This window comes from Arthrobacter sp. CAN_A214 (assembly GCF_015751955.1).
Lineage (GTDB): Bacteria > Actinomycetota > Actinomycetes > Actinomycetales > Micrococcaceae > Arthrobacter_D.
This window is the reverse complement of record NZ_JADOUU010000009.1, coordinates 1-57,671: the sequence shown is the minus strand read 5'-3', so window position 1 is coordinate 57,671 and position 57,671 is coordinate 1. Positions and strand designations below refer to the sequence as shown.

Genomic DNA, 57,671 nt, shown 5'->3' with positions numbered 1-57,671 from the left:
TCGAGTTCCTGTTTTCCCCGGAGCTGATCATCGTCGGCGGGGGAATCTCCAAACGCAGCGCGGATTACCTGCCGGGTCTGAACCTCCGCACTCCGATCATCCCGGCGCAGCTCAAGAACCAGGCGGGAATCGTGGGCGGAGCGTTGCAGGCCGCCATTCTGCTGGAACCGAGAAGGATCTAGCACCAGGGGTGCTGCTGCTGCCGGCCGCGCCGGCGGGAATTCCCTGCAGGGGGCCTTCGAGGTTCGATCCGCTTCCACCGCTTGCGGAGGAGACGGATCAACTGACGCCTATCGCGCCGTCAGCGGCCGCTGCGCGCCTGTGGGAACCCGCTGACTCTCCTGCGACTGATGGCGGAGGAGGGAAATGGCTTCGTCGAAATCCTCGAGGGATTCGAATCCCTGGTAGACGCTTGCGAAGCGGAGATAGGCGATCTGGTCGAGTTTGCGGAGCGGGCCGAGAATTGCGAGGCCGACCTCGTGGGCATCGATCTCCGCGACACCGCTGGCGCGTACCGTTTCCTCGACCTCCTGCGCCAGGAGCGCGAGGTCGTCCTCGGTGACGGGCCGGCCCTGGCATGCCTTGCGGACGCCATTGATGATCTTGCCCCTGCTGAAAGGCTCTCCTGCTCCGGATCGTTTGACGACACTCAGGCTCGTGGTTTCCACAGTGGTGAAACGCCGCGCACACTGAGGACACTGACGCCGACGCCGGATCGCCGAGCCGTCGTCGGCCAGGCGACTGTCGACCACGCGCGAGTCAGCATTACGGCAGTAGGGACAATACATGTGCCATGCCTGCTTTCCTCTGGCTGGTCGCGCTGGTCAGTCGTATCAAGTCAAGTGTAGGACTACATCTGGTGAAACTACAAGGCTGCAATTACTACATCTGGTACCATCCGCTCAGAAGCGGGCCTCGACCGCTTCACCGTGGGCAGGCAGATTCTCCGCGGAGGAAAGTGCCGCAATGTGCTGCCGGACCTCCTGCAGTGCGTCCTTGCTGTAGGAAACGAACTGCACCATCCGCAGGAATGTCGTCACGTTCAGCCCCGACGCGAACGCCGCCGTTCCCCCTGTCGGCAGTACGTGATTGGAGCCTGCGCAATAGTCCCCGAGGCTGACGGGTGTGTACTTCCCGACGAAGACGGCCCCGGCGCTGCGGATACGGGCGGCAATCTCCTCGGCGTCGGCGGTCTGGATTTCCAGGTGTTCAGCCGCATAGGCGTTGCACACCCGTACGCCGTGTTCCATGTCCTCCACCAGGATGGTTCCGGATTGCGGACCGGCCAGCGCAGTGCGGACCCGCTCCGAATGCTCCGTTGCGGAACTGCGGGTGGACAGCTCGCGGCGCACGGACTCGGCGAGCGCGGGGGAATCGGTGATGAGGACCGAGGCCGCATCCGGATCGTGCTCGGCCTGGCTGACGAGGTCGGCAGCAACGAGTGCGGGGTCCGCTGTGTCATCGGCGAGCACGGCGATCTCGGTGGTGCCGGCCTCGGAATCGATGCCCACCACTGACCTCACCAGCCGCTTGGCGGTCGCGACGAAGATGTTTCCGGGACCGGTGATGACGTTGACCGGTTCGATGCCAGGGCCGGCGTCGGACCCGGCGATGCCGTAGGCCAGGGCAGCCACGGCCTGGGCGCCGCCGATCGCATAAACCTCATCGATGCCGAGCATTGCCGCCGCGGCGAGGATGACCGGGTGCGGCCAACCGCCGAATTCCTTCTGCGGGGGCGAGGCCAGAGCGAGCGATGCCACGCCGGCGGCCTGCGCCGGCACTACGTTCATGACCACCGAGGACGGGTAGACGGCGAGCCCTCCCGGCACGTAGAGCCCCACGCGGTCGACCGCCACCCACCGGGAGGTGAGGCGGGCGCCTTCGCTGATCTCGACGTCGACGTCGGCAGGTTTCTGCGCGACGGTGAACACCCTCGCCCGCGCGATCGACTCCTCCAGCGCGGCTCGCACGGCGGGATCCAGGGACTGCAGCGCACTGTCGATCACGGCACCGGGCACGCGGGGATGGAGCTGCTCGACGCCGTCGAACCGGGCGGCGAGGTCGGTCAGGGCAGCGAGCCCGCGAGCACGGACGTCGCTGATGATCCCCGCGACCACGGTCTCCGAGGAATGCTCGCTGGGCGCGGCGCGTGGCATGGCACGCCGGAGTTGGCCCGGGGAGAGGTCGGTACCGCGCAGGTCGAGGGTGCGGAAGACGTCCCCCGCTGGAGCATTGCTGGTTGAAGTCACGCCGAAAGTCTACCGGCGGCGCTCACCATTCCCGCAGCCGGTCATCCGCGCCGGGTGCGCGCCAGTGAGGACAGGGAAACGACGAAAATGACCAGGGCCACGGTGGCCGGCCAGATCGCGGCGGCGCCCGGTGAATGCAGCAGGAACTCCGAGCCCGGCGAGTCCTCAGTACCGTGCGGACCGAACAGCAGAGCTAGCCCCTCTCCCACCAGCACGGCAGCCAGCGACCCCAGAGCCGAGCCGGCCACGACAGTCACCACGCGGGGAACCAGCCCCGGCGCATCCATGCGGGCTGCGACGATCCCGCCGAGAACGAGGCCGGCGACCAGCCCCAGGGCGGCCAGGGTCAGGTCCCGCAGCAGCCAGGTCGAGGGCTGAAGCTCATCGCCGTACAGGAACCCAGCCGGGGCACCAAGCCACCATGCCACACCCATGGCCACGCCGACGAGCAGGGTGATGCCGGCCCACCACAGGACTCCGGCGGGCGGAACTGTGGTGCGGTCCTCGGGCACCGCGTACACCGGAGGCGGATACGGGGAAGCCCCGGTGACGGGCTGCTGGCGTGGACGCATGACTTCTACATTAACAAAATGCAGGAGGGTCCCAGGACCGGCCTATCGTGGAAGGTGTGTTTCAACCGCAACCTCGGAGGTAATTCGTGACCGACCATCCAGGCGCGGTCAGCGCCACTGCCCTCCAGTCCCCGTTCCGCGAGGTCTTCCGCCGCCACGCGGCCGGTGTCGCCATCATCACCGCGACCTATGAGGGACGCCCCTTCGGGTTCACCGCAACATCTGTCGCCTCCCTCTCGGCCGATCCCCCGCGGTTCAGCTTCAATATGGCGCGAACGTCCTCCTCCTGGCCGGCCGTCGCCAACACGAACTTCGTCGGCGTCCACATGATGAGTACCGACAACGAGGCATTGGCCGAGCGCTTCGCACGGTCGAAGGACCGCTTCAGCGGGGACGACTGGTCGTCCGGCCCGCACTCGGTGCCCCTGCTCCACGGCGTGGCGGGCTGGCTCATCGGCCGAATCAGCATGAGGCTCTCCTTCGAGAACAACGCCGTGGTGGTGGCCGAAGTGGTGGCCGGCGACACAGGGCCCGACGGCGCACCCCTGCTGTATCACGGCGGGAGCTACGGGACGCCCGCTGCAACCGACTACGTGATCTAGGCTCCATACGCGAGGGACTGTCCACCTGGCTTCGGACCGGTCCATTCCCTCCCGTCCGGTCCGGTACCCGTCACCGGGTGCGGCCGGGGAGTATCTCCTCGTGACGTTTCGGCGGACGGCTCGCTACCGGTCATCCGTCGAAGTGGGTCTGCGGCACTTCCTGCCCGAGGGACTCGATGACGGCAGCGGCCACCTGGTGGAGCTTCCTGTTCCGTCCGTTGGACGCGGCTTTGAGGATGGTCATCGCGGTGTCATGGCTGCAGCGGTTCTGTCCCATGATGATGCCTGCGGCTATGTCGATGGTCGTCCGTGAACTTATCGCGGCCCTGAGGTTATCTCCGGTCTCGGTCAGCTGCGCTAGACGTACTGCCATGCGGAGCGACTTCGATGCCTCCCGCGCCAGTTCTTCGGCAGCAGCGATGCCCGCCGGGCCGAAGGCATGGGCTGTCTCGGCGTACAGGTCGAGCCCTGCATCAGCGTCCCCATCGAGCGGAATCGGGACCCCCAGTGCCGAAAGGATCCCATGGTCCGCGATCGCCTCGGTGTACCGGCCGAACCTGGTCTCCGTCCGGAAATCCGCAACGGTGTAGGTCTTCCCTTCGCGGGCTGCACGCAGGCACGGCCCGTCGTCGAAAGCGTACTGCACCTCGTCCATCTTCCTCGCGTGCTCGCTGCTGGTGGCGACCGTCCCCTTGGCCCTTGGACGGAGCAGCGTGACTCCACAGAGCACCTCGCTACCCGGGGAAGACAGTCTGTCGGCAGCAAGCTTCGCCAATCCCGTCAGGAATTCCTCGACGTCGGAGCTTTCGAGCACCATGTCCTGCATCATCCCCGGCAGGGATACGTTCTCTACGGTCGATTTCTTCTCGGACACCTATCCCACTTTCCGGCCCTCGCCATCGGCCCGCCGGACGGCAGGGTGACGTTGGGCATCGGTCGCCTCAACCGGACGATCAAGGTAACGCTACCGGTCGGAACGGGCCCACGGGAACCCTCTTGGCTGCAACGGCGACCCTCGCGGCCCGGCTGTCCCCGAACGGCCGTCCCGGTCAGGCGTCGAGGCAGGCGGGACCGAGAAGCACCTTCAGGTCCCCGAACAACCCGGGCGTCGGGCTGACCCGCAGGTCGACACCGAGCTTCATCACCTCGATCTTGCGCGAGCCGCTCAGGCGGATCAGCACCTCGCTGGTGCCGGGGTGGGTCCGCAGCACGTCGCCAAGGGCGCTCACCGCCGCCTCGGTGGCCTTGTGCTGGTTCATGGAGATCACCACCGGCCCTGAATGGCCCTCGCTGAGGTCGGGAACGCTGAGCTCCTGGGCGTTCAGCATGACGGCGCCGTCGTCCCTGCGCTGCAACCGCCCTCGGACCACCACGATGAGGTCCTCGGCGAGCACCGCCGAGATGGGCCCGTAGACCTGCCCGAAGAACATCACCTCCATCGAACCGGCGAGGTCCTCCACTTCCGCTCGGGCATAGGCATTGCCGCTGTTCTTGGCGATCCTGCGCTGCAGTGAGGTGATCATGCCGGCAATGGTGACGATGGCGCCGTCGGCCGGTCCCTCATCGCTGATGATCGAGGTGATAGAGGAGTCGGCGTGCTGGCTGAGGATGCCCTCGAGTCCCTGCAGCGGGTGGTCCGAGACGTAGAGCCCCAGCATGTCCCGCTCGAAGGACAGCTTGTCCTTCTTCTCCCATTCAGGCAGGTCGGGTACCTCCACCGCCAGCCCGCTTCCGGCAGCCGGATCGTCGAAGGCGCTGAACAGATCGAACTGGTTGGCCGCCTCGTTGCGCTTGAGGACGATCACCGAGTCCACCGCCTCCTCATGGATCATCGCCAGCGCACGCCGGGGGTGCTTGAGGGAATCGAAGGCGCCGGCCTTGATCAGCGATTCGATGGTCCGCTTGTTGCAAACGACGGCGGGCACCTTCTGCAGGAAGTCGCTGAAGGAGGTGAAGGCACCCTTCTCCTCCCGGGCCCCGACCATCGCGCCCACCACGTTGGCACCGACATTGCGGATGGCGCCCATGCCGAAGCGGATGTCCTTGCCGACCGGGGTGAAGTTCACGCTCGATTCATTGACGTCGGGCGGCAGGACGGTGATGCCCATGCGGCGGCACTCATTGAGGTAGATCGCCAGCTTGTCCTTGTCGTCGCCCACGCTGGTGAGGAGGGCGGCCATGTATTCGGCCGGGTAATGCGCCTTGAGGTACGCCGTCCAGTAGGAGATGAGCCCGTAGGCGGCGGTGTGCGCCTTGTTGAACGCGTAGTCCGAGAAGGATTCGAGGACGATCCAGAGCTTGTCCATCGCGGCCTGCGAGTAGCCGTTCTCCTTCATGCCGGAGAAGAAGTCGGCCTGCTGCTTGTCGAGCTCGGACTTCTTCTTCTTGCCCATGGCCCGGCGGAGCATGTCCGCCTGGCCGAGGCTGAAGTTGGCAAGCTTCTGGGCCGCGGACATCACCTGCTCCTGGTACACGATCAGGCCGTAGGTCCCACCGAGGATCTCCTCGAGGGGGCCCTCGAGCTCGGGGTGGATGGGCTCGATCTCCTGCAGCCCGTTCTTGCGGAGTGCGTAGTTGGTGTGGGAGTTCACTCCCATCGGTCCCGGACGGTACAGGGCAAGCACCGCTGAGATGTCCTCGAAGTTGTCGGGGCGCATGAGTTTCAGGAGCGCCCGCATCGGTCCGCCGTCGAGCTGGAAGACACCGAGGGTGTCGCCGCGCGCCAGGAGCTCATAGGACGCCTTGTCGTCGAGCTCGAGGTCCTCCAGCACCAGGTCGGTGTCCTTGTTGGCCTTGATGTTCTCGACGGCGTCGGTGATGATCGTGAGGTTGCGGAGCCCCAGGAAGTCCATCTTGATGAGTCCGAGCCCCTCGCAGGTGGGGTAGTCGAACTGCGTGATGATCTGGCCGTCCTGGTCACGGCGCATGATCGGGATGATGTCGATCAGCGGATCCGAGGACATGATGACCCCGGCGGCGTGCACACCCCACTGGCGCTTCAGCCCCTCGAGTCCGAGTGCCGTCTCGAACACCTTGGCCGACTCGGGGTCGGTCTTCAGCAGTTCACGCAGCTCCTCGGCTTCGGAATGGCGCTTGGCGTCCTTGTTGTGGACGTCGGCAAGCGCAAGGCCCTTGCCCATGACGTCGGGCGGCATGGCCTTCGTGAGGCGCTCGCCGGTGGAGAAGGGGTAGCCCATGACGCGGGAGGAATCCTTCAGCGCCTGCTTGGCCTTGATGGTGCCGTAGGTGACGATCATGGCCACGCGTTCATCGCCGTACTTGTCGCTGACGTAGCGGATCACCTCGGAGCGGCGCCGATCATCGAAGTCGACGTCGAAGTCGGGCATCGAGACACGTTCCGGGTTGAGGAAGCGCTCGAAGATCAGGCCGTGCTTGAGCGGGTCGAGGTCGGTGATGCGCATGGCGTAGGCCACCATGGAGCCGGCTCCGGACCCGCGCCCGGGGCCCACCCGGATGCCGTTGTCCTTGGCCCAGTTGATGAAGTCGGCCACCACAAGGAAGTAGCCGGGGAATCCCATCTGGGTGATGACACCCACCTCGAACTCGGCCTGCTTCCGTACGTCATCGGGAATCCCGGCGGGGTACCGGTACGCCAGGCCCGTCTCGACTTCCTTGACGAACCAGGACTGCTCGTTCTCCCCCTCCGGCACCGGGAACCGCGGCATGTAGTTGGCCTTGGTGTTGAACTCGACATCGCACCGCTCAGCGATGAGGAGGGTGTTGTCGCACGCCTCCGGGTAGTCACGGAAGATGGCCCGCATCTCGGCCGGGGACTTGAGGTAGAACTCGTCGGCGTCGAACTTGAAGCGCTTGGGATCGGCGAGGGTCGAGCCCGACTGGACGCACAGGAGGGCGGCGTGGGCCTTGGAGTCCTCTGCGTGGGTGTAGTGGAGGTCGTTCGTGGCCACGAGCGGCAGTCCGAGCTCGGAGGCCAGCCGAATGAGGTCGGTCTTGACCCTCCGCTCGATGTCCAGTCCGTGGTCCATCAGCTCGCAGAAGTAGTTCTCCGCCCCGAAGATGTCCCGGAAGTCGGACGCGGCCTGTTTGGCCTCGTTGTACAGGCCGAGCCGCAGTTTGGTCTGGACCTCCCCGGAGGGGCATCCGGTGGTGGCTATGAGTCCCTTGCCGTAGGTCTGCAGCAGGTCGCGGTCCATACGCGGCTTGTAGAGGTAACCCTCGAGGGAGGCCAGCGAGGACATGCGGAACAGGTTGTGCATGCCCTCGGTCGACTCGGACCAGAGCGTCATGTGGGTATAGGCACCGGCACCGGAGACGTCGTCGCGCCCTCCCCCGCCCCACTGGACGCGGGTCCGGTCCGCACGTGCGGTGCCGGGCGTCAGGTAGGCCTCGACCCCGATGATGGGCTTGATACCGGCCGTGCGGGCCTTGCTCCAGAAGTCGAACGCCCCGAAGACGAATCCGTGGTCGGTGGTCGCGAGGGCACTCATGCCCAGTTCCTCGGTGTGGCTGAACAGGTCGGTCAGCCGAGCGGCGCCGTCGAGCATCGAGTACTCGGTGTGATTGTGAAGATGGACGAAGGATGCATTTGCTGCCGCTGCTGAAACCACCTGCCTATTCTAGGCCAGAGGGCGCCGGTCCCCCTGTCCGGCGGAACAGGAGCGGCGCCGGGACGCGGGGTCCCGGCACGGCCACCCGATCCGGAAGGAGCGGCCTAGACGGCCCCGCTGGCCAGCGCCGAGAGGGCGTAGGCCAGATCGAGGGGATAGGGACTTTCGCACGAGACGGGCTCGCCGGTCCGGGGGTGGGCGAAACCGAGCCGGTGGGCGTGCAACCACTGCCGTGTCAGGCCGAGGTTCGCGGCCAGGCGGGGGTCGGCGCCGTAGGTGAGGTCTCCTGCACAGGGATGCCGCAGCGCAGAGAAATGCACGCGAATCTGGTGGGTCCTTCCCGTTTCGAGATGGACCTCGACCAGGCTTGCCCTACCGAACGCCTCAAGGACGGCGTAGTGCGTGACGGACGGCCGTCCGTCCTCCATCACCGCGAAGCGCCAGTCGGCGTGCGGGTGCCTGCCGATCGGGGCGTCGATGGTTCCGACGAGCGGATCGGGCAGACCCTGCACCACCGCGTGATACACCTTCTCGACCGTTCGTTCCTTGAACGCCCGCTTCAGTGCGGTGTAGGCCGGCTCCGTCTTCGCGACGACCATGGCGCCGGAAGTTCCGACGTCGAGCCGGTGGACGATCCCGGCGCGTTCCGGCGCACCCGACGTCGAGATGCGGTACCCCTCGGCGGCCAGCGCACCGACCACCGTCGGCCCGACCCAGCCCGGGGATGGATGTGCAGCGACACCCACCGGCTTGTCGATCACCACGAAGTCATCATCATCGAGCAGGATAGCCAGGCCCTCTACGGTCTGGGGGACAATGCGATGCGGATCCACCGCTTCAGGCAGGACCACGCACAGTTCGTGTCCGGCCAGCACCCGGTCCGCCTTGGCCAGCTTCGCGCCGCCCCGGGTGACCCTGCCCTCCCTGCACCAGGCGGCGGCAACGGACCGGGAGACGTCGGCAACCAGTGAGAGCGCGGCGTCGGCGCGCGCACCGCCGAGTTCCTCCGGCACGGTGAAGACGCTCTTGCTGCCGGGCGTCTCAGCGTTCATGAGACTCCCCTGCGCCCGGCGTCCCTTCGGTTCCTGTTTCGTCGCCGGCGCGAGAGCCGTCCAGATTGATGCCGCGGAGGGTGAGCAGGCAGATCAGCACCACTCCGCTGACAACGGCGGAATCCGCGATGTTGAAGATCGCGAAGTTCGGCAAAGCGATGAAATCGACCACATGGCCCTGCGCGAAAGACGGTTCCCGCACCAGGCGGTCCGTCAGGTTGCCCAGCGCGCCGCCGAGGACAAGTCCAAGGGCCGCGGCCCAGCCCCTCGAGGCGATCTTGGGGACCTGGGTGATGATGGCGATCGATACCAGGACCATCACGATCGTGAACACCCAGGTGATCTCGGTGCCGATGGAGAAGGCCGCCCCGGGGTTCCGGATGAAGTGCCAGTTCAGCAGCGGCGGGAGAACCGGAGTGATCTGCCCCTCGGTCATGGTGCCGACCACCCAGAGCTTGGTGAGCTGGTCGAAGACGTAGGCAACGGCGGCGCAGAGGACGACTACGAGGCGGTACATCGCCCGGCCGCCCCCGCGCCTCCTGCTGCCGGCAGCCTTCTCGGGCTGACCGGCATCAGGGATTCCATTATCGGTCATGGTGCACTCTTGCCCGGGGCGTGGCCCCGTACCGCAGGGCGGAGCTGCCTAGGATTCTGCAACTTCGGTGGATGCGGTAGCAACTGAACCACGCGAATCAAGATCCTGCAGCTGCCCCTCGATGTACGCCTTGAGCCGCGAGCGGTAGTCGCGTTCGAACTCGCGGAGCTGCTCGACCTTCTCCTCGAGGACTGTCTTCTGCTCCTCGAGCGCGCCGAGCGTCAGGCGGCTCTTCTCCTCGGCGTCACTTACCAGGCCTGTGGCTTCGCTCTGCGCTTCGGCGATGATCTTGTCGCGCTGTTCGACGCCGGCGTTGACGTATTCGTCGTGCAGCCGCTCCGCCATCGCCAGGACGCCTGCAGCGGATGCCGCGGAGGAGATGCCCGTTTGTGCCGGTATGGCGGCGGGATCCGATGCTGAATTCTGGACCTCGGGCTCGGGCGCGACCTCGGCTCCGACCTCGCCGGAAGCCTCTCCCGCTCCGGTGCCTGCCGCAACCGGTGCCGGCACCGAGGTGGGCTGCTGTGCGGCGGGAGGCGCTCCGTTCACCTGGAGCCGCAGCTCCTCGTTCTCCTGGTTGAGACGGCGCAGTTCCACGACGATCTCGTCGAGGAAATCGTCGACCTCGTCCTGATCGTAGCCTTCACGGAATTTAGTGGGTTGGAACCTTTTGTTCACAACGTCTTCTGGCGTCAAGGCCATCTGGTCACCTCGTGGGAGTTATCAGGAAGGCCGGCACTCAACACGGCCTTGCCTTCGGTACCGGAAATCGTGGACATGGAACGGCGGCTTTCCATCAAGCCGGAATTCAGCGTATATCTTTTGGAAGCCAAGTTCCTAAACTGCTCAGACTGCCAGGTTGGCCGACACGCCCATCAGGATAACGACGGCGATGAAGAGGACGAGGAAGGCCAGGTCCAGTGAGACGCCACCCAGGCGAAGCGGCGGGATCAGGCGCCGTAGCGCCCGGATGGGTGGATCGGTGACGGTGTAGACGCCCGTCGCCAGGACAAGCGCCCACTTCTTGGGGCGCCAGTCGCGGGCGAACATCTGCACGGCGTCGTACACGATGCGGATGATGAGCGCGAGTTGAAACAACATCAACACGAGGTAGACGAGGGAAAATACCAAACTCACAGAGAAGTTCCAGTCCTTTGGGCCTTACAGGGGTGCGGCAAGTCCGGGAAGCCCGCGGACTCAGCTCTGGTTGAAGAAGCTGGTCTGCGCCTCACTGGCTTTCTGGTCCTCGCCAAGGACTTCAATATACGACGGCGACAGCAGGAACACCTTATTGGTGACCCTTTCGATGCTCCCGTGGAGACCGAAAACCAGGCCGGCGGAGAAATCGACGAGACGCTTGGCGTCGGACTCACCCATGTCCGTGACGTTCATGATGACCGGAATGCCGTCGCGGAAGCTCTCACCGATGAGCTTCGCGTCGTTGTAGGACCGTGGATGAACTGTGGTGATCTGGCGCAGGGACGAGGAATCCTCCCGAGAGGAATGCGCACGCTTGATGGGGGTCACCGGGGCGCGGTACTCGTCGACGGATACGCTTCGCGCTGCCGGAGCCGCCTCGAGGTGGCGTTCTTCGCGGTCGTAGTCCACTGCGTACTCCTCGTTCCTGCTGTGTGCGCTTCGCGGCTCGGGGTCATAGTGCTCGTCACCATCGGCAAGCCCAAGGTAGATCATTGTCTTGCGCAGTGCGCCAGCCATGGTAACTCCTGTCATCTAAGAAAGTGGAACGTCTGGTCGTTCCCGTGGCATCGCTGGTGTCGACCCCGGTATCCCCGGCGTTATAGCTCAGACGCTACCGCAATGGAGGTCGCGGACCGAGCACATCAGAGCCGATCCTGAGGTGTGTCGCACCAGCGGCGATCGCTGCTTCGAGGTCGGCGCTCATGCCGGCCGATATGCCCGTCGCGCGGGAATCCACGGATCGTATGGTGGCAGCGAGGTCCCCCAATCGGTGGAAAGCCGCCAGTGGATCGGCTCCCCGAGGGGCGACCGCCATGACGCCGGCGAGGGCCAGGTTCGGAGCCCCGGCGATCCGGACCGCAAGGTCCTCGACCTGTGCAGGCGGTGCCCCGCCCCGGGTGTCGGCGGCGTCGTCGTCGAGATTGACCTGGACGAAACAGGAAAGTGGTTCCAGGGGCAGCTCCCCCCGCTGGTCGCGGTGCTCGTTCTCCGCCGCCCGTGCCTTGGCGAGCGCGCTCACCAGGGCCACACGGTCCACTGAATGGACGGCGTCGGCGTACCGGACCACCGATTTCGCCTTGTTCGTCTGCAGCTGGCCGATGAAGTGCCAGCGCAGGACGCAGTCGGCGGTTTCGTCCGCTTTGGCAGCTGCTTCCTGGTCCCGGTTCTCTCCGACGTTCCGGACATCGAGGCCGGCAAGGATCCGAACGTCGGACGCCGGAAAGAATTTGGTGACGACGATCAGGGTCGGCTCCGGGCGTGCTGCCTCGGCCGACGCTGCAGCTATCCGGCGCCGAACTGCCGCCAGTCGGTCACGCAGTTCAGCCGGCCTGCCACCGGAAGGCGCACCCGGGGCATCAGTCATGTCCGCCACACAAGCCCGGCGATCCGTCCCGCGCCCGGCTCACGCCGGTGCGAGAAGAGCCGGGGGTTCTCAAGGGTGCAGCGGGAATCCGACGGAACCAGCGCCGCCGCGTCCGCCGGTACAGCCTCCGACCCGCCATCGGACAGGACCACGTCCGCACGTACGGCGCCGGATACGACCTCGACGCCGAGCCCATCGAGCTGGCTCGTAACCGCCGCTGGAAGGTCGAGGGACGGGCTGCCGGAACGGGTGCTGGCCCTGGCGGCAGGCACCACAGCCGAGAATTCATCCCTCATCGACGTCGGAACCTCGTAGCACTTCCCGCAGACGGACGGCCCGATCCATGCTTCGAGATCCGTCGCCCCCTCCTCCCGCAGGCGCACCACGGTCCCACCGACTATTCCGTCGAGGATTCCCTGCCGGCCTGCATGCACCACCGCTGTCGCGCGGCTTTGCCTGTCAGCCAGCACGATCGGCACACAATCGGCGACCAGAACGGCCAGGGGAACCGAGCCGTCCGCGGAAACCATCGCGTCAGCGTGGACAGCAGCATTCGCAGGAGCTCCGGCGCCGGAACCCCCGGAGGGCGTAACGACGGCGCCTGACCCAACCGCTCCAGTGCCTGCAAACGGTTCGACGTCGGCGACAACACTGGAGTGGGTCTGGTTCATGAAGCGCAGGTGCCCGGGAAACACCTCCAGCGAAGCCTCGAGGGCGCGGCGGTTGCGCGCGGTCGCCTCCGGATCATCCCCCACCGAGAAGGCAAGGTTGCCCGCGGCCGCACTGGTGAAAGCCACGTGCAACCCCGGGCGCACCTGCTGCCGCCAGAAAAACACAGCGCCGGATGTCCCTATTTGAGGAAGTCTGGCACGTCGAGGTCATCGGAGCGGCCCGAGGACAGGTCCTGCTCCACGACGGCGGGCAGGTCGACGTCGAACCCTGCATCGGCCGGAACAGTCTGACCGCCCGAACGCTGCTGCGACCAGGCACCGAGCCCGGCGGAAGCGGGAGCAGCCGCGCGGCGGTTCTCCCCGACCGTGGGGGCCGAAGCCGGCTTGAGCGCAGGAGTAGCGGGCTGCGACGTGACGTCCACCTGGTCGAAACCGGCGGCAATCACGGTCACGCGGGCCTCATCTCCCAGCGCGTCGTCGATCACGGCACCGAAGATGATGTTCGCTTCCGGGTGGGCAACCTCCTGGACCAGCCGGGCTGCCTCGTTGATCTCGAAGAGGCCGAGGTCGGAACCACCCTGGATGGACAGCAGCACTCCGTGCGCGCCGTCGATCGAGGCCTCGAGCAACGGGGACGCGATGGCGAGCTCAGCGGCCTTGACCGCGCGGTCCTCGCCCCGGGCCGAGCCGATCCCCATGAGGGCCGAACCGGCGCCCTGCATGACGGACTTCACGTCCGCGAAGTCGAGGTTGATCAGGCCGGGCGTGGTGATGAGGTCGGTGATTCCCTGGACGCCGGAGAGCAGCACCTGGTCAGCGGACCGGAAGGCATCGAGCATCGACACGTTGCGGTCGCTGATCGAGAGCAATCGGTCGTTCGGAATCACAATGAGCGTATCGACCTCCTCGCGGAGGGTGTCGATGCCGGACTCAGCCTGGTTGGACCGGCGGCGGCCCTCGAAGGTGAAGGGCCGGGTGACCACGCCGATGGTCAGCGCACCCAGCGACCGCGCGATACGGGCCACGACGGGCGCACCGCCCGTACCGGTCCCTCCTCCCTCACCGGCGGTGACGAAGACCATATCCGCACCCCGGAGCACTTCCTCGATCTCCTCCGAATGGTCCTCCGCTGCGCGCCGTCCCACCTCGGGGTCGGCGCCTGCGCCCAGGCCACGGGTCAGTTCACGGCCGACGTCGAGCTTGACGTCGGCATCGCTCATCAACAGCGCCTGCGCGTCGGTGTTGATCGCGATGAACTCCACCCCGCGGAGACCCACCTCGATCATCCGGTTGATGGCGTTCACGCCACCACCGCCGATGCCGACGACCTTGATGACGGCCAAGTAATTCTGCGGTGCTGCCACGTCCTGTGTCCCTTGTTCGAATCTTTACGCTGTATGGGGGTTCGTCCGGCCGGAACCGAACCTCGTTCAACGTTAACCTTCAGGATGAAAGTTAACGTTATGTCAAGTAACTTCTATCTTGACGCTATGGGCACGGGGCCGCTGTTGCAATGACATCGGCCGCGTGTCGCACCAATTGCTGCAATCAATCAGGCCGGCCTACTGCGCTGCCGCGTTACCGCGTTACCGCGTTACCGGCCTATCATGTGTGCTGACGTCGAACTCCTTCACGGGCGGATCCCCCGGCGGCATCGCAAGAAGAGCGCTCAGCACCCTTGCCTTGGCGGCGTTCCGCTCGGCGCTGCCCCAGAAAATCTTTTGATCCCCCGCCAGCGATAGCTGGATGGAGTCCGGACTCGACGCCGAGGCGCTGTTCAGCCGCCCGAGGACATCCGCCGGAAGTTCCGCCAGCACCGCGGTGATGGAGGGGAAAACCGCGGAATCGATTGCCGCGGTTCCGCCGTCGATGAGCGGAAGCTGTACCGCGTCCCGAGCCGCCACAGTGCCCAGCCGCCGGCCCGAGGAATCGACGAGGACGAATCCACTGGTGTCCTGCACGATGGCCACGGGAGTCCGCTCGGTGATGGTCACCAGCAGCGTCGACGGTGGCTCCGCCGCGACGTCGATGTCCTCGATGGGCGCCTTGTCCTTCAGGAGATCCCGAACCTGGTCGTCGGAGATCTGCGGCAGGGGCACACCCCGAAGGGGAGCAAGCGCCGCAGTGACCTCATCCGTCGGAACCAGCGAGTTTCCCTGCACCTCGAGTTGCCTCAGCGCAAGCGCCGGGGAGAACACGAGGTAGGCGACCAGGCCCGCAAGAGCCAGCACAAGGAGTGGGACGAAGATCACCGCGTAACGGCGGCGCCGCCTGCGGGGCGGTTCGGGAAACTCGAGGACAGTGGCGGAGGGGGCCGAGGTGGAGGCAGCCGTGCGGGAGGGGGCCGTGCGAGAGGGGGCCGTGCGAGAGGGGGCCGTGCCGGAGGGGACGGCGACCGCGGGGCCGTCGTCGAGCATGGCAACCCGGCTCGAGTTCGCACGGGATCCCGTGCCGGGCGCCGCGCTGCTGCCGGCAGGAGTGGGGGGCTTCCTAGGAGACATCAACCGCTCCGTCCGGCGCGGTCTCGCCGGCGCGAAGTCGCTCGACGAGCTGCAAACCATACATGGTGACGTCCCCGGCGCCGACCGTCAGGATGATGTCCCCCTCGGTGGCGCGCGCCACCAGCGCCTCGAGGGCAGCGGCCGGATTTTCCTCATAGGTGCCGGCGGGTCCCATCCGGTCCGCGATGAGCCAGCCCCCCACGCCCGGCACCGCGTCCTCCCGGGCGGCGTAGACCGGAAGAATGGCAGTGGAATCGGCAATGCCGAGCGCATCGGCGAAACCCTGCGCGAATTCACTGGTCCTCGAATAGAGGTGGGGCTGGAACAGGACGTGGACGGCGTGCTCCCCGGCAACGGTGCGCGCCGCGGTCAGTGCTGCTGCAACCTCGGTGGGATGGTGCGCGTAGTCGTCGAACACGCGCACTCCCCGTCCGACGCCCCGTGCCTCGAAGCGGCGTGCTGCGCCCGAGAAGAGGGCGAGATGCGCAGCCGCGACGGCAGGATCCACGCCGAGTTCCAGTGCCACGGCGAAAGCAGCAGCTGCATTGAGGATGTTGTGTCGCCCTGGAACACCGAGTTGGAGATCCTGCCGGGCGTCGAGTCCGTCCACCACGAAGGACAGGACGCTGTTCGACGTGCTGCCGAGGGCGCGCGTCGCCTCGATGCGGATGTCCGCTTCCGCCGCGTAGCCATAGGTGCGCACGCGTCTGCCCGGACCGGTTCCTGTGACGAGCTGTGCCGCTCCGGGGTCATCAGCGCATGCGACGAGCAGCCCAATTTCGGGGACCAGCTCCGCGAACCGGCGGAACACTGCCGTCACCGCGTCCGCCGTGCCGTAGTGGTCGAGGTGGTCCGCCTCGACATTCGTGACCACGGCGATGGACGGCGCGTAGTTGAGGAATGAGCCGTCGGACTCGTCCGCCTCTGCCACGAAGATGTCCCCTCCGGTCCACTGTGCATTGACGCCGAGCGCCGCGACGTCGCCGCCGATCGCGAACGACGGCGCAAGTCCGGCGCCCTGGAGCATCACGGTGATCATCGCCGTCGTCGTCGTCTTGCCGTGCGTGCCGGCTACGGCGACCAACTGCCGGCCCGCCGTGGCCGCGGCGAGGGCCTCTGACCGGTGAAGAACCGGGATTCCGCGCCGCTTCGCTTCGACCAGTTCAGGGTTCCCTGCGCGGATTGCCGAAGAGATCACGACGGTGCCGGCGTTGCCGAGGTTCGCCACGGCATGGCCCACGTGGACGCCGGCACCGAGGGCGGCGAGTGCGGCAAGTGCTTTCGAGTCCGAGGCGTCCGACCCCGTGACGCATAGTCCCTGCCCGAGCAGCACCCGCGCCACGGCCGACATGCCGGCGCCGCCGAGTCCGAGGAAGTGGACCGGCTCGGCGAGGCCGCCCTGGTGTTCCGAGCCGCCATTCATGCTTTCCGCCCTGCCGTTTCGATCACGAGCGCCGCGACGCGCTGGTCGGCGTCGCGCACTCCCTGCCCGGCAGCCGCGGCGCCCATGGCGTCGAGGGCGGCGGAATCGGTGAGCAGGGAGGTCGCTGTGGAAGCCAGCCACTCCGGGGTGAGGTCCGAGTCCTCGACCAGCAGCGCGCCCCCGGCGGTCACGAGCGACGCGGCGTTCAGGCGCTGTTCCCCGTTGCCGTGGGACAACGGCACCAGGATCGATGGAAGGCCGACGGCAGCCAGCTCGCACACCGTCGCCGCACCGGCCCGCGCAAGCAGGAGGTCCGCTGCGGCGTACACACGTTCCATCCCGTCCACGTAGTCGAGCTGGTGGTAGCCGGGAAGCGCCAGCACATGGCCGTCGGCATCGAGGACCTGCTTCCCGCGGCCGGTGATGTGAAGCACCTGCAACCCGGCCTCCACGAGTGCGGGCGCGGCGCCGGCCACCGCACGGTTGATGCTGGCAGCCCCAGAGGATCCTCCGGTGACGATAAGGGTGGGCCGGTCCGGGTCGAGTCCGAGGCCCAGCCGCGCGTTCGCACGGTCCGTTGCCCGGTCCAGGCCGGAGATCTCCGGCCGCATCGGCATCCCGACCCATTGTGCCTTCGGCAGTTTCGCGTCCCGGAACGCGACGGCGACGGTGGTGGCGATGCGGGCACCGAGCCGATTGGCCAGCCCGGGGCGCGCATTCGCCTCATGGATGAGGACGGGGACCCGCCGGAGCCAGGCTGCCAGGTAGACGGGTGTGGCAACGTATCCGCCGACACCGACGACGACGTCGGCTCCTGCTGAATCGAGGATCCGCAGTGCCTGACGCATCGCGCGCAGCAGCCGGAACGGAAGCTTCAGGAGGTCGGAGGACGGACGCCTCGGCATCGGCACGCGGTCGATGGTTTCGAGCTGGAATCCGGCGGCCGGTACCAGCCGGGTCTCCATGCCTGATTCAGTGCCGACCACGTGGATCCGTGCGCCGGGCTCCTGTTCGGAAATGGCGTGTGCAATGGCGAGCAGCGGGCTGATGTGGCCTGCTGTGCCACCGCCCGCCAGGACGGCGGAAAGCGGTCTGCTGCGTGTCATGGCGCTGTGGGTTCTCTTTCGGAGGTGGCTGAAGATGCGTACCGGGCGGCTGCGTCGCCCGGAATCTTGGGACTCTTGCGGGCGAAGGACAGCAGCACACCGACAGCGGCCAGGGTGAAGGTCAACGCCGACCCGCCGTAGGAGATGAAGGGCAGCGGCACACCGATGACGGGCAGGAGGCCGGTGACCATGCCGATGTTCACGAAAGCCTGTCCGATCAGCCACACGAGGATCGATCCCATCAGGATGCGGACGAACGGGTCCGTGTAGCGCATGGCCACCCGGATGGTGGCAACTGCCAGGATACCGAACAGGGCGACGACGAGGGTTGCACCGATCAACCCGAACTCCTCGCCGATGATCGCGAAGATGAAGTCGTTGTGTGCCTCCGGGATCCAGTTCCATTTTTGCCGGCTCTGGCCGATGCCCACCCCGAACCACCCGCCCGATGCCATCGCGAACAACCCGTTGTCGGCCTGCAGGCAGAGATCCGCGCCGTTGTCGCAGTTCAGACGCAGCCAGGCGTTGATGCGCCCACCGCGGTTGTCGCTCGTCACCACCAGGAGCAGCACCCCGATGATCCCGGCGATGCCGGCCAGGGTGAACATCTTCAGGGGTGCTCCGGCGAAGAACAGTGCAGCCGCGAGGATCATCATGAGGATCATGCCGGTGCCGAGGTCGCCACCCATCAGCACGAGCAGGATCGGAAGCCCCCCGATGGGAAGGGCCGGGACCACCGCGTGTTTCCAGTTCCGGATCAGTGCCTTCTTCCGCTCGAGCACCGTGGCGAACCACAGGGCAAGCGCCAGCTTCGTGGGCTCCGAGGGTTGGAAGCTCTGGTTTCCGATCCGGATCCAGTTCTGGTTCCCGTTGATGTTCTCGCCGATGAGCAGGACGAGGACGAGAAGCACGATCGCCACGCCCAGCCCCGGCCACGCGAGCACGCGGTAGGCCTTCGGCCCGAGCCGGGACAGCATGAGCATCATCACCACCCCGGCGGTCGCCCAGACAGACTGTTTCAGGAACAGGGCGAACTCGTCCTCGCCGTCGGAGATTGCTTCCACCGACGACGCCGAGAGGACCATCAGCAGACCGATCGCCGTCAGTGCCAGCGCCGTGCCGAGGATTAGGTAGTAGCTGGATCCGCTGGGTGCGCGGCCCGTCCCCTCCAGGAGGGTCCATGCCCGCCGGAGCCCGCCTGCCGCTGTGATCCTTGCCGGCTCACTCCCCGCCGGAGATCCGGAAGCCCCCGGCTGGTGCCCGCCGGGCCTGGTTGGCGTGGTGACCATCTACAACTCCTCCGAGGTTTTCGCCTGCCCCTCCAGAACCGCACGCACTGCCTCCAGGAAGGCTGTGCCCCTGTGGGCGTAGGAAGAAAACTGGTCCATTGATGCGGCGGCGGGTGCCAGAAGCACTGTGTCGCCGTTCCCGGCAAGGCGTGCGGCTTCGGTGACTGCCCGGTCCATGACGGCCCGGCCGTAGGCCGGATCCGCTGCGCCGGCCGGGATCTGCCCTGTTCCAGTGTGCCGGTCGACGGCAGGAATGACCGGAACATCCGGAGCGTGTCGGCGGAGGGCCTCCCGGAGGGCGCTGACATCCTCCCCGATCAGTACGACGGCCTTCAGCCGCCGCGCATGGGTACGAACGAGGTCGTCGTACCGGACCCCCTTGGAGAGGCCGCCAGCCAGCCAGACGACGGATGAGAAGGCGGCGAGCGAAGCGGCAGCGGCGTGCGGATTGGTCGCCTTGGAATCATTGATCCACAGCACCCCCGCCTCGTTGCCTGCAACCTGGATGCGGTGCTCCCCCGGTCGATAGGCACGGATGCCCTCGCGGACTGCCGCCGGTGCCACTCCCGCTGCGCGCACGAGTGCGGCGGCTGCAAGCGCGTTGGCCACCAGATGGCGTGGAACCACTTCGCCGAGTTCCCGCACCGAGGCCAGTTCGGCTGCGGAGTCCTTCCGCTGCTCGATGAACGCCCGGTCGACCAGCAGGTCCTCCACCACGCCCATCATGCTGACCGCGGGGGTGCCGGTGGTGAAACCGATGGCGCGGCAGCCCTCCTGGACCTCGGCGTTCTCCACCATCAGTTCCGTCTCGCGCTGGTCGACGTTGTAGATGCAGGCCACTCTCGTCCGCTCATACACTTTCGCCTTCGCCACCGCATAGGCGTCGTAGCCGCCGTGCCAGTCCACATGGTCCTCGGCGATATTGAGGCAGACACTCGCAAGCGGTGCCAGCGAGTCCGACCAGTGGAGCTGGAAACTCGAGAGCTCCACGGCGAGGAAATCGAAGCCCTGCGGGTCCCGGATCACGTCGAGGATCGGCGTCCCCACGTTACCGGCGGCCACGGCCCGCTTGCCCGCGGCGAGCAGCATCGACTCGGTCAGTCCCACCGTGGTCGTCTTGCCGTTGGTCCCGGTGATGGTGAGCCACTCCGCCGTCGGGCGCCCCTGCCGGATCCGCACGCGCCAGGCCAGCTCGACGTCGCCCCAGATCGGAATGCCACGGCGTGCGGCATCGGCGAGCAACGGCTGGGCCGGGCTCCAGCCGGGCGAGGTGACGACGACGTCGGGCTTCTCGCCGTCGACCAGCGGCACGGTGAGGGCGTGCCCACTGCCCAGGAGGACAGCTCCGGCACCGACGATACGGAGTGTGTCGGCCTTCGCCCGGTTCTCGGGAGAATCGAGGCCGTCGACCACGACGACGTCGACGCCGAGCTCAAGAAGGGTATCGGCGGCCGAGAATCCCGAGGCTCCGATGCCGGCGACCACGGCTCGCAGGCCGCGCCAGGGAGAATCCCAGGTGGTGAGTTTGCCGAGCCTGTCTGCCGGCGCCGATTCGTCCGGGGACGGTGTACTGGTCAACCCACAACCCATTCTGCGTAGAAGATACCGAGGGCCACCGCGACGAAGAGACCGGCGAGGATCCAGAATCGCACCACGACGGTCACCTCCAGCCAGCCCTTGAGTTCGAAGTGATGCTGGAGCGGCGCCATGAGGAAGACCCGCTTTCCTCCGGTGAGTTTGAAATAGCCCACCTGGATGATCACGGAGAGCGTGATGACCACGAACAGGCCGGCCAGGATGACCAGCAGCAGTTCGGTCCGCGAGAGGATCGCGAAGCCGGCGATCGCTCCGCCGAGCGCGAGGGACCCGGTGTCACCCATGAAGATCTTTGCCGGCGAGGTGTTCCACCACAGGAAGCCCACGAGCGCCCCGCAGAGGGAAGCCGCAAGGAGGGCGAGGTCCAGCGGATCCCGCACCGAGTAGCAGACGTCGCCGACCACGCGGGAGGAGCCGCAGCTCTGGTTGGACTGCCAGATTCCCATCAGCATGTAGGCGCCGAAGACCAGGATCGAAGCTCCTGCCGCAAGGCCGTCCAGACCGTCCGTGAGGTTGACGCCGTTCGAGGTTCCCGTGATGATGAGGTTCGCCCACAGCACGAACAGGATCGCTCCGCCCACGGTGCCGGCGAAGGCGAAGTCGAAGGACGTATCCCGGATGAACGAGACAGCGGTGGAGCCGGGTGTGCGGCCCTCTTCGTTGGGGAACTGAAGGGCCAGGACGCCGAAGAGAACCCCCACAGTGGTTTGTCCCACGATCTTCGCGGGAGCGCTCAGCCCGAGGCTCCGCTGTTTCGAGATCTTGATGTAGTCGTCGAAGAATCCGACGAGTCCCATGCCCGCTATGAGCAGCAGGAGGAGGAGCCCGGAGGCGGTGGGCCCATTCGAGCCACCGACCATCCCCATGACGAGGTGCGTCAGGAAATAGGCAACGAGCACTGCGCCGACGATGACCGCACCGCCCATGGTGGGAGTACCGCGCTTGGTGTGGTGGGCGGTGGGGCCGTCGTCGCGGATGAACTGTCCGTAGCCCCTGCTGACGAGGAGCCGAATGAAGAGGGGCGTCCCGAGGAATCCGATGACGAGGGCGGTGGCCGCTCCGATCAGTATCGCGATCACGGCCGGGTCCCGCTTTCAGACTGGACACTGTCGGCACTGTCGGCACTGTCGGCGGTGGCTTGGCCGGCAGGCACGCCGCTGGACGCGGTGAAACTGTCGCCGAGGAAACGCAGTCCGGCGCCGTTCGAGGATTTGAACAGCACGATGTCCCCTGGCGCAACTTCCGCCCGGAGAATCTCGCCTGCCGCGGCGGCGTCGGTCACATGGACGGCTTCCTCACCCCAGGAGCCTTCGAGCACTGCGCCGTTGAAGAGCGCGCGGGCGTTGTCCCCCACCACGACCAGTTTGGAGATGTTCAGCCGGACCACCACGCGTCCCAGGAGGTCGTGTTCCTCGATGGACCGCTCGCCCAGTTCGAGCATCTCGCCCAACACAGCCCAGGTACGCCGCCGGCCGGCGCCGAGTTCGGCCAGGGTGCGTAGTGCGGCCCGCATGGATTCGGGGTTGGCATTGTAGGCATCGTTGATGATGGTGACGCCGTCGTCGCGCTCGGTGCGTTCCATCCGCCACCGGCTCGCCGCCTGCTGGGTGCGGAGGGCCGCCGCGATACGCTCGCCCGGCACTCCGACGGCCCAGCCCACTGCGGCCGCGGCAAGCAGGTTCGTCACCTGGTGGAGGCCCAGCAGGGGTGAGATCACCCGGTGTGTCCCACCGTCGGGCAGGGCGAGTGTGAAGTCGGGGTGACCCTCGGCGGTAGTGGTGCTGTCGCGTGCGGTCAGGACCGTGCCGTCGTCGGTCGGAAAGTCGGTGGACGACGTGAAGTAGAGCTTATCGGCGGCCGTGCGGGTCCTCATGGCGTAGACGCGCTCGTCGTCCGCGTTGAAGACGGCGGTTGCACCGGACGGGAGCGCCTCGAAGAGTTCGCCCTTGGCTGCGGCAATATTCTCCACGCCGCCGAACTCCCCGGCGTGGGCGGACCCGACGCCGAGGACCACACCGATATCGGGCTGGACCATCTCCGCCAGGTAGCGGATGTGCCCGGGTTTCGTGGCACCCATCTCGATGATGAGATAGCGCGTGTCGAGGGCGGCTTTGAAGACCGTGAGCGGCACCCCGACCTCGCCGTTGAAGGATCCGCCCGGAGCGATGGTCGGCGCCTCGGTTCCCAGCATGCCGGCCAGGAGATCCTTCGTGGTGGTCTTGCCGGCCGACCCGGTGATGCCGATCACCGTCAGGGGACTGAAGGCCCGGATGCGGCGTACCGCTTCCGCTGCGAGGGCGCCCATGGCCAGTACCGCGTCGGGGACGATCACCGAAGGAAAGTCTGCGTCGTCACCGGTTGCCGTGACGGGCCGCTCCGCCAGGGCGAGGACGGCGCCGCGCTCAACCGCCTGCGGCACGAATCGGTGGCCGTCCGAGCTTTCGCCCGGCTTGGCGATGAAGAGGCTGCCCGCCGTGCACTCGCGGGAATCGGTAGCTGCAGAGGTGACGGTTCGGGAGGGATTTGCCTGTGCGGAGGGTGAAAGATAGCCCCCGGTGATTGCCGCGATCTCGGCTGCGCTGAATTCAATCATGACGGTTCAGGATTCTATCCCCGGCTGCGGAAGCACAGAGAATCCGCGCCTTGTCAACGCGGCGGCCAGTTCCACCCGGTCATCGAGGGAATGGTTGACACCCTTGACCTCCTGCCACACTTCGTGTCCGCGCCCTGCGACCACGATGGTGTCATCGGGGCCCGCCAGCAGCACCGCATGCTCGATCGCCGCCGCGCGCGGAAACACCTCGAGCACCTCGGTGGCCAGGGAACCGGCGCGGACGGCCGAGGTGGCGCCCGCCAGGACACCGGCGCGGATGAACGCATCATCCTCGTCGTGCGGATCATCGTCGGTGACGATGACGACGTCGGCCAGTCGCGCTGCAACGGCGCCCATGATGGGACGTTTTGTCTCGTCCCGCTGCCCCGTTGCCCCGAAAACGACGATCACGCGTGACCCGTCCCGCCGCACCGAGGAAAGGGTGCGATCCAGGGCGTCGGGGTTGTGGGCGAAATCGACGATGCCGGCAGGACGGTTGCTGATCACCTGCATGCGCCCGGGCACCTGGATGGTGAACGGGTCCCGGCTGTCGGCAGCGCGCTGCACCTCGTCCGCGGGCACCCCCGAGGAAAGCACCATGACCGCAGCCAGAGCGGCGTTGGATATGTTGAAGGTTCCCGGCAGCCCACAGCGCAGGGACAGGGTTACGCCGTCGGGCCCGGTGATGGTGAAGGCGTGGCCGAGGCCGTCCTGCTCGATGCCCCCCACCCGCCAGTCGGCGGCGTCGTTGCCGCTCGCCGGGTCGTTCCGTCCCTCGGTGGTCAGCAGCGTGGTGACCGGATGGGCCGCCTCGCGGGCGAGCCGCTGCCCCCAGGCGTCATCCACCGTGATGACTCTTGACCGTGCGTGCGCGGCATCGAAGAGTTGGGCTTTGACCGCGAAGTAGCGCTCCATGTCGCCGTGGAGGTCGAGGTGGTCCTGAGTGAGGTTGGTGAAGCCTGCGACGTCGAAGACAACCCCGTCCACGCGCCCGAATTCGAGCGCGTGCGAGGACACTTCCATGGACGCCGCCGTCAGCTTCCGCTCCCTCATCAGCGCCAGCAGCGAGTGCACCTGGGGGGATTCGGGGGTGGTGAGCAGACTGGGAATGGAGTCCTCGCCGGCGAGGATCTCGATGGTCCCGATCAGCCCCGTGGTGCGGCCCAGCGCGCGAAGCAGGGAGTTGAGGAAGTAGGTTGTGGTGGTCTTGCCGTTCGTCCCGGTGACTCCATACAACGCTGGACGTGCGACGCCGTCGGGCTGGCTCCGGAACACCAGCCGGGACAGCGGTCCCACCAGCCCACGCGGATCAGCGGCAGTGAACACCGGGACGCCGTCGAGCTCGGCAGCTCCGATGAGTGAAGCACCCGCTGCGTCGGTCAGGACGGCGGAGGCGCCCCTGGCGACGGCGAGGCCGGCGAATTCGGCACCGTGGCGGCGCGCCCCCGGCAACGCGGCGTAAAGGTCCCCCGGCAGGACGGAGCGGGAGTCGAGCGCCACTCCCGTCACAGCCACCTCCGCGCGTTCGGACTCGGCAACCGGAAGGGAACCATAGCGAACCGAGGACAGGCCCGAGGGCAGGTGCTGCAGCGCGCGCAGCAACTGGACGGTTTCAACGCGGCGCGGCCTCATCATGTCGGGGGCCCCGGGCGTCGGAATTTGAGGCGATGTCCTAGGCAATTTTCCTGGATCTCCGGCTCAGTACTCGACCGGGTAGGTGTCTGGCTTGCGGGTGGAGGGTGCAATGCTGTTCGAGTTAAGGACCTGCTTCATGACCTTCTGGAAGGAATAGCCCGGAACCAGGTAGTAGAGATCTCCCTGGGGCCGCTGGAGCGTCACCACCACCACGTATTCGGGGTCTTCGATGGGGGCCATCCCTGCATAGGAGAGAGTGTAGCCGTCGTACCCGCCGTTGGCCCCGGGAGCCTCTGCCGTGCCCGTCTTGGACCCCACCCGGTACTGCTCGAGTTCACCGGTTTTTCCCGAACCGTCGACGGTCACCGTTTCGAGCATCTTCTGCATCTGGAGTGCGGTCTCCTCGGAGACCACCTCGGTACCCTCGTCCTCGGGCACCTCGTGCTCGGTTCCGTCCGGATCGATGTAGGCGTCCACCAGTCGCGGCTCCAGCTTGACGCCGTCGTTGGCGATCGCCTGGTAGACCATTGCCGTATGCAGTGCGGTCTGGGCAAGGCCCTGGCCGAAAAGCACGGTGTACTGCTGGCGGTCGTCCCAGTCCTCGGGCGGCGGAAGAATGCCGCTGGACTCCTGGCTGAGGCCGGTGTTGAGCTTCTCGCCGATGCCGAATTTCTTCAGCCAGTCGTAGCGCTCCTGCTTGGTGAACTGCTCCCCGATCATCACGGTTCCCGTGTTCATCGACTTCGCGAAGATTCCCGCAGCCGTGCGTTGTTCGATGCCGTGCTGGAAAGCGTCCTTGAAGGTCTGGCCGCCCACCGTGTAGGTGTTGTCCAGCTCGAACTCCGAGGTCGGCTCGATGAGCCCCTCCTCGAGGGCCGCAGCCATGGTGATGAGCTTGGTCGTGGAACCGGGTTCGAAGGCAGCACTGACCGAGCGCGGCTGACGGTCCTCGGCGGAGGTGGCGCCGGGAAAGTTCGGATCAGGGGTCGTCGACTCGGCCATCGCGCGGATGGCGCCGGTCTTAGCTTCGACCACCACGATGTTTCCCCACTCCGCGTCGTATTCCTCGACCTGTGAAGCGATGGTCTGCTGTGCGAACCACTGAAGGTCCTGGTCGATCGTCAGCCTCACGGACTGGCCGTCGACGGCGGGGACGTCCTCGTTCGTAGCGTAGGGAATCCGGATACCGTCACCGCCGATCTCGAACGTCCGGCTGCCGGGATCCCCCTCCAGTTGATCCGACAATGCGAGCTCAAGACCCTCCCGGGCCTCGCCATCCGGCCCGACGTACCCGACGATCGAGCCGGCCACCTGCCCGGCAGGGTAGGTCCGCACGCTGGTCTGGTCGGCATAGACGCCGGGAATGCCGACTGCCAGTGCCTTGTTCTTCACCTCCGGCGTCACCGACTGTGCCACATAGTTGAAGATCTTGTCTCCCACGATGGCGTCCTCGAGCGTTGCTGCGTCGATGTCCAGTACTTCCGACAGTTCGCGAAAGCCCTGCTCGAGGGGGATTCCGACCTCGCGCTCGTCCAGCTCGGCGTTGTAGCGGCTGAAGGTGTTCTCGGTACTCAACGTCTGGTCCACCACGATGTCGAACCGCTCGACACTTCGCGCGAAATGCTTACCGTTGGTGTCGAGGATCGACCCCCGGACTGGTTGCACGGCAGTGGTGGTCAGGCGTTTGGAGAGGCCGGCCTGAGCCATGCCGTTCAGGTCGAGGGCCTGCAGCTGGAACAACCGGACGCCGAGCACCAGAAGGAGCACAAGGACGAAAGCCAGGCCGAGCCGCAGCCGTTTGGACCCAAGGGCCACACGCATTGCGTCCTGGCCGCCGGGAATGGGGTGCGTCACGGGAATATCCTTGTCAGTCGATCACGAACAGTTGCGGTTGCGGGGCGGACTACCTGTCCGTTGCGGCCTGCCCGGGACCTTGCTCTGGGCCGGGAATGCTTCCTTCCGCTTCGGTTCCTGTTGCTTCCGCTTCGGTTCCTGTTACTTCGGCTCCTGTCGCAGCCACCGTCTCCGGCATCCGCTCCATCTGTATATCGAGGTCCGGAGCCGGGATCAGCGCAAGGGGTCCGTCGGTCTTCGTGGCAGCCTCTGGGGTGCCCGTCACCTTCAAGGAATCTATCTCAATGGAACCGAACGTCGGGGACCCGACCATGCCGAGTTTCGTTGCTGCCGCAGCGAGGTTCTGGGGTGCCTCCCGGTTCTCGATCTTCTGCTCGAGGGCCTGGTTCTCCTGGCTCAGGGCGATCTGCTGGCCACGGAGTTGGACCAGTTCGTACTGGGTTCCCGAAACTGAGATGTTGAGCATGAGGACCGTGACCAACGCCGCCACCAGCGCAATGAAACTGAACACCACGAAGGGGACGCGGCGCTTTACCGGGCGCGCCGGCACCACCGAAAGCGGGGTGCGCGTCCGGGGCGCTGCTCCACCCGCCGACCGCAGCGCCGAGGGCCGCGGCGCTGAAAGGGCACTGCTTCCCGACAGCTCGTGGTGAATGCTGCGTGTATCCGCGATCAGTGCCTGGCTCAATTTCGATTCCTGTCCACGGGGTGTTCCCTGATTCGTTCAACTGCCCGGAGCTTCGCTGACGCGGCCCTCGGATTCTCTTCGACTTCCAGCTGCAATGGTGCCTCGGTACCACGGGTGAGTAAGCGGAGGTACGCCTTATGCTGCTCAAGCTCCACGGGAAACCCGGGAGGGGCCGAGGATTTCGCTCCTGCCGCAAAGGCGGTCTTCACGATGCGGTCCTCGAGCGAGTGATAGGACATGGCGACAATTCGCCCTCCGAGCCGAACCGCGTCGATCGCCGCGGGAACGGCCCGCGAAAGCACGGAAAGTTCCTCGTTGACCTCGATACGCAGGGCCTGGAAGGTCCTCTTGGCAGGATGACCGCCCGTGCGGGCAGCCGCTGCCGGGACCACGTCCCGGATGGCCTTAACAAGCTGTCCGGTGGTTTCCAGGGGTGTCTCACTCCGCGCTGCGACGATCGCTGAAGCAATCCGGCCCGCGAACTTCTCCTCACCCCAGGAGCGGATGATGCGAAGAAGCTCCTCCTGGGAGTAGGTATTGACGACGTCGGCGGCTGTGATTCCCCGGGTAGTATCCATGCGCATATCCAGGGGTGCGTCATAGGAGTAGGCGAAACCGCGCTCGCGTTCGTCGAGTTGAAGGGATGAGACGCCGAGATCGAAGAGGAATCCATCGACGGCCGCAATGCCGAGGTCTGCCAGAACGTCGGCGATCTCGTCATATACGGCGTGGACGAGGTCGGTCCGATCGGCGAAAGGTTCCAGCCGCTCCCCCGCGAGCCGCAACGCCTCGGTGTCCCGATCGATACCCACCAAGTGCACGGTCGGGAATTCGGCGAGCAGGGCCTCGGCGTGGCCACCCATGCCCAGGGTGGCATCGACGAGGACGGGACGCCTGCCTGCTTCCCGCGCTGAGGCGAGAGCGGGCGCCAGAAGGGATACGCAGCGATCGCGCAATACCGGTACATGCCGCTCACCGGTCGGGCGATCTTCGCTCACGCACCTTCTCCTTCCTGCATCAGTAGATTGACATGCCTGGCTGTCGGAACAGCCTTCCAAGGGGCCCTGAATCTCGCTGGAAGTTATTGGATCAGATCCCCATCCGGCCGGATCGAGCCGCCGCCTGGCTCCGGGGAAGTGAAGCCAGGTGGTGCGATCCATCCGACGGGTGGAGATCTCATCCAAGACGTCCAGTCCGTGTCCTGCCTAGATGATTCCTGGCAGGGCATCCTCATCCGTTTCGGAGAACGCCGCCTCCTTCTCCTCGAGGTAGCGGTCCCAGGCTCCCGCGTCCCAGATCTCCGCACGGCTTCCCGCTCCGATGACTGCAAGTTCACGGTCCAGCCCCGCATACGCACGCAGCACCGGTGGAATGGTGATACGCCCCTGCTTGTCCGGGAGCTCATCCGAAGCGCCTGACAGGAACACGCGGACGTAGTCCCTGGCCTGCCGGGATGAGATCGGAGCCGCCCGCATTTCCTCGTGGACCTTCTCGAATTCACTTGCACTAAAAACGTAGATACAGCGCTCCTGCCCTCGGGTGAGGACAAGCCCTGAGGCCAGTTCGTCACGGAATTTTGCCGGCAGGATCAACCTGCCTTTTTCATCGAGGCGAGGTGTGTGTGTCCCCAGGAACATCCCCACCGCCTGTCCGAAATTCGTGTGCGCTATCACTTCGCTCTTATATTCCCCACTTTACTCCACAAAGCACCACCGTCAACGCGGTCGGGAGGGCGTGGCGCGCCCTATTAGGGAAAGTCCCCTGCTATTCCGGGGCCAGGAGGCTGGCAGCGTAGTGGAGGGATATTCACTCCGGACGTTAAATGCAAAAGACCCGCCGGAGCGGGTCTTTTGCGTCGGGATCGGCCCTGATGCGGCCTGATTATCGGAGTTGCGGTAACCGGAGCCCTAGGGCTGGTCCCGTTTACGTTCGTCCCATTTATCCTCGAGGGTTGTCATGAACCCGCTCTTACCTGCGGAGGCCGGTTTAGCGGTCCGGCCGGTTGGGGGGCCACCCTCGATCGATTTGGGCTTCGTGGTGGCGAAGTAGACGCCGGCCCCCATCACCAGGAAACCAGCAACTCCCAGGATGATCATCTGCTGGGAGATTCCCGCAAGCAGAACAAGGATTCCGGCGATCGTTATCAGGGAACCGATGACCACCCGCCGCGTGGACATCGTCCCGCACGTATTCGACGCCATGGAGTGCGCGAATTTGGGATCGTCGGCGTGTAGTTGTTGTTCGAGCTGATCAAGAAGCCTCTGCTCGTGTTCCGAGAGTGCCATGATCGCCTCCTTGCTGTCAGTGCCAACGTTCCTTAATCCAAAGAACGAGTCCGCCGCCTCTGTGGTTCCCACCGATACGGGCCGGAGGAACGAACGCCGGCTACTGCATTCGCGCTTTGCATTACTTGTATAAAGAGTAGTTTGCTACGGGTCGGCTGGAAAGTCACAATGTACCTTGCTGGTCCCGAAAGTATGGTGCTAGGCATCAGGGTCCCCGCCGGACCGATGCCGCGCCGGGTGGGATCCGGCCGGCAGCTTCAGCAGGCCGGCCGGCACGACTTTTGCGGACCCGAACTTCCTGTTGACTGCGTCCAGCGCCGCCTCTGCGCCCCGCCAGCTGTCCTCGTTGCCATCGATGGTGAGCTGGTGCGCCCCTGAATCGCCTGTCTCGAGATGCTCGGCGCGGAGGCCGATGAGCCGTACCGGCTGGGGGCGATCACCCAGCCCGAGGAGCAGGGCGATCGCCGCCGCATGAATTGCATGCGCGCTGTTCACCGGTTCGGGAAGCTTCTTCGACCGCGTCAGTGTGGAGAAATCCGCGTAGCGCAGCTTGAGCGATATACCCCCGGCCTGATGACCGGAAGCCCGCAGTCGGATCGCAGTCCGATGAGCGAGCCTCAGCAGCTCGGTCCGCAGGACGGTATCCGAGGAAACGTCCTGCTCGAACGTCTCCTCGGCGCCGATGCTCTTTTCCCTGCGGGTCACCACCACGCTCCTCGGGTCACGCCCCCATGCCAGATGGTGGACATGCTCTCCGGAGGTGCCGAGCAACCGTCGGAGGGCGGTGACCGGGGTATGTGCCACGTCCTGCACCGTGCGGATGCCGAGGCGCGCGAGGGTCTCCTGGGTCTTCGCGCCCACGCCCCATAGTGCGGATACGGGGAGGGTATGCAGGTAGGCGACCGTCTCCGTGCCGGGGATCAAGAGCAACCCGTCCGGTTTCGCCCTCGTGGAGGCGATCTTCGCGACGAACGTCGTGGTAGCTGCTCCCACGCTTGCGGTCATGCCCAGGGTGTTACTGATCTCCGCCCGGATCTGCTCGCCGATCGACCGCGGACTCCCGAGCCGGCGGAGGGCGCCCGCAACGTCGAGGAACGCCTCGTCAACGCTCAACTGTTCGACAAGCGGGGTCACCGAGCGGAAGATGCCCATCACCATTAAAGACAGTTCGGCGTAGCGGTCATGGTGCGGTGGAAGGATCACGGCGCTGGGGCACTGCCTCAGTGCGACGGCCATGGGCATGGCGGACCGCACACCATACCGTCGGGCCTCGTAGGACGCCGAGAGCACCACCGACCGACCGGACGGGGAACCCACGATGACCGGCACCCCCTTGAGCTCCGGACGTTGCAGCAATTCAACCGAGACATAGAAGGCATCCATGTCGATATGGAGGATCGAGCACTCCGGGTTCTCCAGGCCGTCCAGGCCATGGCGCGTTTCTGCATCCTGCACAACCCCATCGTACCGAGCGCAGTCAGCCCTCCCTGCAGCACCGGCAGTATCGGCATCACGGCCTTCCAAGGGACGGATACAGTAGGAGGTCCACGTCCCAAGCCGCACCGGGAGAGCCCATGCCGTCCGCCAATTCGCGTCCGAACGAGGGCGGTTCCGCTGTCGGGATCATCAGCCGCGACCAGCATGCCTTCCGGGCGTCGATGACACACGAGTCCGACCGCTTCCTGGGCGAGCAGGCGGCGGTCCTCGCGGAAATATCGTCGGAGTCGCTTGTCCTGCTCGACGCAATACGCCAGCTCACCGATGGAGGGAAGCGCCTTCGCGCCCTCCTGTGCTATTGGGGATGGCGGGCCGCCGGCGGCGCCGCTGACGAACATGCCATCGTCACGGCCGGAGTTGCGCTCGAATTCTTCCAGGCTGCTGCACTCATCCACGATGACATCATCGACAGGTCGGACACCCGAAGGGGGGCGCCGAGCGTCCACCGGCAGTTCAGCATCCAGCACCGGAACGCACGGTGGCATCTGGATCCGGAGCGCTTCGGCGTGTCCTCAGCGATCCTCGCGGGCGATCTATGCCTGGCATTCAGCGAGGAATTGTTCACTTCTGCCTGTGAAGGCCTGGATGGTGTCAGTGCCAGGCCGATCTTCAACCGGATGAGGACGGAGGTGATGGCGGGGCAATATCTCGACCTCCTCGAGGAGGCGGTGGGTCCCGACCAGACGCCCGAAGCCGCTGCCGAGCGGGCGCTGAATATCCTCCGGTTCAAGTCGGCGAAGTATTCGATGGAGCGGCCGCTGATGCTGGGAGGAGCACTGGCAGGGGCGGACCAGGAACTGCTTGAGGCTTTCTCGTCGTTCGCCCTGCCGCTCGGGGAAGCCTTCCAGCTGCGCGATGATGTCCTTGGGGTTTTCGGTGACCCTGCTGTCACGGGCAAGCCCGCGGGCGACGACCTGCGCGAAGGGAAACGCACCTACCTGATCGCCCGGACGCTCGGCGCCAGTGACGCCCGGGGCAGGGACACGATCAACGGCCTCCTGGGAAGGCCCGACCTGTTGGATGCCGACGTAGCGATGCTGCGTGTCACCATCGTGGACAGCGGCGCGCTTGCGCATACTGAGCAGCTGATTGCCAGGCGCTCGGCCGATGCCTTCCGCGCGTTGGACTGTCTCGCCATCGACGGCCTCCCGGCTGCCGCACTCCGCGCCCTTGCCGAGGCGGCTGTCACCCGAACGTTCTGACGGACCGCCCCTTGCTGGCGCCCGGCCCTTCAGGCTGTCCCCCCGCCTGAGGGTGCGCTGTGTCGGCGATTACCAGGCGGCGGCCTGTGCGCGTCGCCGAATCTCCGTCTTGCGTCCCTCGCGCAGCGCATCGATGGGGCGCCCGGGAAGGGATTCGTCGTCGGTGAAGAGCCAGCGGATGATTTGGTCGTCCTTGAATCCAGAGTCGGCAAGCACCACCACGGTGCCGCGCAGGCTCTCGAGAACGGCGTTCTCGAGGAAGAATTCGGCAGGAATGCTTCGAATGTTCCGGTCGGTGATCCTCACCGACACCAGTGCCCTGTCGTCGAGCAATCCATGGACTTTCGTAATCGAGACGTTCAGCAGAGCTGCGACGTCGGGCAGGTTCAGCCAGCCAGGTACAAGTTCTTCTAGTTCCATCACCCTCTAAGGGTGCCATGAGGTTCACGGGAGCCACCACTTCGGAGCCGCGCCGGGCTTGACACGCCGCCGGGCGATCTCCCTCCCATCCGGAACTCTTGTGATAGGCGAGGAGTCGTGTAGATTCACATAAGTCACAGCGGCACCACAAAGCACATGCGACCCTTTTGTGACACCTTCGCACTCTCGGTGCGCCCTGGCCAGAAGCTCATCCAAGGCGTCCGCACAACGCGCGGTTCCCGGACCGCCTCCAGATGAGGAACAGAACATGACTGCCCAGCGACCCCCTGCATCGCCGTCCGGATTTCCGGCGGCCGACACTGTGCGCACTCCGCCAAGACGCCTCAGCCTCGCCGTATCCACGGCTGCCATTCCCGCCGTTCTCCTTTCCTCCGTCGCCCTTCCACAGCCGGCTGCGGCTGTCCAGGTCCAGCCATCCTCAGTGGTGCGGACCCTCAGTCCTGCAACCCCGGTCAGCCTCCACGCCGTCGTCCCGGCCGCCCTCGTCGCGGCCCAGGTCCCGGTGCTCCGTGTGCCCGCTGTTGTCACCCCCGAGGGCTACACCGTCCGGGCCGGTGACACCATCAGCGCCATCGCGGCCAGGCATGACCTGTCGATGAGTGATGTCCTGGAGCTCAACGGCATGACCGTGCGCACCATCATCTACCCGGGCCAGAGAATCAAGCTCACCGGGGCAGCGGTTCCCCCCACCTCCGCAGCCGATGAGGAGAAACCCGGATCGACGGCGCCGGAGGGCTCCTACACCGTCCGGTCCGGAGACACTCTCGGTGCAATTGCGGCACGCCACGGCGTCAGCCTTCCGAGTATCCTTTCTGCCAACAATCTCTCTCTGACTTCGATCATCCACCCGGGCCAGAAACTCGTTCTGGGTGGAGCGGTGAGTCCGGTACCGGAAACGGAACCTGCTTCCGCGCCGGAAACGAAGCCTGCACCTGTGCCCGCGGCTGCCTACACGATCAAATCCGGTGACACCCTCGGGGTCATAGCGGCACGGCATGGCGTGAGCCTCAGCAACCTACTCTCCGCGAACAACCTGGCCATGAGCTCGGTGATCTACCCCGGCCAGAAGCTGAACCTGGGTGCATCTCCGATCTCCGTCCAGGCCGTGCCCCCAGCCGCCCCCGCTCCTGCTCCTGCTCCTGCTCCCACCGGCACGTACACGATCAAGGCCGGAGACACCCTGAGTGCAATCGCCGCACGGAGCAACGTCAGCCTTTCGGCGCTGCTGACAGCGAACGGCATCACCGCCGCCACTGTCATCTATCCCGGGAAGACACTCCAGCTGCCCGGCGCGACGCCCGAAACGGTATCCGAGCCGACTCCGGTGGACCTGGTGCCGTCGTCCTTCCTTGGCTTCACCTACCCGGTGACGGTGGTGGCCGACGCGAATGCGAACAAACAGCTGCTCAACTCACTCCCGGCCCCGAGCCAGACCGAAATGCGGAAGATCGTCTCCGACACCGCGACAGCCATGGGCGTGGACCCGAGCCTCGCGCTCGCTTTCTCCTTCCAGGAGTCCGGGTTCAACCAGCGCGCCGTCTCCCCCGCCAACGCCATCGGCGCCATGCAGGTGATACCCTCCTCGGGCGAATGGGCAAGCGACCTCGTCGGGCGGAAGCTCAATCTCCTCGACCCCTATGACAATGCAACCGCGGGCGTGGCGATTATTCGTTCCCTCATCCGCACGAGCCCGTCGCTCGATATCGCCATCGCGTCCTACTATCAGGGTCAGTACTCGGTGCAGAGCCGGGGCATGTTCGAGGACACCAAAACCTACGTCGCGGCGATCAAGGCGCACCAGGTCAACTTCAAGTAAAGGCCGGCAGGCACACCGAGGCAGGCACATAGGGGGTTACGCCCGCGGGGAACGCCCGTAGCCTCAGGGGACCGTGCCCAGGCGGGCGCCCGCCGTTGCTGAGCGGCCGGAGACGACCGCCCGAGGTGCGTGATCACCGGGGTGCGGGGGCGGGATCGAGTGTTGGTCCCGCCCCCTATCACTGCCTGCGCTTACTATCGGTAGGTGCAGGAACCGCGGAAAGACTCTCTGGCAGGCGCCCTCATCGACGGGCGTTACCTGGTGCAATCCCGGCTTGCGCGGGGTGGGATGTCCACGGTCTACCTCGCCACCGACCAGCGACTGGACCGTCAGGTCGCCCTGAAGGTGCTGTATCCGCACCTTGCCGAGGACTCCAGCTTCCTCCGCCGCTTCGAGCAGGAGGCTAAATCCGCGGCCCGGCTTTCACACCCGCACGTAGTGGGGGTCCTCGACCAGGGCATGGAGGACGGCCCCGAACACCGCACCGCCTATCTGGTGATGGAGTACGTACCGGGACGGACTCTCCGCGACCTGCTGAGGGAGCGCGGCCGGCTCACTCCGCGGCAGGCCCTTGCTCTCCTGGACCCGGTGGTGGAGGGGCTCGGGGCCGCCCACGCGGCAGGCCTGGTGCATCGGGACGTGAAACCCGAAAATGTACTGCTCGCCAGTGACGGGCAGATCAAGATCGCCGATTTCGGCCTCGCGAGGGCGGTGTCCACGAGCACGGGGACGGGAACCCTCGTGGGCACGGTGGCGTACCTGTCCCCCGAACTCGTGACCGGCGAATCGGCCGACGCCCAGAGTGACATCTATTCAGTGGGCATCCTGCTCTTCGAGCTGCTCACCGGCCGGCAGCCGTTCACCGGGGACGCCCCCATCCAGATTGCCTTCCAGCATGCGCACTCGACGGTTCCCGCTCCGTCGTCGCTCCTTCCCGGGCTTCCGTCGGACATCGACGAGCTCGTCCAGTGGTGCACAGCCCCGGACCCCGAGGACAGGCCGGTGAACGGGCTCGCACTGCTCGGCGAGCTGCGCCACATCCGGACCACCCTCACCGATGACGAACTCGACTTCTCACCCGACGACGGCGTCGTGCCTCCCGGCCATGGAGTCGAGGGCGCCACCGGGATCATCCCCACGACGGGCCACGACGGAAATTCACCCACGGACGTGGTTCCGTCGGTTGTCCAGCACCCCACCACGGTTCTGCGACGGGACACCTCCGATACGCGCGTCATCGGAGCGGTGCCGCGCGGCCGCCCCGGCCCTCCCCCCGGCTCTACCGGCCGTACCGGTCCCGCAAAGGGATCCACTGCCTCCCAGAGCCCGAGGAACCTGCAGAAGCAACAGCTGAGGGACGCCCAGCGTCCCCAGAAGTCGCTCCGGGGGCCGGCAGCGCGACGTCGTACCGGGATCCTGGTTGCTTTGCTGGTGCTGCTCGGCGTCCTCGCCGCCGTCGCCGGCTGGTTCTTCGGCGCCGGCCCGGGCGGGATCGTAGCTGTGCCCGACGTGGCCAACCGGTCCGTAGCGGAGGCGCACGCTGTTCTCGACCAGCAGGGGCTCACCTCGGTCACCACGGAGGAAATCTTCCATGAGGTAGTCCTGACAGGGCTCGTCGTGGGAACGGAGCCCGCGGCAGCGGCGGAGGTGCGCCGGTTCGAACGCGTCGAACTCCTGGTGTCGAAGGGACCCGAACTCTTCGTCGTGCCCGATGTGACCGGTGAGGACCAGGTCAGCGCTGCGGGGGACCTCATCGAGGAGAACCTCAGCGTGGGCACTGTCGCCGAGCAGTTCGACGAAGAAGTCGGGCAGGGGCGGGTCGTGAGCCAGGTTCCGGCGGCGGGCGCGGAGGTGCGTGCGGGCTCCGCGATCGACCTCGTGGTGTCGCGGGGGCCGGAGCCCATCAGGATTCCGGAGGTCACAGGCCTGCCGCGCGAGGCCGCCGTCCAGGCGATCGAGGATGCGGGCCTGACGCCCGAGGTGCTCGGGGACCCCGTGAACAGCGTTTCAGTGCCGGAAGGCGCTGTGGCGCTGCAGTCCCCCTCCACCGGAGAAGCAACGAGGGGAACCGTGGTCGAGCTGACGCTGTCCGTAGGTCCCCGGATCCTCCGGGTGCCCAACGTGTTCTCGAACTCCGAAGAGGCCGCGGTGGCTGCACTGGAGGCCGCGGGATTCCAGGTCGAGGTCGACTACACCTTCGGACGCGCTGTCCTCGGGCTGGTTGCGGGCCAGGACCTGACCGGCAACCAGCCTGAGGGATCAGTGGTGACGATCACCGTCACCTGAGGGCACAGCGACCCGTCAGCGCTTGGAAAGTGCGCCAGCCACCAGGAATGCCATCTCGAGTGACTGCATGTGATTGAGGCGTGGATCGCACACCGACTCGTAACGCTCAAGGAACGACTCCTGGTCCACGGGGTCGGCGCCGCCGAGGCACTCGGCAACGTCGTCGCCGGTCATCTCGACGTGCATTCCTCCCGGGAACGTGCCCAGCGACTGGTGGACCTCGAAGAAACCGCGCACCTCGTCCATGACGTCGTCGAAGTTGCGGGTCTTGTACCCGTTGGGCGAGGTGACGGTGTTGCCGTGCATCGGGTCCGTCACCCAGAGCACCTGGGCACCCGACGCCGTCACCTTCTCCACGAGCTGGGGCAGTTTTTCCCGGATGTTCCCCGCGCCCATGCGCGTGATGAACGTGAGGCGTCCGGGTTCACGGTTCGGGTCGAGCTTGTCGATGAGCGCGAGGGCGTCGTCGCCGGACGTCGAGGGCCCGAGCTTGACCCCGATGGGGTTGCGCACCCTGGAAAGGAAGTCGATGTGCGCGCCGTCGATATCCCTGGTCCGCTCGCCGATCCACAGGAAGTGGGCGGAGGTGTCGTACGGGAGGGACGTGCGTGAATCGATGCGGGTGAGTGCACGTTCGTAGTCGAGCAGCAGGGCCTCATGGCTCGCGAAGAACTCCACACGCTTGAGTGCTTCGAAATCCGCGCCGCACGCGTCCATGAATCGCACGGCGCGATCGATTTCGCGTGCAAGGGACTCGTAGCGCGAGTGCGCGGGGTTGGCGGTGAAGCCCTTGTTCCAGTGGTGCACCAACCGCAGGTCGGCGAACCCGCCCTGGGTGAACGCACGGATCAAGTTGAGTGTCGACGCCGACGTGTGGTACGCCTTCACCATCCTCGCGGCATCGTGGCCGCGGGTTTCCGGCGTGAAAGCGTAGCCGTTCACCATATCACCGCGGTAGGCAGGAAGGGTGACGCCGTCCCGCGTTTCGTCGTTGGATGACCTCGGCTTGGCGAACTGCCCCGCCATCCGTCCCATCTTGATCACGGGCAGCGACGCACCATAGGTGAGGACGACGGCCATCTGGAGGATGGTCTTGACCCGCGCACTGATCCGATCCGCCGTCGCGCCCTCGAACGTCTCCGCGCAGTCCCCGCCCTGCAGGAGGAAGGCCTTGCCCTGGGCTGCGGCAGCGAGCCGCTCGCGCAGGACATCCACTTCGCCGGCGAACACGAGCGGTGGAAGTGAGGAAAGCTCCCGGACGGAATTCGAATAGACCGCACTGTCCTGCCAGGTGGGCTGCTGCGAGATAGGCAGGGATCGCCACTGGTCAAGACCCGCGGTGGGCCCTGCGGTGGCGGGTTGGACAGTTGGCGGGAGGACGGGAGCAATTGAATCGGTCACCGGTTAAGCCTAATCGCTCAAGTACCATGCCTTGTCCCGCGGCGTCACGCGGAGATCCCGAGAAGTCACATACCCGTGCGGTCGTCCGGTTCATCCTGTTCGCCGGGAACGACCAGGTTGCCCTTGGATTCCGGCTGCCTGCCGATTCCTCTTCCGCCGGGATCCGCTCCGGCGGTTTCCTTGCCGACGGTTATCTTGCCGACGGTCTTTTTTCTGAAGGAGTTCTTCGCGACGGGATCCGTCCCGGCGGAGTTCTTCGCGACGGGATCCGTCCCAAGGGTTTTCTCTCCGGCGGGATTATTGCCGACGGAATTCGTCCCGATCTCGGTAAGAGCCCCCGGCGCGGGAGTTGCCGCCTGCTCGGCCGGGCTGATCCGCACCGCCGCACGCCGATTGTCGGCGCCAGGCCGCGGCATCTTCTTGCCCGCCGCCTTCTCTGCAGCGAGCCTGTCCTTGACCGTACTCGCGTAGGCGTCGACGTATTCCTGGCCCGAGAGCCTCATGAGTTCGTACATGATCTCGTCGGTCACCGACCGCTGCACGAAGCGGTCATCGGCCAGTCCCTCGTACCTGGTGAAGTCGAGCGGCTCACCGATGATGACGCCGACCCTGCGGATATTCGGGATCCGCCGGCCGATCGGCTGCACCTTGTCGGTGCCGATCATCGCAACCGGGATCACGGGAACGCCGGTGGCCAGGACGAGCTTCGCCACGCCGGTCTTGCCGCGGTACAGGCGTCCGTCGGGGCTGCGCGTTCCCTCGGGGTAGATGCCCAGCAGCCCCCCTTCGTTGAGGATGTCCATGCCGGCGGTGAGCGAGGACGACGACGCCGCACCGCCTGAGCGGTCCATCGGCAGCTGGTTCGACAACCGGAAGAACATCGCCGTCATCCGCCCCTTGAGTCCCCTGCCGGTGAAATATTCGGATTTGGCGAGGAACACCACTGGCCGTGGCACCGCAATGGGCAGGAAGATCGAATCGGAAAAGGACAGGTGGTTGCTGACCAGCACCGCGGGCCCTGAAACCGGAATGTTGTCCACACCCTTGATCCAGGGACGGAAGAGCAGATTCAGAAGAGGACCAACGATGACCCTCTTCATAATCCAATAGAACACGCTGCCAGCCTCCCTGAAGGGACGGCGGCCTTCGATACCGGTACGCCGTCCTTTTTACCTTGGAGAAGCCTACTCTAAGGGCCTTGCACGCCGCACCAGGGGCCGGCAGATGCTCGCGCCCGGCCAAGAGCCCGGGCAGGGTGAGCATCGGACCGACGACGCAAGGGTGGATAAGCAGTTGACGAACCGCAACCGGGTGGCCACGATGGATCATAGCCTCCGTCGATCTTCGGCCGCCCGGGGGACCCATCCGTTCTGGAACAGCAGGTAGCAGCGTATGACCCCCCGAGGGCAGGAACCCAACGAGTCAACCGACGATGCGGTCTGGCTGGACATCGTGGCACGGCTCGAGGAGCATCCCGCGGGAACTGCTGCGGATCCGGAGCAGAACAGTCCGCGGACCGATGAATTCCTGACCGAGCCGTCGCGGACCGACATCCCCCTCACCGATCGGGAGCGGGTGGACGCGGTCTTCGAGAACCAGCCGCTGCGCCCGATGGGCCCCCGTGACTATGACGGGGCCGCTGAAACGAACGACGACGACGCCCGGTACGTACCGCCGGAGCCCCCTCCCCTGGGGGTGGGCGACCCCCTGCTGGTGCTTTCCTGGCTGGCCGCCGCCGGCGGCCCCGTGCTGCTCCTGGTCATCGCCATGTTCTGGCGAAATGCTCCCCTCTCCGTGTGGCTCGGGATTCTCGCCGCATTCGTGGCCGGCGCGGGCTACCTCCTGACGCGGCTGCCCCGAAGCCGCGACGATTTAGACGACGGCGCCGAGGTCTAGGCTCGGTACGCCCGGTTTCCCGGGTGTCAGCCGCCGCCGCGCATCATCTGCCGTGAGAGATCCGCGGCGCCGATAAGTCCTGCGGCCGGCCCGAGGGCAGCGAGGTCGATCCGCGCCGCCGGCCGAAATCCGCGGCCCGTCAGGTTCCGCGCGAAGGCCCGGCGGGTGGGTTCAAGCAGGAGTTGCCCGGCACTGCTGAGGCCGCCACCGATCACGAAGGTTCCGGGATCGAGCGCCGCCGCTAGGTTCGCCAGGCCGAGCCCGAGCCACTGGCCGATGTCGTCGACGAGCTCCCTCGACGCCTGGTCGCCTCCCATGGCGAGGCTGGTGACCAGGGCTCCCGTGATCGCCTGGACGTCTCCGTCCACCGCGTCGAGCAGGTTCCGGGCCACGGGGGAATTGGCTGCGGCGAGCTCCCGGGCCTCACGGCCGAGTGCGTTGCCCGACGCATACTGTTCCCAGCACCCACGGTTCCCACACTCGCACCGATGGCCCTGCGGCACCAGGATCTGGTGCCCGAACTCGCCGGCAACGCCGTACCGGCCCCGCTCCACCCTGCCGTCCAGGATCATCGCCCCGCCGATGCCGGTTCCGAGGGTGACGCACACGAGGCGCGGCTCGTCGCGTCCGGCACCGAACCGCCACTCCGCCCACGCCGCCGCGTCGGCGTCGTTCACCACGGTCACCCGCCGCCGTAGCAGAACCTCGAGGTTGCGGCGCAGGGGCTCGTTCCGCCAGGCGAGGTGCGGGCTGAAAAGCACTGTCCCGTTCGCCAGGTCCATCCAGCCCGCCGCTCCGATTCCGACGGACCGGATGCGGAAGTCGCGCGATAGTTCTCCCACCAGTTCGGCGATCACCCGTTCCACCTCGCGTGCGTCCTGGCCGGGCGTGGCGCGCGTGGCCTCGGCGAGGGTCCGTCCGTACACGTCGACGACGCCGGCGGCGACCTTCGTGCCGCCGATATCGATGCCGACTGCAAGTCCGCGCCGTGCGGGATAGGAAAGACCGGCACGCGGGCGCTGCGCCGCGAACGGTGTGCGGCTGTGCCAGGGGCGCATCGGTGGTGTGTCGGCGCGGCGGGAGCGGAAGAGGCCCCTGTGCTGCTGGGCTGCCATCGGATTTCCCCTCCGTTGCGGGAAGGCCTGCGGGGTTCCGCGTGACCGTTACTGATTCGTACATTACTGGACGGTAATTCATGCGCGGAAACCAGTAGGCTAGGGAAATCCCACAGGCGTTGGTGATATCGAAGGAGCTATCGTGCGCGAAATCAGCGTTCCCGTCCTGGTGGACGTACCCCGCAACAGCAACACTACGGACCTCGTGGTGCGGCAGTCGGAAAAACCGTCCAACCCCGCCCTTTTCTCCGTTCCGGACGGCGACGGCCAGTGGCAGGACATCAGCGCCACCGAGTTCCGCAGCCAGGTGGAGGCAGTAGCCAAAGGCCTGATCGCGTCGGGTGTCAACGCCGGTGACCGGGTGGCCATCATGGCTCGCACACGGTACGAGTGGTCGCTCGCGGATTTCGCCATCTGGTTCGCGGGTGCCGTGTCGGTTCCCGTGTACGAGACGTCATCCCCCGCCCAGGTGGCCTGGATCCTCAGCGATTCCGGTGCCGTGGGTGCTTTCGTCGAAGCCGCACGCCATGAGAACGTGGTCCGGGAAGCATCGGCCTCCGAGAACCTCGGTGCGCTGCAGCACGTGTGGCAGTTCGACGGGAACGGACTCGATGTCCTCCGCACCGCGGGAGCGGGTGTCGAGGACCAGGCGATCGCCGCCCGCAGGGCGATGGCCGGGCTCGACGACGTCGCCACGGTCATCTACACGTCCGGCACCACGGGCCGGCCCAAGGGTTGCGAGCTGACGCACGGGAACTTCGTCGAGCTCGCCGACAATGCTGCCGCTGCGCTGCCGGAAGTTGCCCATGAGGGTGCGCAGACCATCATGTTCCTTCCCCTGGCGCACGTCTTCGCGCGCTTCATCTCCGTACTGTGCGTATCGGCGGGAGCCACCGTGGCGCACACGTCCGATGTCAAGAACCTGCTCCCCGATCTCCAGAGCTACAAGCCGACCTTCATCCTTGCCGTACCCCGGGTGTTCGAGAAGGTGTACAACAACTCGATGCTGAAGGCCGAGGACGGCGGCAAGGGCAAGATCTTCCATGCAGGAGCCGACGTCGCCATCGCGTGGTCGAAAGCCGACCAGGCGGGCAAGGTCCCCCTGATGCTCAAGGCCAAACATGCCGTCTTCGATCGCCTCCTCTACGGGAAGATCCGCACCGCCATGGGCGGACGCGTCCAGCATGCAGTCTCCGGCGGGGCGCCCCTCGGCGACCGTCTGGGGCATTTCTTCCACGGCATCGGGCTCATGGTGCTCGAGGGCTACGGGCTGACCGAGACCACGGCCCCCATCACGGTGAACACGCCGAAGCGCATCAAGATCGGCTCGGTCGGCGCCCCCCTGCCCGGCAACGCCGTTCGGATCGCCGACGACGGCGAGATCCTCGCCAAAGGGGTCTGCGTGCTGAAGGGCTACTTCAACCGTCCGGACCTGACCGCTGAGGCTTTTGCCGACGGGTGGTTCCGCACGGGCGATATCGGGCAGCTCGACGATGACGGCTTCCTGTTCATCACCGGAAGGAAGAAGGAAATCATCGTCACGGCCAGCGGGAAGAACGTGGTGCCGGCGCTGCTCGAGGACACCATCCGCGCCAACGCGCTCGTGTCCCAGTGCGTGGTCGTCGGCGACCAGCGCCCGTTCATCTCCGCGCTGATCACGCTCGACGAGGAAGCCCTGCCGGGCTGGCTCGACCGGCACCAGTTGCCGGCCGGAACCACCGTGGCGGAAGCCGCGGAGCACCCCGTGGTGCTGGCCGAAATCCAGGAGCTGGTGGACGGCGCGAACACCACTGTGTCGCGGGCCGAGGCCATCAAGGTCTTCCGGGTCGTGCCGACGGATTTCACGGAGACCAGCGGCCACCTCACCCCCTCACTCAAGATCAAGCGGGCCCAGGTGCTGAAGGACTATTCCGGCGTCGTCGAGGGAATCTACTCGTCGAGCAAGGTCTGACCGCCTGATCGTCTGACCGGCTGGCAGTCCGCTGCCAGCCGGTCACCTGCCGATCACCTGCCGGCTGGTCAGCCGGTTCCCAGCGACAGCAGGGCGTTCTCCACCACCTCGGTCAGGGCCGGATGGATCCAGTACTGTCCCCGCGCCATGTCGTGGGCGGTCAGGCCGAAGGACATCGCCTGGATGAGGGGCTGAATGATCATCGACGCTTCGTGTCCGAGGACGTGGGCTCCGAGGAGCCGTCCCGTGCCCCTCTCCGCCAGCAGCTTCACGAAGCCGACGGCGTCCTCCATCGCCCATCCGTAGGCTGTGGAGCCGTATTGCTGGACCGCGGTCACGATCTCGGTGCCGGTCGCTTCGGCATGCCGAAGTGCTTCCTTTTCGGTCATACCGACGGCGGCCAGCTGCGGGTGGGTGAAGACCGCTGCTGGTACATACCTGTGGTCACTCAGGCGCAGGTTCTCGGGATGCAGCAGGTTGTGGGAGACCACCCGCGCCTCATGATTGGCGACATGCTTGAGCTGGTGGGCACTGCTGACGTCGCCCAGAGCCCAAACACCTTCAACCGGCAGCCCTCCCCGCAGGACACGCTGGTGGGCGTCAACGCGGAGACTCCCGTTCGCGGCGAGATCGAAGCCTGCCTCGGCCGCACCGAGTCGGTCGGTATTGGCAACCCTGCCGGTCGCCACGAGCACCGCGTCGACGTCGATCTCCTCGGCGCCCGCCGGGCCGGATACCACCGCGTGCACTGTTCCGTCGGGGTTCTCCTTCAGCGAGGCAACGGATGAGTCGAGGCGGACCTGCCACTGCTTCGAGGCCTCCTCGGTGAAGCACGCCGACACTGTCTCGTCGAGAGCCCGTAGCAGGCCACCGGAGCGCACCACCATCGTCACCTCCGTGCCGAGGGCACCGAAGACGTGGGCGAATTCTGCTGCGATATAGCCGCCACCGATGATCAGCAGACGCGCGGGCTGAGTCGCGAGCCGCATCACGGTGTCGGAGGTGTGGACCTGCGGAAGGGTAATTCCCGGGATGTCGGGCAGCACTGCACGCGATCCTGCCGCAATCACCACCTGGTCTGCGGTGATCTTCTGCCCTGTTGCGGAGACGAGCGATTTCTCGCCGGTCAGGCGGAAGTACTCCTCGAACAGGGTGACGTTTTCCAGTTCGTCCGCCCGATACTCGCGTCCCCCGGTGGAAATCGCGTCGATACGGGTGAAGATGCGGTCGCGGATGTCGGCCCACCTCGCTCCGTCGAAAGTGAGGTCCACGCCGAGCCGCGAGGACTCGCGCGCCGCGGTCGCGAGCCCTGCTGGATACACATACATCTTCGTCGGGATGCAGCCGACATTCAGGCAGGTCCCGCCGAACGTCCCGCCGTCGATCAGGGCGATCCGGCGGTTATCCCACTCCGGAGTGATCAGGGTGTTGCCGGAGCCGGAGCCGATGATGGCGAGGTCGTAATGCGTCACGGCGCCTTTGGTGTGACTTCGAGGAGGAGGTCTCCGCCTTGGGTTTGTCCTGTTCCGGTGAGGGTGGTGCGTTTGATGGTGCCGCTTACCGGTGTGGTGATGTTGGCTTCCATTTTCATGGCTTCGATGGTCGCGACGGTGTCTCCGGCTGTGACGGTGTCGCCTTCTTTGACGGTGATGGTGACGGCGCCGGCGAAGGGGGCGGGGATGTGGCCGGGTTTGGTGGTGTCGGCTTTCTCGGCGGTTTTGACGTCGCTGTGGATGCTTTTATCGCGGACGCTCACGGGGCGCATCTGGCCGTTCAACACGCACATCACGGTGCGCATGCCTTTCTCGTCCGGGTCGGAGACGGCTTCGAGGCGGGCGATGAGCCGGACGCCTTTTTCGAGTTCGATGACATGCTCAGAGCCCTGTTGCAGGCCGTAGAGGTAGTCCGCGGTCCCAAGGACCGAGACGTCTCCGTAAGTGTCCCGGACGGCCTGGTAGTCCTTCGCGGGACCGGGGAAGAGCAGCCGGTTCAGGGTTTCCCGGCGCTCCGCGGAGTCCCCTTTGAGTTTCGCTGCGTCATCGGGGCCGAGTTCGGCGGTGGCGGGTTTGACGGTGCGGCCTTGGAGGGCTTTGGTGCGGAAGGGTTCGGGCCAGCCGCCGGGCGGGTCTCCGAGGTCACCGTTGAGGAACCCGATGACCGAATCCGGGATGTCATAGGCCTGCGGGTTGGCTTCGAACTCGGCCGGGTCGGCGTTCGCGCCGACGAGCTGCAGGGCCAGGTCCCCCACGACCTTGGAAGACGGGGTGACTTTCACCAGGCGACCCAGGATCTTATCGGCTGCGGTGTACATGTCCTCGATGGCCTCGAAACGCTCCCCCAAACCCAGGGCGATGGCTTGCTGCTTCAGGTTGGAGAGCTGCCCCCCGGGGATCTCGTGCCGATACACCCGGCCCGTGGGCCCGGGCAGCCCGGACTCGAACGGTGAGTAGATGCGCCGGACCGCTTCCCAGTAGGGCTCCAGGGCACACACCGCGTCCAGGTCCAGCCCGGTCTCACGCGGGGTGTGGGCCAGGGCCGCGACCAGGGCCGACGCCGAGGGCTGGCTGGTCGTCCCGGCCAGGGGGGCGCTGGCGACATCCACGGCGTCCACCCCGGCCTCGATCGCGGCCAGCAGGGTCGCGAGCTGACCCCCCGCGGTGTCGTGGGTATGCAAATGCACGGGCAGATCGAAGCGTTCCCGCAGCGCGGTCACGAGTTTGACGGCGGCGGCCGGGCGGAGCAGTCCGGCCATGTCCTTGATCGCCAGGATATGCGCCCCCGCGTCCACGATGCGCTGCGCCAGGTCCAGGTAATAGTCGAGCGTGTAGAGGGACTCGGCCGGGTCGAGCATGTCCGCGGTGTAACACAGCGCGACTTCCGCGACCGCGGTGCCCGTGGCGCGGACGGCCCGGATGGCCGGTTCCATCTGGGACACATCGTTCAGGGCATCGAAGATGCGGAAGATATCGATCCCCGAGGAAGCGGCCTCGGTGACGAAGGCTTCCGTGACGGCTTCGGGGTAGGGGGTGTAGCCCACCGTGTTACGCCCGCGCAGCAGCATCTGCAAACAAATATTCGGGATCTCCCGGCGCAAAGCGTCCAACCGGTCCCACGGATCCTCGCCCAGGAACCGCAACCCCACATCATAGGTCGCCCCACCCCAAGCCTCGACCGAGAACAACTCCGGGGTCAGACGCGACACCGGGCCGGCCGCGGCGGTCAAGTCCCTCGTGCGGACCCGGGTCGCCAGCAACGACTGGTGCGCATCCCGGAACGTCGTATCCGTCACCGCCACCGCAACCTGCGCCCGCAACTGACGCGCGAAACCCTCAGGCCCAAGTTCTTGCAGGCGCTGCCGAGAACCCGCCGGCAACGAGTGAGGACCATCAGCATCCGCACCGCTACCGGCACCGTTCCGGTCGGCGTGACGCTCCTGCGCGGGCAGGGCAGGGAGTTTTTCCTGCGGATCCAGGTGCCCCGGGCGCTCCCCATGGGGTTTGTTGACCGTGACCTCCGCCAACCACGTCAACAGCTTCGTACCACGGTCCGCGGGCACCCGGGCCGTGAGCAGCTCGGGGCGCTCATCGATGAACGACGTCGCGACGTTCCCGGCGATGAAGTCCGGATCATCCAGCACCGCCTGCAGAAAGCTGATGTTCGTGGAGACCCCGCGGACCCGGAACTCCGCCAAAGCACGCCGGGCCCTCGTCACGGCCGAGGCGTAGTCCCGGCCCCGGCAGGTGAGCTTGACCAGCATCGAATCGAAATGCGGGCTGATTTCCGCCCCCGCATACACCGTCCCGCCGTCCAGGCGTACCCCCGCACCCCCGGCCGACCTATAGGCCGAAATACGTCCCACGTCGGGCCGGAACCCGTTCGCGGGATCCTCCGTGGTGATCCGCGACTGCAATGCCGCGCCGCGCAGATACACGGTGTCCTGCGACAGCCCAAGGTCCGCCAGGGACTCACCCGCGGCGATGCGCAACTGCGCCTGCACCAGATCCACATCGGTGACTTCCTCCGTCACCGTGTGCTCGACCTGGATCCGCGGATTCATCTCAATGAACACGTGCTTACCCGCCCGCTCCCCCACCGTGTCGACCAGGAACTCCACCGTCCCGGCATTCACATACCCCAAAGCCGTCGCGAACTTCACCGCATCCCGGTGCAACGCCTGCCGGATCCCCTCGTCCAGGTTCGGGGCCGGCGCGATCTCGATGACCTTCTGATGCCGGCGCTGCAACGAACAATCCCGCTCGAACAAATGCATCACATTGCCCTGCGCGTCAGCAAGGATCTGCACCTCGATATGACGCGGCCGCAACACCGCCTGCTCCAGGAACATCGTCGGATCCCCGAACGCGGACTCCGCCTCACGCATCGCCGCCTCCAACGCCCCCGGCAACGCCTCCCGGGAATCCACCCGACGCATCCCCCGACCCCCACCACCAGCCACCGCCTTGGCGAACACCGGAAACCCGATCTCCTCCGCCGCCGCAATCAACTCACCCACATCAGCGCTCGGCCGGGACGACGCCAACACCGGAATACCCGCAGCCCTCGCCGCGTCCAACGCCTTGACCTTATTCCCCGCCAACTCCAACACATCAGCCGGCGGGCCCACGAACACGATCCCCGCCTCCGCCGCAGCCCGCGCCAGCCCCGGATTCTCCGACAAGAACCCATACCCCGGATAAATCGCATCACACCCCGACTCCACCGCGACCCGCACGATCTCCTCGACATCCAGATACGCCCGCACCGGATGACCCTCCACACCGATCAAATACGCCTCATCAGCCTTCTGCCGATGAATCGAATTCCGATCCTCAAAAGGAAACACCGCCACCGTCTTGGACCCCACCTCATGCCCAGCACGAAACGCACGAATCGCAATCTCACCACGATTAGCAACCAAAATCTTCGAAAACATGTCGTACTCCTGCGTCCTTGCGGGTCGGTTGGAAGTTCCTCCGATCCTACAGTTCGGTTCCTGCGGGGAGTTCATCTCCTGTAGCGACACGTAACGGCAGCCGGCGGCGTTCCGGAGCCTCTGCCCGTCCCTTTAGAATGATCAGGGGATTTTTGCTTACCTGCTGCATACCTGCTGCAGGACACCAGGTTAGGGATGGGTATCTCGCGTGCAAGTTGTCAGTATCAGCAGCCTCAAGGGCGGAGTGGGTAAGACCTCGGTCACCCTGGGGCTCGCATCGGCGGCACTCGCTGCGGGAATTCCGACGCTCGTGGTCGACCTCGACCCCCATGCGGACGCCACTCGGGGCTTGGGAGTGGACCGCGGCGACCAGACGGACATCGGGCGGCTGTTGAAGGACTCCCGCCGCGGGGATCTGACGGCCAACACGGCTCCGAGCGGCTGGGCTGCGACTGCAGGTCGGCAGGGCCCGGCGTTGGATGTGGCCGTCGGTTCCGGTACTTCGGCAACCTTCGACCGGCCCGACCTCAGCACCCGTGACCTCAAAAGACTCTCGACACTGTTGTCCAGGGTCGATCGATACAGCCTGGTCCTCATCGACTGCCCGCCCTCGCTCAACGGGCTCACCCGCATGGCCTGGAGTGCCAGTAATCAGGTGCTTCTGGTCGCCGAGCCGGCGCTGTTCTCCGTGGCAGGAACCGAGCGGGCCATGCGCGCGCTCGACGTTTTTCGTTCGGAGTTCGCACCGGGCCTTCGGACGGCGGGAATCGTGGCGAACCGGGTACGGCCGGCGTCGAACGAGCACGCGTTCCGGTTGAAGGAAATGAGGCGGATGTTCGGGGACCTCCTGCTCGATCCGACGATTCCGGAGCAGGCGAACTGGCAGCAGATCCAGGGTGCCGCCCACTCCGTGCATTCCTGGCCCGGAGACGCCGCACGGCAGGCAGCGGGGTACTTCGACGAGCTCCTGGGGAATCTGTTCGATTCGGGCCGCCTTCGAAGCCGTGCGTCCCGCCGGTAGGACTCGAAGCGGCACGTCGACGGAAGGCTAGCTGATGCGGCGTGCCGTCGTTCGACGCTTGCTCAGCTCATCGCCCGGGAAGCCCTGCTCGGGCGCGTGCTCGCTGGGAAGGGCCGCAAGGGTCCCTTCGACTTCGCGCCAGACCCGCCCTACGGCGATGCCGAATACGCCCTGACCGCCCTGCACCAGATCGATGACCTCGTCGGCGGACGTGCACTCGTACACGCTTGCGCCGTCGCTCATCAGGGTGATCTGCGCAAGATCCTCGACTCCGCGCTCCCGCAGGTGCTCCACGGCGCTGCGGATCTGTTGAAGCGAAACACCGGTGTCGAGCAGCCGCTTCACGACTTTCAGCACCAGGATGTCGCGGAAGCCATAGAGGCGTTGCGTGCCGGAACCCGTCGCTCCCCGCACTGCAGGCTCGACAAGTCCGGTCCGGGCCCAATAGTCGAGCTGGCGGTAGGTGATCCCCGCGGCCTTGCAGGCGATGGGGCCGCGGTAACCGGCATCCTCGTCAAGGACCGGAAGGTCCTCGGTGAACAGTAAGCCCTGGGCGCTTGCAGGTAGGGCGGAACCCGCTGCGGCCTGGCCCGCAAGCTCGCCGGCGTCACCCTTCGGACTCACGCGCTGCCTCCTCATCGGGGTCCCCGGGAATGTAGCCGAAGAAGCCTGAGCGCCCGGGGATTTGAACTCAAGTGTGCCCCGGCTCGGGCTTCGGTGCAATGGGAACTATCCTTCGACGTTAGATCGCTGCGGTTCGAAGGTCAAAGACCCTGCACCTAAAGAATTCCCGTGTCGGGAAAGTTCCGGTCAGGTCAGGACCCGGAGCGGACTCCGGATCAGCGCTCGAAGTCCTCAGGCTCGACATCGGCAAGGAACTCCCGGAACTGGAGGAGCTCCTTCTCGGCTGTTTCCTGCTTCTCATCGGAGGCTTCGCCGTCCTCGCCGTCACCCTCCGCCTCCGCAATCTCGACCCCGGCCGCAAGCAATACCTCGTCCGCGCAGAAAATGGAACAGGGCACGCGCAACGCGACAGCCAAAGCGTCGGAAGCGCGCGATTCGACGGTGGTGCCGTCGTCGAGCACCAGTTCGGCGTGATACACGGTGTCTTCCACCGAGGTGATCCGCACCTCGGTGATAGCCCGTCCAGCAGCCGCCACGACGTCGACCAGCAGGTCGTGGGTCATGGGGCGCGGTGGCACGATGCCCTGCTGCACGAAGGCGATAGCACTCGCTTCCGGCGCTCCGATCCAGATGGGCAGGTGCTTGGGCCCCGAGATCTCCTTGAGCAGCACGAGGGGCTGGTTCGACGGCAACTCGATCCTCACCCCGACAACTTCCACTTCGATCATTGCAGGACGCCTAACTGTCCAGCCTGGAGATGTGGCTGTAGACCAGAGCGCTGTGAAGGCCGAGGCACAATTCGCTGATCTCACGCGCCGTCTCGGCAGCACGGGCTTTGGACGCGACGTCGCGACGGGACGCTTCGGGAGCGATCACCCGTTCCACGAGGCCCAACTCGCGGTCGGCTGCGGCGCGGAAGGGGCGCAGGTGCCGGGGTTCGATGCCGTGGCCTTCGAGCTGGACGCACGCCTTCGTGATTTTAAGGGCGTGTTCGTCGAAGCGGCCTTCAGCAGGCGCTATCAACCCGAAGTTCACGAGGTCGGCCATGAGCCGAGGGGTTGCACCGGCTTCCGCGGCAAGCGTCTCGGCGGTCAGGCTGCGCGCGTGGGAGCCCAGCTCCCGGGCCAGTTGGTCGGACACCATGCGCGGCGAGAGGCTCATCCCACCGGGCAGCGATTCAGGCCGCTCTCCCCGATCAATGGCATCGACATAGTCCTTGATGACTTTCAGGGGAAGATACTGGTCCCGCTGGAGCGCAAGGACGAAGCGGAGGCGTTCGACGTCGTGGGCCGCATACTTGCGGTAACCCGCGCGGGTCCGCTGCGGGGTGATCAGCCCCTTCTCCTCGAGGAACCGGATCTTGGACGCGGTGACCTGCGGGAAATCCTCCGCGAGTTCGCGGAGGACCTCGCCGATGTTACGGACGCCGGAGCCCGGGTGCGCCGGAACCGCACCTACGCTGCGCCGGCTGGAAGGAGTCGAAGGCATGAAGCGGACTACGCCTGCGCGGTGTGCTGCGCCGAGGACTGGCCCGCGGCACCGGTGCGCGCCGCATAGAAGGTGAGGCGGAACTTGCCGATCCGCACCTCGTTGCCGTTGCGCAGCGCGATGCTGTCCACGCGGTCGTTGTTGACGTAGGTGCCGTTCAAACTCCGGGTGTCGACCACCAGGAAGCCGGTTTCCGAACGGCGGAACTCTGCGTGCTGACGGGACACTGTGACATCGTCGAGGAAAATGTCCGCATTCGGGTGGCGGCCGGCTTTCGTCACGTCCTCGTCGAGAAGGAAGCGGGCACCCGCATTGGGACCGGAGTGAGCGATCAGCAATGCGGATCCGGCGGGAAGAGCCGAGACGGAGTTCTGCTCCTCACGAGTGAGGTTCCGTTCGATTTCGATGGTTTCGATCTGCGGGGGCAGACCGATGGTCGTGGTCTCCGAAGACTCCATCTGCGGTTCCCCTTCGTTCGCGGCTGCGGTGTTGTCGCCAACCATTGGTTTCCTCCCCACCCTACGTGACCTGAGTTCGATGGCCTCGCCATCCCGGGTAGCGACAACTGCCAGAGCCGGTAGCTCTAGCCTACCTGCTGCAAGTAGTCCGAAGAACTCAGCAATTCCTCAACGACGGCGGCGCTCTCGACGCGGATTTCGAGGAGCCAGCCCTCGCCGTACGGGTCGGAGTTGATGAGCGAGGGATCATCGTCGAGGGCCTCGTTGCGCGAGACGACTTCGCCCGAGACGGGGGCGTAGACATCGCTGACGCTCTTGGTCGACTCGACCTCGCCGACGACGTCGGCGCCGCTCACTATGGAGCCGGCGTCCGGCAGCTGGACGTATACGACGTCACCCAACGCGTCCTGCGCGAAATCGGTGATTCCCACGCGCACCACACCGGCGGCATTCGGCTCGCTGACCCACTCGTGCTCGGCCGTGTAGTAAAGACCTTCGGGAATGTTGCTCATGATCGCCTTTCAGCTGGTACTCCGGATGAGGACCGAACGGCAGCTGCGCCCGGTCCGGTATGGATCGAGTATAGGCATGGTTCCCATCGACCCGTGCGCCGGTCCGCTCAGGAGACGCAAGCAGGCCGGCGGACACAGAAAAGCCCGTCCTCACCTGCTGCCTGCAACAGTTGAGGACGGGCCCTGATCTACCGTTCCGTCCGTCGGGATGACAGGATTCGAACCTGCGACCCCTTGACCCCCAGTCAAGTGCGCTACCAAGCTGCGCCACATCCCGAACGGTGTGACCCTTACCGGTCAAACCACCTCGATAACTCTACAGCATCCAGTCGGACGTACCGCACGAAGACCGGAGGTCAGCGCTTCCGGCTACGCTTTTCCCTCACGCGCATGCTCACTTCGATGGGGGTTCCCTCGAAACCGAAGGTTTCCCGCAACCGGCGCGTGATGAAGCGGCGGTAGCCGGGATCGAGGAAGCCCGTGGTGAAGAGGACGAACTTCGGCGGACGGCTTGAGGCCTGTGTGCCGAAGAGGATCCGTGGCTGCTTGCCTCCCCGGACCGGGTGCGGGTGCGCCGCCACCAGTTCCCCGAGGAAGGCGTTGAGTCGGCCCGTGGGGATCCGGCGGTCCCAGGACTCGAGGGCGATGTCGAGTGCCGGCACCAGACGGTCCTTGTGCCAGCCGGTCAGTGCCGAGATATTGACGCGCGGGGCCCAGTCCACGTGCGCGAGGTCCTGGTCGATCTCGCGCTCGAGGTAACGCCTGCGCTCGTCGTCGAGCAGGTCCCACTTGTTGAAGGCCAGCACGATCGAACGGCCCGACTCGATCGCCATGTTGAGAATTCGGACGTCCTGCTCGCTCAGCACCTCGTCGACTGCGAGGAGCACGACGGCGACTTCCGCCTTTTCGAGGGCGGATTGCGTCCGGAGGGAGGCGTAGTAATCGGCGCCCTGCTGCATGTGCACGCGCCGGCGGATGCCCGCGGTGTCGACGAAGCGCCACGTGCGCCCGCCCAGTTCGAGCATTTCATCCACCGGATCCCGGGTGGTGCCCGCCAGTGGGTCGACGACCACGCGGTCCGTCCCGGCGAGCTTGTTCAGCAGCGAGGACTTGCCGACGTTGGGACGCCCGATCAACGCGACGCGGCGAGGTCCGCCGGACCGTTCGATGCCGCCGTGCTCCGAGAACTCGGGGAGGATCTCCACCACCTTGTCCAGCATGTCGGCGGTGCCGCGGCCGTGCAGTGCCGAGACCGGCCAGGGCTGGCCGAAGCCGAGTCCCCAGAGGAAGGCGGCGTCGGCCTCGTTCTGGATGTCGTCCACCTTGTTCGCCACGAGGATCACCGGTTTTTTCTTGCGCCGGAGCATTCGCACCACTGCCTCGTCGGTCGCGGTGGCTCCGACGGTGGCGTCGACCACCAGCAGCACGGCGTCGGCCATGTCCACGGCGATCTCGGCCTGGTCGGCAACGCGCCGGTTGATGCCCTTCACGTCCTGCTCCCACCCGCCGGTATCGACAAGCGTGAAGTTGTGCCCGGTCCACTGCGCAGGGTAGGACACCCGGTCACGCGTGACACCGGGGGTATCCTCGACGACGGCCTCACGGCGGCCGAGGATCCGGTTGACCAGGGTCGACTTGCCGACATTGGGGCGTCCCACGATGGCGAGGACCGGGTTCAGCCGGTGTTCGGCGTCGTCGTCGTAGTTCTCGTCCTGGCGCGCAAGCAGCGCTGCGTCCTCGTCGTCGAGCTCGTAGTCCTCAAGCCCGGCGCGCAGCGAAGCGGCACGGACCTCGGCCTCGGCGTCGTCGAGTACCTCGAGCCGCTCGGCGATGCGGTCCTCGCCCGCAGGCTCGAATTCCTCGTCGGGTCCGGTGGGATCCTGGGGCGGAATCGTTCCGCTCATAGTGCATTCCTTCGTTAGTACGTGGCTGGTGGGCGGCGCCTGGCTGTACTCCGATCGACTCGAAAGAGGGGTTCGGAGCGTTGGCCGTACGGCGCCTAGTGGGCGACGGCGCGCACGACGTCGAGAACTGCCGAGACGGTCTGCTCGAAATCGAGCGCTGAGGAATCGACGGTGACCACGCCGTCTGCGGCCTGCTGGAAGTTCACCACGGTGGAATCTCGGGCGTCCCGCTCGAGCACCTGCTGCTTGAGCTGGCCCTCGCTCTGCGAACCGCCCAACTGGTCCCCGCGCCGGCGGAGGCGGGCCTCCTCGCTTGCCGTCAGGAGAATCCGCACCTCGGCGTCAGGAGCGACGACGGTGGTGATGTCACGTCCCTCGGCCACGATGCGGTGCCCGGCCCCGGCGATCAGGGCACGCTGGCGCCGGATCAGTTCGCTCCTTGCCCCCATGGTCGTCGCCACGGCGCTGACCGCGGTCGAGACGGAGGGTTCCCGGATGGCATTCGTGACGTCCTCCCCCTTCAGGGTGACCGATTCCCGGTTCGGGTCCGTGCTGATGAACAACTCGACGCTACGGGCGGCCTGCTCGACCGAGACGGCGTCCTGCAGGTCCACCCCCCCTGCTATGCAGTGCAGGGTGACCGCACGGTACATGGCGCCGGTGTCGAGATAGGCGGCGTGCAGTCGCCGGGCAACTTCCCTACTGACGCTCGACTTGCCGGAGCCTGACGGCCCGTCGATGGCCACCACGAGGGATTTGCCGAGCCGGAAGCGGGACAGGGGGCGGGTCTCGTTCACTGGATCACCTTCCAGCCCCGCTGCGTAAGGGACTCCGTCAATTTCTGCCGCTTTCCGGGGAGGACCGAGATTTCGGCCATACCCAGCTGGCGCCCGGGTGAGTGTTCGAGCCGTAGGTCCTCGAGGTTGATGCCGGTATCGCCGATCTCGGTCAGCAGCCGGGCAATCTGCCCGGGCGTGTCATCCACCAGCACCGTCAGCCGGGCGAAGGAGCCCGGTGGGGTGCCGTGCTTGCCCGGGATCCGCGCCTGGCCGGCGTTACCCTCGGACATCAATTGGGCCATGTCGAGCCGGGCGCCATCGGCGACGGGGTTCTCGAGGGTTCCGATCAGGCGGTTCAGGTCCTCACGCACTCCGTACAGGATCTGCACGAGGCGATCGGCGTTCGCGGTGAGGATCTGCACCCACAGGCCGGGATCGCTGGCCGCAATGCGCGTGACGTCCCGGAGCCCGTTACCGGCGAGCGACAGCGCGTGGGCAGGTGTTTCCTGCAGGCGGCTCGCCACGAGGGAGGACACCACCTGTGGCAGGTGCGAGATGAGGGCGACGGCCTGGTCGTGGTCCTCCACACTCATGCGTGCCGGAACTGCGCCGAGGTCAACGGCCAGCGCTTCGGCGCAGCGCACCGCTGCAGCTGAGCTCTGGTCCCCGGGGCACAGCACCCACGGCATGCCGATGAACAATTCGGCCCGCGCCGCCACGGGACCGGATCTCTCGCGTCCGGCCATGGGGTGCGTGCCCACATACCTCGACAACGCCGCCTCTCCGGGCAGCAGTTCCCGGAGCTCCCGCAGGACGGCGGACTTCACGCTGGAGATATCGACGACGACGGCTCGGGGGTAGTTTCCCAGGGCGGCTGCGGCGATCGCGGCGGTCGCATCAGGCGGCACAGCGACAACCACGAGCTCCGGTTCGAGAGACTTTCCGGCTACCGCCGGCTCGAGGACGCGGCCCGCACCGATGTCCCGCGCCACGGCCTGCGTGGACGGGGAGATATCGGAGAGCACGACGTCGACGCCGCGGGCCCGAAGCCCGAGGCCGATGCTCGCCCCGAGCAGCCCGGCGCCGATCACCAGTACGGGACCGGTCAGGTGGGTTCCGTTGTCCGCCTGTGCCTGCATCCGCTACAGACCTACCGATGCGAGGAGGTGGCCTACCTCCTGGCGCCCGAGGACGCGGATGCTGCCCTGCCGCTGGTCGCCGACACGGATGGGTCCCACCTGGGTACGAACCAGCCGCTCGACGGGGTGGCCGACGGCGTCGAAAAGCCTGCGGACCACGCGGTTGCGCCCTGAATGGAGCACCACCTCGACGAGGACGTGGCCGGGAGTGGAATCGACGAGCTTGAAGGAATCAACACGTGCAACGCCGTCCTCGAGCTCGATGCCCTCTTTCATCTGCGCGCCGATCCCCTGGGCCATGGGCCCGCGGACCTGGACGAGGTAGGTCTTCGGTACTTCGTACGAGGGGTGGGTGAGCCGGTTCGTCAGCTCGCCGTCGTTCGTCAGCAGGAGCAGGCCCTCGGTCTCGGCATCGAGTCGGCCCACATGGAAGAGCCTTTCGTTCTTGTTCTTGTTCTTGAGGAAATCGCCGATGCAGGGCCGGCCCTCGGGGTCCTCCATGGTGGACACCACGCCACGCGGCTTGTTGAACACGTAGTACCGCTGGGACTCGTTGAGCTGGAGACGCATGCCGTCGACGTGGATGGCAACCTTCTCGGGGTCCACGCGAACGCCGAGTTCGGTCACCACGCTGCCGTCCACCTCCACCCGACCGTCGAGGATCATCTCCTCGCACACGCGCCGGGACGCGACGCCGGCGAGCGCCATGACCTTCTGCAGCCGGACACCCTCCGGATCGTGGACATCGACCTCGTCGGCGGGACGCGAGGAGCGCGCCGGCTTGGGACGCCGGACGGGCCCGAGATCCTTGCCGAACCGCTCCCGCCCGAACGCCTTGGGTCCTGCTGGTTTCTGACGTGTCGGGCGGCCCGGTTTCGCCGCTCCAGGCCTGCCGCCGGACGGACGTGCCGCCCCGAACTTCCTCTCGCCGGTCCGGCCGGCACCCTCACTGCTCCTGGAAGGGCCGTCCCGGAAGGAACCGTCCCTCGAGGGGTTGTTCCTGCCCTCACTGGGCCTGCCTGCGGCGTTACGGGAGAATCCGTCGCGAGATGAGCCTGCGCCGGAACCCTGCCGGCCCGAGGTCTCAGCACCGAACCTGCTCGTGGACCCTGAGCCGGGCCTCTGGCGCTCGGCTCCGCGGCCGGACCCTGCTGCGCGGTCATCACCGGGACGACCGGATGTGCGGTCACTGCCGGGACGGCCCCCGCGTGCACGGTCATCACCGGGACGACCGGATGTGCGGTCACTTTCGGGACGGCCCCCGCGTGCACGGTCATCACCGGGACGACCGGATGTGCGGTCACTTTCGGGACGGCCCCCGCGTGCACGGTCATCACCGGGACGA

The 57,671-nt window shown here is 66.3% G+C and carries 48 protein-coding genes, 1 tRNA gene and 2 pseudogenes (1 of these 51 running past the window's edge); 8 read left to right on the top strand and 43 right to left on the bottom strand.

Annotated features, from left to right (window positions below):
• Window positions 1-182 carry the 3' portion of a polyphosphate--glucose phosphotransferase gene (gene ppgK, locus IWX65_RS09795; RefSeq protein ID WP_196882478.1) on the top strand. 640 nt of this gene lie to the left of the window's left edge, so 182 of the gene's 822 nt are visible here — the last part of the coding sequence; the start codon falls outside the window, past its left edge; it ends in the stop codon at window positions 180-182.
• A gap of 108 nt (window positions 183-290) precedes the next feature.
• Here the strand turns inward: ppgK and nrdR are convergent, their stop codons facing one another.
• The 3 genes from nrdR to IWX65_RS09780 form a co-directional block, all read right to left on the bottom strand.
• Window positions 291-788 carry a transcriptional regulator NrdR gene (gene nrdR / locus IWX65_RS09790; RefSeq protein WP_196882475.1) on the bottom strand — a complete coding sequence of 166 codons (498 nt, stop codon included), beginning with the start codon at window positions 786-788 and terminating at the stop codon, window positions 291-293.
• A 114-nt stretch (window positions 789-902) separates the two neighbouring features.
• Window positions 903-2,249: a histidinol dehydrogenase gene (gene hisD / locus IWX65_RS09785; protein ID WP_334683789.1), complete on the bottom strand. Its 1,347-nt coding sequence runs from the start codon at window positions 2,247-2,249 to the stop codon at window positions 903-905.
• Window positions 2,250-2,290: 41 nt separating this feature from the next.
• Window positions 2,291-2,821: a hypothetical protein gene (locus tag IWX65_RS09780; protein WP_196882473.1), complete on the bottom strand. Its 531-nt coding sequence runs from the start codon at window positions 2,819-2,821 to the stop codon at window positions 2,291-2,293.
• Window positions 2,822-2,907: 86 nt separating this feature from the next.
• Here IWX65_RS09780 and IWX65_RS09775 point away from each other — a divergent pair, with 86 nt between their 5' ends.
• Window positions 2,908-3,423, top strand: coding sequence for a flavin reductase family protein (locus tag IWX65_RS09775; protein ID WP_196882470.1), 516 nt, complete (start codon window positions 2,908-2,910; stop codon window positions 3,421-3,423).
• 130 nt (window positions 3,424-3,553) lie between these two features.
• Here the strand turns inward: IWX65_RS09775 and IWX65_RS09770 are convergent, their stop codons facing one another.
• From IWX65_RS09770 to dinB, 24 genes are all read right to left on the bottom strand, one after another.
• Window positions 3,554-4,297 (bottom strand): GAF and ANTAR domain-containing protein, encoded by a 744-nt coding sequence (locus IWX65_RS09770; RefSeq protein WP_334683788.1) that lies wholly within the window; start codon window positions 4,295-4,297, stop codon window positions 3,554-3,556.
• 175 nt (window positions 4,298-4,472) lie between these two features.
• On the bottom strand, window positions 4,473-8,012 hold the full coding sequence (dnaE, locus tag IWX65_RS09765; RefSeq protein WP_334683787.1) for a DNA polymerase III subunit alpha: 3,540 nt from the start codon (window positions 8,010-8,012) through the stop codon (window positions 4,473-4,475).
• 104 nt (window positions 8,013-8,116) lie between these two features.
• Window positions 8,117-9,064 (bottom strand): RluA family pseudouridine synthase, encoded by a 948-nt coding sequence (locus IWX65_RS09760; RefSeq protein WP_196882468.1) that lies wholly within the window; start codon window positions 9,062-9,064, stop codon window positions 8,117-8,119.
• A complete protein-coding gene (gene lspA, locus IWX65_RS09755; protein ID WP_196882466.1) occupies window positions 9,054-9,659 on the bottom strand; it encodes a signal peptidase II in 606 nt (201 codons plus the stop codon). Before lspA ends, IWX65_RS09760 begins: the two co-directional genes overlap by 11 nt.
• Window positions 9,660-9,707: 48 nt before the next feature.
• On the bottom strand, window positions 9,708-10,361 hold the full coding sequence (locus IWX65_RS09750; RefSeq protein ID WP_196882464.1) for a DivIVA domain-containing protein: 654 nt from the start codon (window positions 10,359-10,361) through the stop codon (window positions 9,708-9,710).
• 144 nt (window positions 10,362-10,505) lie between these two features.
• Window positions 10,506-10,796: a YggT family protein gene (locus tag IWX65_RS09745; RefSeq protein WP_196882462.1), complete on the bottom strand. Its 291-nt coding sequence runs from the start codon at window positions 10,794-10,796 to the stop codon at window positions 10,506-10,508.
• 60 nt (window positions 10,797-10,856) lie between these two features.
• On the bottom strand, window positions 10,857-11,375 hold the full coding sequence (locus IWX65_RS09740; RefSeq protein WP_196822553.1) for a cell division protein SepF: 519 nt from the start codon (window positions 11,373-11,375) through the stop codon (window positions 10,857-10,859).
• Between the two features lie 94 nt (window positions 11,376-11,469).
• Complete coding sequence (locus tag IWX65_RS09735; protein ID WP_196882461.1) at window positions 11,470-12,222, bottom strand: YggS family pyridoxal phosphate-dependent enzyme; 753 nt, start codon at window positions 12,220-12,222, stop codon at window positions 11,470-11,472.
• Entirely contained in the window at window positions 12,219-13,019 is an 801-nt protein-coding gene (locus tag IWX65_RS09730; protein ID WP_334683786.1) for a polyphenol oxidase family protein, read from the bottom strand. The genes IWX65_RS09735 and IWX65_RS09730 overlap by 4 nt, the downstream gene beginning before the upstream one ends.
• Before the next feature lie 53 nt (window positions 13,020-13,072).
• Window positions 13,073-14,257 carry a cell division protein FtsZ gene (ftsZ, locus tag IWX65_RS09725; RefSeq protein WP_196882459.1) on the bottom strand — a complete coding sequence of 395 codons (1,185 nt, stop codon included), beginning with the start codon at window positions 14,255-14,257 and terminating at the stop codon, window positions 13,073-13,075.
• 222 nt (window positions 14,258-14,479) lie between these two features.
• Complete coding sequence (locus tag IWX65_RS09720) at window positions 14,480-15,394, bottom strand: cell division protein FtsQ/DivIB (RefSeq protein ID WP_196882458.1); 915 nt, start codon at window positions 15,392-15,394, stop codon at window positions 14,480-14,482.
• Window positions 15,384-16,817, bottom strand: coding sequence for a UDP-N-acetylmuramate--L-alanine ligase (gene murC / locus IWX65_RS09715; protein WP_196882457.1), 1,434 nt, complete (start codon window positions 16,815-16,817; stop codon window positions 15,384-15,386). The genes IWX65_RS09720 and murC overlap by 11 nt, the downstream gene beginning before the upstream one ends.
• The gene (gene murG, locus IWX65_RS09710; RefSeq protein ID WP_196882456.1) at window positions 16,814-17,923 is read right to left on the bottom strand and encodes an undecaprenyldiphospho-muramoylpentapeptide beta-N-acetylglucosaminyltransferase; all 1,110 of its coding nucleotides are present in this window, start codon (window positions 17,921-17,923) and stop codon (window positions 16,814-16,816) included. Before murG ends, murC begins: the two co-directional genes overlap by 4 nt.
• On the bottom strand, window positions 17,920-19,212 hold the full coding sequence (gene ftsW, locus IWX65_RS09705) for a putative lipid II flippase FtsW (protein WP_196882455.1): 1,293 nt from the start codon (window positions 19,210-19,212) through the stop codon (window positions 17,920-17,922). The genes murG and ftsW overlap by 4 nt, the downstream gene beginning before the upstream one ends.
• Window positions 19,213-20,802, bottom strand: a complete 1,590-nt coding sequence (gene murD / locus IWX65_RS09700; protein ID WP_196882453.1) for a UDP-N-acetylmuramoyl-L-alanine--D-glutamate ligase — start codon at window positions 20,800-20,802, stop codon at window positions 19,213-19,215. It lies immediately after the preceding gene.
• Window positions 20,787-21,887, bottom strand: a complete 1,101-nt coding sequence (mraY, locus tag IWX65_RS09695; RefSeq protein ID WP_196882451.1) for a phospho-N-acetylmuramoyl-pentapeptide-transferase — start codon at window positions 21,885-21,887, stop codon at window positions 20,787-20,789. The genes murD and mraY overlap by 16 nt, the downstream gene beginning before the upstream one ends.
• Window positions 21,884-23,401 carry a UDP-N-acetylmuramoyl-tripeptide--D-alanyl-D-alanine ligase gene (locus IWX65_RS09690; protein WP_196882449.1) on the bottom strand — a complete coding sequence of 506 codons (1,518 nt, stop codon included), beginning with the start codon at window positions 23,399-23,401 and terminating at the stop codon, window positions 21,884-21,886. Before IWX65_RS09690 ends, mraY begins: the two co-directional genes overlap by 4 nt.
• Window positions 23,402-23,407: 6 nt before the next feature.
• Window positions 23,408-25,033 (bottom strand): UDP-N-acetylmuramoyl-L-alanyl-D-glutamate--2,6-diaminopimelate ligase, encoded by a 1,626-nt coding sequence (locus IWX65_RS09685; protein ID WP_196882560.1) that lies wholly within the window; start codon window positions 25,031-25,033, stop codon window positions 23,408-23,410.
• Window positions 25,034-25,099: 66 nt separating this feature from the next.
• Window positions 25,100-26,890 (bottom strand): peptidoglycan D,D-transpeptidase FtsI family protein, encoded by a 1,791-nt coding sequence (locus IWX65_RS09680; protein WP_334683784.1) that lies wholly within the window; start codon window positions 26,888-26,890, stop codon window positions 25,100-25,102.
• Between the two features lie 49 nt (window positions 26,891-26,939).
• Window positions 26,940-27,578 (bottom strand): hypothetical protein, encoded by a 639-nt coding sequence (locus IWX65_RS09675; protein WP_196882447.1) that lies wholly within the window; start codon window positions 27,576-27,578, stop codon window positions 26,940-26,942.
• On the bottom strand, window positions 27,575-28,576 hold the full coding sequence (gene rsmH / locus IWX65_RS09670) for a 16S rRNA (cytosine(1402)-N(4))-methyltransferase RsmH (protein WP_334683783.1): 1,002 nt from the start codon (window positions 28,574-28,576) through the stop codon (window positions 27,575-27,577). Before rsmH ends, IWX65_RS09675 begins: the two co-directional genes overlap by 4 nt.
• 207 nt (window positions 28,577-28,783) lie before the next feature.
• The gene (gene mraZ, locus IWX65_RS09665; RefSeq protein ID WP_196822686.1) at window positions 28,784-29,215 is read right to left on the bottom strand and encodes a division/cell wall cluster transcriptional repressor MraZ; all 432 of its coding nucleotides are present in this window, start codon (window positions 29,213-29,215) and stop codon (window positions 28,784-28,786) included.
• A 270-nt stretch (window positions 29,216-29,485) separates the two neighbouring features.
• Window positions 29,486-29,863, bottom strand: coding sequence for a DUF3040 domain-containing protein (locus IWX65_RS09660; protein WP_196882446.1), 378 nt, complete (start codon window positions 29,861-29,863; stop codon window positions 29,486-29,488).
• Window positions 29,864-30,061: 198 nt separating this feature from the next.
• Window positions 30,062-31,318 carry a DNA polymerase IV gene (dinB, locus tag IWX65_RS09655; RefSeq protein ID WP_334683782.1) on the bottom strand — a complete coding sequence of 419 codons (1,257 nt, stop codon included), beginning with the start codon at window positions 31,316-31,318 and terminating at the stop codon, window positions 30,062-30,064.
• A gap of 119 nt (window positions 31,319-31,437) precedes the next feature.
• Here dinB and IWX65_RS09650 point away from each other — a divergent pair, with 119 nt between their 5' ends.
• Complete coding sequence (locus IWX65_RS09650) at window positions 31,438-32,562, top strand: polyprenyl synthetase family protein (RefSeq protein ID WP_334683781.1); 1,125 nt, start codon at window positions 31,438-31,440, stop codon at window positions 32,560-32,562.
• A gap of 69 nt (window positions 32,563-32,631) precedes the next feature.
• On the opposite strand, the gene IWX65_RS09645 is transcribed toward IWX65_RS09650, so the two are convergent.
• Window positions 32,632-32,982, bottom strand: coding sequence for an Rv2175c family DNA-binding protein (locus IWX65_RS09645; RefSeq protein ID WP_442859186.1), 351 nt, complete (start codon window positions 32,980-32,982; stop codon window positions 32,632-32,634).
• A 268-nt stretch (window positions 32,983-33,250) separates the two neighbouring features.
• Between IWX65_RS09645 and IWX65_RS09640 the strand changes: the two genes are divergently transcribed.
• Together IWX65_RS09640 and pknB are read left to right on the top strand one after the other, a co-directional pair.
• Window positions 33,251-34,819 (top strand): LysM peptidoglycan-binding domain-containing protein, encoded by a 1,569-nt coding sequence (locus IWX65_RS09640; RefSeq protein ID WP_196882442.1) that lies wholly within the window; start codon window positions 33,251-33,253, stop codon window positions 34,817-34,819.
• Window positions 34,820-35,023: 204 nt separating this feature from the next.
• A complete protein-coding gene (gene pknB / locus IWX65_RS09635; RefSeq protein WP_196882440.1) occupies window positions 35,024-37,105 on the top strand; it encodes a Stk1 family PASTA domain-containing Ser/Thr kinase in 2,082 nt (693 codons plus the stop codon).
• Window positions 37,106-37,120: 15 nt separating this feature from the next.
• On the opposite strand, the gene IWX65_RS09630 is transcribed toward pknB, so the two are convergent.
• Both IWX65_RS09630 and IWX65_RS09625 read right to left on the bottom strand, forming a co-directional pair.
• Window positions 37,121-38,494: a class II 3-deoxy-7-phosphoheptulonate synthase gene (locus IWX65_RS09630; protein ID WP_334683794.1), complete on the bottom strand. Its 1,374-nt coding sequence runs from the start codon at window positions 38,492-38,494 to the stop codon at window positions 37,121-37,123.
• 446 nt (window positions 38,495-38,940) lie between these two features.
• A pseudogene (locus tag IWX65_RS09625) lies at window positions 38,941-39,621 on the bottom strand (lysophospholipid acyltransferase family protein); the annotation flags it as partial.
• Between the two features lie 277 nt (window positions 39,622-39,898).
• On the opposite strand from IWX65_RS09625, the gene IWX65_RS09620 reads away from it, so the two are divergent.
• Entirely contained in the window at window positions 39,899-40,402 is a 504-nt protein-coding gene (locus IWX65_RS09620; RefSeq protein WP_196882438.1) for a hypothetical protein, read from the top strand.
• 26 nt (window positions 40,403-40,428) lie between these two features.
• Here IWX65_RS09620 and IWX65_RS09615 read toward each other — a convergent pair whose 3' ends face one another.
• Window positions 40,429-41,517, bottom strand: a complete 1,089-nt coding sequence (locus IWX65_RS09615; RefSeq protein ID WP_334683780.1) for an ROK family protein — start codon at window positions 41,515-41,517, stop codon at window positions 40,429-40,431.
• A 142-nt stretch (window positions 41,518-41,659) separates the two neighbouring features.
• Here IWX65_RS09615 and IWX65_RS09610 point away from each other — a divergent pair, with 142 nt between their 5' ends.
• On the top strand, window positions 41,660-43,468 hold the full coding sequence (locus tag IWX65_RS09610; RefSeq protein WP_196882437.1) for an AMP-dependent synthetase/ligase: 1,809 nt from the start codon (window positions 41,660-41,662) through the stop codon (window positions 43,466-43,468).
• Between the two features lie 68 nt (window positions 43,469-43,536).
• On the opposite strand, the gene IWX65_RS09605 is transcribed toward IWX65_RS09610, so the two are convergent.
• Both IWX65_RS09605 and IWX65_RS09600 read right to left on the bottom strand, forming a co-directional pair.
• Window positions 43,537-44,940, bottom strand: coding sequence for a mycothione reductase (locus IWX65_RS09605; protein WP_196882436.1), 1,404 nt, complete (start codon window positions 44,938-44,940; stop codon window positions 43,537-43,539).
• Window positions 44,937-48,401: a pyruvate carboxylase gene (locus IWX65_RS09600; protein ID WP_196882435.1), complete on the bottom strand. Its 3,465-nt coding sequence runs from the start codon at window positions 48,399-48,401 to the stop codon at window positions 44,937-44,939. Before IWX65_RS09600 ends, IWX65_RS09605 begins: the two co-directional genes overlap by 4 nt.
• A 208-nt stretch (window positions 48,402-48,609) precedes the next feature.
• Between IWX65_RS09600 and IWX65_RS09595 the strand changes: the two genes are divergently transcribed.
• Window positions 48,610-49,422: a ParA family protein gene (locus IWX65_RS09595; RefSeq protein ID WP_196882434.1), complete on the top strand. Its 813-nt coding sequence runs from the start codon at window positions 48,610-48,612 to the stop codon at window positions 49,420-49,422.
• Between the two features lie 27 nt (window positions 49,423-49,449).
• Here IWX65_RS09595 and IWX65_RS09590 read toward each other — a convergent pair whose 3' ends face one another.
• The 10 genes and pseudogenes from IWX65_RS09590 to IWX65_RS09545 form a co-directional block, all read right to left on the bottom strand.
• Window positions 49,450-50,046, bottom strand: coding sequence for a MerR family transcriptional regulator (locus tag IWX65_RS09590; RefSeq protein ID WP_196882433.1), 597 nt, complete (start codon window positions 50,044-50,046; stop codon window positions 49,450-49,452).
• 215 nt (window positions 50,047-50,261) lie between these two features.
• Window positions 50,262-50,774 (bottom strand): bifunctional nuclease family protein, encoded by a 513-nt coding sequence (locus tag IWX65_RS09585; RefSeq protein WP_196882432.1) that lies wholly within the window; start codon window positions 50,772-50,774, stop codon window positions 50,262-50,264.
• Between the two features lie 10 nt (window positions 50,775-50,784).
• Complete coding sequence (gene ftsR / locus IWX65_RS09580) at window positions 50,785-51,534, bottom strand: transcriptional regulator FtsR (RefSeq protein ID WP_196882431.1); 750 nt, start codon at window positions 51,532-51,534, stop codon at window positions 50,785-50,787.
• 8 nt (window positions 51,535-51,542) lie between these two features.
• The gene (locus tag IWX65_RS09575; RefSeq protein WP_196882429.1) at window positions 51,543-52,037 is read right to left on the bottom strand and encodes an FHA domain-containing protein; all 495 of its coding nucleotides are present in this window, start codon (window positions 52,035-52,037) and stop codon (window positions 51,543-51,545) included.
• A gap of 80 nt (window positions 52,038-52,117) precedes the next feature.
• Complete coding sequence (gene gcvH / locus IWX65_RS09570) at window positions 52,118-52,504, bottom strand: glycine cleavage system protein GcvH (RefSeq protein WP_196882427.1); 387 nt, start codon at window positions 52,502-52,504, stop codon at window positions 52,118-52,120.
• Window positions 52,505-52,707: 203 nt separating this feature from the next.
• Window positions 52,708-52,781 (bottom strand) — tRNA-Pro (locus tag IWX65_RS09565).
• Window positions 52,782-52,860: 79 nt separating this feature from the next.
• Window positions 52,861-54,408 carry a ribosome biogenesis GTPase Der gene (der, locus tag IWX65_RS09560; protein ID WP_196882425.1) on the bottom strand — a complete coding sequence of 516 codons (1,548 nt, stop codon included), beginning with the start codon at window positions 54,406-54,408 and terminating at the stop codon, window positions 52,861-52,863.
• A gap of 95 nt (window positions 54,409-54,503) precedes the next feature.
• A complete protein-coding gene (gene cmk / locus IWX65_RS09555; RefSeq protein ID WP_196882423.1) occupies window positions 54,504-55,205 on the bottom strand; it encodes a (d)CMP kinase in 702 nt (233 codons plus the stop codon).
• Entirely contained in the window at window positions 55,202-56,326 is a 1,125-nt protein-coding gene (locus IWX65_RS09550; protein ID WP_196882421.1) for a prephenate dehydrogenase, read from the bottom strand. The genes cmk and IWX65_RS09550 overlap by 4 nt, the downstream gene beginning before the upstream one ends.
• Window positions 56,327-56,329: 3 nt before the next feature.
• A pseudogene (locus IWX65_RS09545) lies at window positions 56,330-57,220 on the bottom strand (pseudouridine synthase); the annotation flags it as partial.
• Window positions 57,221-57,671 lie beyond the last annotated feature (451 nt).

What these genes read in the sequence shown, in the direction of transcription:
- IWX65_RS09550 (WP_196882421.1), bottom strand. Translation starts at nt 56,326, where the DNA reads ATGCAGGCACAGGCGGACAACGGAACCCACCTGACCGGTCCCGTACTG.
- IWX65_RS09575 (WP_196882429.1), bottom strand. Translation starts at nt 52,037, where the DNA reads ATGGTTGGCGACAACACCGCAGCCGCGAACGAAGGGGAACCGCAGATG.
- ftsW (WP_196882455.1), bottom strand. Translation starts at nt 19,212, where the DNA reads ATGGTCACCACGCCAACCAGGCCCGGCGGGCACCAGCCGGGGGCTTCC.
- gcvH (WP_196882427.1), bottom strand. Translation starts at nt 52,504, where the DNA reads ATGAGCAACATTCCCGAAGGTCTTTACTACACGGCCGAGCACGAGTGG.
- murD (WP_196882453.1), bottom strand. Translation starts at nt 20,802, where the DNA reads ATGGGTTGTGGGTTGACCAGTACACCGTCCCCGGACGAATCGGCGCCG.
- IWX65_RS09760 (WP_196882468.1), bottom strand. Translation starts at nt 9,064, where the DNA reads ATGAACGCTGAGACGCCCGGCAGCAAGAGCGTCTTCACCGTGCCGGAG.
- IWX65_RS09650 (WP_334683781.1), top strand. Translation starts at nt 31,438, where the DNA reads ATGCCGTCCGCCAATTCGCGTCCGAACGAGGGCGGTTCCGCTGTCGGG.
- IWX65_RS09750 (WP_196882464.1), bottom strand. Translation starts at nt 10,361, where the DNA reads ATGGCCTTGACGCCAGAAGACGTTGTGAACAAAAGGTTCCAACCCACT.
- IWX65_RS09640 (WP_196882442.1), top strand. Translation starts at nt 33,251, where the DNA reads ATGACTGCCCAGCGACCCCCTGCATCGCCGTCCGGATTTCCGGCGGCC.
- IWX65_RS09780 (WP_196882473.1), bottom strand. Translation starts at nt 2,821, where the DNA reads ATGCGTCCACGCCAGCAGCCCGTCACCGGGGCTTCCCCGTATCCGCCT.
- IWX65_RS09685 (WP_196882560.1), bottom strand. Translation starts at nt 25,033, where the DNA reads ATGAGGCCGCGCCGCGTTGAAACCGTCCAGTTGCTGCGCGCGCTGCAG.
- IWX65_RS09720 (WP_196882458.1), bottom strand. Translation starts at nt 15,394, where the DNA reads ATGTCTCCTAGGAAGCCCCCCACTCCTGCCGGCAGCAGCGCGGCGCCC.
- IWX65_RS09660 (WP_196882446.1), bottom strand. Translation starts at nt 29,863, where the DNA reads ATGGCACTCTCGGAACACGAGCAGAGGCTTCTTGATCAGCTCGAACAA.
- IWX65_RS09585 (WP_196882432.1), bottom strand. Translation starts at nt 50,774, where the DNA reads ATGATCGAAGTGGAAGTTGTCGGGGTGAGGATCGAGTTGCCGTCGAAC.
- der (WP_196882425.1), bottom strand. Translation starts at nt 54,408, where the DNA reads ATGAGCGGAACGATTCCGCCCCAGGATCCCACCGGACCCGACGAGGAA.
- IWX65_RS09615 (WP_334683780.1), bottom strand. Translation starts at nt 41,517, where the DNA reads ATGGCAGCCCAGCAGCACAGGGGCCTCTTCCGCTCCCGCCGCGCCGAC.
- IWX65_RS09690 (WP_196882449.1), bottom strand. Translation starts at nt 23,401, where the DNA reads ATGATTGAATTCAGCGCAGCCGAGATCGCGGCAATCACCGGGGGCTAT.
- nrdR (WP_196882475.1), bottom strand. Translation starts at nt 788, where the DNA reads ATGTATTGTCCCTACTGCCGTAATGCTGACTCGCGCGTGGTCGACAGT.
- mraZ (WP_196822686.1), bottom strand. Translation starts at nt 29,215, where the DNA reads ATGTTCCTGGGGACACACACACCTCGCCTCGATGAAAAAGGCAGGTTG.
- IWX65_RS09620 (WP_196882438.1), top strand. Translation starts at nt 39,899, where the DNA reads ATGACCCCCCGAGGGCAGGAACCCAACGAGTCAACCGACGATGCGGTC.
- IWX65_RS09735 (WP_196882461.1), bottom strand. Translation starts at nt 12,222, where the DNA reads ATGACTGATGCCCCGGGTGCGCCTTCCGGTGGCAGGCCGGCTGAACTG.
- IWX65_RS09600 (WP_196882435.1), bottom strand. Translation starts at nt 48,401, where the DNA reads ATGTTTTCGAAGATTTTGGTTGCTAATCGTGGTGAGATTGCGATTCGT.
- murG (WP_196882456.1), bottom strand. Translation starts at nt 17,923, where the DNA reads ATGACACGCAGCAGACCGCTTTCCGCCGTCCTGGCGGGCGGTGGCACA.
- ftsR (WP_196882431.1), bottom strand. Translation starts at nt 51,534, where the DNA reads ATGCCTTCGACTCCTTCCAGCCGGCGCAGCGTAGGTGCGGTTCCGGCG.
- murC (WP_196882457.1), bottom strand. Translation starts at nt 16,817, where the DNA reads ATGAATGGCGGCTCGGAACACCAGGGCGGCCTCGCCGAGCCGGTCCAC.
- lspA (WP_196882466.1), bottom strand. Translation starts at nt 9,659, where the DNA reads ATGACCGATAATGGAATCCCTGATGCCGGTCAGCCCGAGAAGGCTGCC.
- IWX65_RS09645 (WP_442859186.1), bottom strand. Translation starts at nt 32,982, where the DNA reads ATGGAACTAGAAGAACTTGTACCTGGCTGGCTGAACCTGCCCGACGTC.
- IWX65_RS09740 (WP_196822553.1), bottom strand. Translation starts at nt 11,375, where the DNA reads ATGGCTGGCGCACTGCGCAAGACAATGATCTACCTTGGGCTTGCCGAT.